Origin of the sequence: Campylobacter sp. IFREMER_LSEM_CL292 (genome assembly GCF_025771615.1) — a bacterium.
Lineage (GTDB): Bacteria > Campylobacterota > Campylobacteria > Campylobacterales > Campylobacteraceae > Campylobacter_D > Campylobacter_D lari_D.
In genome coordinates, this window is sequence record NZ_JAKMQP010000001.1 from 1 (window position 1) to 56,378 (window position 56,378).

63 protein-coding genes and 1 tRNA gene (1 of these 64 running past the window's edge) are annotated in these 56,378 nt (G+C 29.3%); 41 read left to right on the forward strand and 23 right to left on the reverse strand.

From position 1 onward, the window contains the following. The first annotated feature begins 62 nt into the window (after positions 1-62). From L8T82_RS00005 to mog, 6 genes are read left to right on the forward strand one after another with little or no spacing between them, the layout of a single operon-like run. Positions 63-1,469, forward strand: coding sequence for a COG3400 family protein (locus L8T82_RS00005; RefSeq protein ID WP_263725596.1), 1,407 nt, complete (start codon positions 63-65; stop codon positions 1,467-1,469). A gap of 7 nt (positions 1,470-1,476) precedes the next feature. Then, positions 1,477-2,535, forward strand: coding sequence for a 3-dehydroquinate synthase (aroB, locus tag L8T82_RS00010; protein WP_263725597.1), 1,059 nt, complete (start codon positions 1,477-1,479; stop codon positions 2,533-2,535). Beyond that, positions 2,532-4,061, forward strand: coding sequence for a mechanosensitive ion channel family protein (locus tag L8T82_RS00015; RefSeq protein ID WP_263659670.1), 1,530 nt, complete (start codon positions 2,532-2,534; stop codon positions 4,059-4,061). Before aroB ends, L8T82_RS00015 begins: the two co-directional genes overlap by 4 nt. Further along, the gene (mtaB, locus tag L8T82_RS00020; RefSeq protein ID WP_263660305.1) at positions 4,058-5,314 is read left to right on the forward strand and encodes a tRNA (N(6)-L-threonylcarbamoyladenosine(37)-C(2))-methylthiotransferase MtaB; all 1,257 of its coding nucleotides are present in this window, start codon (positions 4,058-4,060) and stop codon (positions 5,312-5,314) included. The genes L8T82_RS00015 and mtaB overlap by 4 nt, the downstream gene beginning before the upstream one ends. Further along, the gene (locus tag L8T82_RS00025; protein ID WP_220566232.1) at positions 5,304-6,902 is read left to right on the forward strand and encodes an AAA family ATPase; all 1,599 of its coding nucleotides are present in this window, start codon (positions 5,304-5,306) and stop codon (positions 6,900-6,902) included. The genes mtaB and L8T82_RS00025 overlap by 11 nt, the downstream gene beginning before the upstream one ends. A 2-nt stretch (positions 6,903-6,904) precedes the next feature. After that, the gene (gene mog, locus L8T82_RS00030; RefSeq protein WP_039618174.1) at positions 6,905-7,432 is read left to right on the forward strand and encodes a molybdopterin adenylyltransferase; all 528 of its coding nucleotides are present in this window, start codon (positions 6,905-6,907) and stop codon (positions 7,430-7,432) included. 12 nt (positions 7,433-7,444) lie between these two features. On the opposite strand, the gene L8T82_RS00035 is transcribed toward mog, so the two are convergent. The 10 genes from L8T82_RS00035 to L8T82_RS00080 are packed head-to-tail and all read right to left on the reverse strand — an operon-like array spanning position 7,445 to position 15,146. After that, entirely contained in the window at positions 7,445-7,819 is a 375-nt protein-coding gene (locus tag L8T82_RS00035; RefSeq protein WP_263659672.1) for a rhodanese-like domain-containing protein, read from the reverse strand. A gap of 2 nt (positions 7,820-7,821) precedes the next feature. Continuing rightward, the gene (locus L8T82_RS00040; protein WP_263666565.1) at positions 7,822-8,154 is read right to left on the reverse strand and encodes a rhodanese-like domain-containing protein; all 333 of its coding nucleotides are present in this window, start codon (positions 8,152-8,154) and stop codon (positions 7,822-7,824) included. Next, the gene (gene htpG, locus L8T82_RS00045) at positions 8,151-9,980 is read right to left on the reverse strand and encodes a molecular chaperone HtpG (protein ID WP_263725598.1); all 1,830 of its coding nucleotides are present in this window, start codon (positions 9,978-9,980) and stop codon (positions 8,151-8,153) included. The genes L8T82_RS00040 and htpG overlap by 4 nt, the downstream gene beginning before the upstream one ends. 11 nt (positions 9,981-9,991) lie before the next feature. Beyond that, the gene (gene crcB / locus L8T82_RS00050) at positions 9,992-10,360 is read right to left on the reverse strand and encodes a fluoride efflux transporter CrcB (protein WP_263659675.1); all 369 of its coding nucleotides are present in this window, start codon (positions 10,358-10,360) and stop codon (positions 9,992-9,994) included. Then, a complete protein-coding gene (locus L8T82_RS00055) occupies positions 10,357-11,046 on the reverse strand; it encodes a lysophospholipid acyltransferase family protein (protein WP_263725599.1) in 690 nt (229 codons plus the stop codon). The genes crcB and L8T82_RS00055 overlap by 4 nt, the downstream gene beginning before the upstream one ends. Beyond that, complete coding sequence (locus L8T82_RS00060; protein ID WP_263673339.1) at positions 11,024-12,229, reverse strand: hypothetical protein; 1,206 nt, start codon at positions 12,227-12,229, stop codon at positions 11,024-11,026. The genes L8T82_RS00055 and L8T82_RS00060 overlap by 23 nt, the downstream gene beginning before the upstream one ends. Further along, the gene (gene purQ, locus L8T82_RS00065) at positions 12,223-12,873 is read right to left on the reverse strand and encodes a phosphoribosylformylglycinamidine synthase subunit PurQ (protein WP_133318939.1); all 651 of its coding nucleotides are present in this window, start codon (positions 12,871-12,873) and stop codon (positions 12,223-12,225) included. Before purQ ends, L8T82_RS00060 begins: the two co-directional genes overlap by 7 nt. After that, complete coding sequence (gene purS / locus L8T82_RS00070) at positions 12,870-13,106, reverse strand: phosphoribosylformylglycinamidine synthase subunit PurS (RefSeq protein WP_220566240.1); 237 nt, start codon at positions 13,104-13,106, stop codon at positions 12,870-12,872. Before purS ends, purQ begins: the two co-directional genes overlap by 4 nt. Positions 13,107-13,114: 8 nt before the next feature. Continuing rightward, entirely contained in the window at positions 13,115-13,822 is a 708-nt protein-coding gene (gene purC / locus L8T82_RS00075; protein WP_133318981.1) for a phosphoribosylaminoimidazolesuccinocarboxamide synthase, read from the reverse strand. Positions 13,823-13,829: 7 nt separating this feature from the next. Continuing rightward, on the reverse strand, positions 13,830-15,146 hold the full coding sequence (locus L8T82_RS00080) for a S41 family peptidase (RefSeq protein WP_133318937.1): 1,317 nt from the start codon (positions 15,144-15,146) through the stop codon (positions 13,830-13,832). Between the two features lie 206 nt (positions 15,147-15,352). Here L8T82_RS00080 and L8T82_RS00085 point away from each other — a divergent pair, with 206 nt between their 5' ends. From L8T82_RS00085 to L8T82_RS00105, 5 genes are all read left to right on the forward strand, one after another. Beyond that, positions 15,353-17,926, forward strand: coding sequence for an ATP-dependent Clp protease ATP-binding subunit (locus L8T82_RS00085; protein ID WP_263673337.1), 2,574 nt, complete (start codon positions 15,353-15,355; stop codon positions 17,924-17,926). 159 nt (positions 17,927-18,085) lie between these two features. Further along, entirely contained in the window at positions 18,086-19,225 is a 1,140-nt protein-coding gene (locus L8T82_RS00090) for a hydrogenase small subunit (protein WP_133318935.1), read from the forward strand. A 2-nt stretch (positions 19,226-19,227) separates the two neighbouring features. Beyond that, the gene (locus tag L8T82_RS00095; protein WP_263725600.1) at positions 19,228-20,943 is read left to right on the forward strand and encodes a nickel-dependent hydrogenase large subunit; all 1,716 of its coding nucleotides are present in this window, start codon (positions 19,228-19,230) and stop codon (positions 20,941-20,943) included. 15 nt (positions 20,944-20,958) lie between these two features. Further along, complete coding sequence (gene cybH, locus L8T82_RS00100) at positions 20,959-21,651, forward strand: Ni/Fe-hydrogenase, b-type cytochrome subunit (protein ID WP_258107368.1); 693 nt, start codon at positions 20,959-20,961, stop codon at positions 21,649-21,651. Beyond that, a complete protein-coding gene (locus tag L8T82_RS00105) occupies positions 21,648-22,181 on the forward strand; it encodes a HyaD/HybD family hydrogenase maturation endopeptidase (RefSeq protein WP_263725601.1) in 534 nt (177 codons plus the stop codon). The genes cybH and L8T82_RS00105 overlap by 4 nt, the downstream gene beginning before the upstream one ends. Before the next feature lie 22 nt (positions 22,182-22,203). On the opposite strand, the gene L8T82_RS00110 is transcribed toward L8T82_RS00105, so the two are convergent. Further along, complete coding sequence (locus L8T82_RS00110; RefSeq protein WP_240388364.1) at positions 22,204-22,626, reverse strand: PepSY-like domain-containing protein; 423 nt, start codon at positions 22,624-22,626, stop codon at positions 22,204-22,206. 126 nt (positions 22,627-22,752) lie between these two features. Here L8T82_RS00110 and gltX point away from each other — a divergent pair, with 126 nt between their 5' ends. The 3 genes from gltX to L8T82_RS00125 are packed head-to-tail and all read left to right on the forward strand — an operon-like array spanning position 22,753 to position 25,975. Beyond that, complete coding sequence (gltX, locus tag L8T82_RS00115; protein WP_263725602.1) at positions 22,753-24,048, forward strand: glutamate--tRNA ligase; 1,296 nt, start codon at positions 22,753-22,755, stop codon at positions 24,046-24,048. Position 24,049: 1 nt separating this feature from the next. Continuing rightward, on the forward strand, positions 24,050-24,337 hold the full coding sequence (locus L8T82_RS00120; RefSeq protein ID WP_012661430.1) for a YggT family protein: 288 nt from the start codon (positions 24,050-24,052) through the stop codon (positions 24,335-24,337). Then, the gene (locus tag L8T82_RS00125; RefSeq protein WP_133318929.1) at positions 24,338-25,975 is read left to right on the forward strand and encodes a lytic transglycosylase domain-containing protein; all 1,638 of its coding nucleotides are present in this window, start codon (positions 24,338-24,340) and stop codon (positions 25,973-25,975) included. Here the strand turns inward: L8T82_RS00125 and L8T82_RS00130 are convergent. Further along, positions 25,863-26,357, reverse strand: coding sequence for a hypothetical protein (locus tag L8T82_RS00130; protein ID WP_263661337.1), 495 nt, complete (start codon positions 26,355-26,357; stop codon positions 25,863-25,865). The two genes, L8T82_RS00125 and L8T82_RS00130, sit on opposite strands and share 113 nt — an antisense overlap. Before the next feature lie 87 nt (positions 26,358-26,444). Here L8T82_RS00130 and mobB point away from each other — a divergent pair, with 87 nt between their 5' ends. The 6 genes from mobB (at position 26,445) to L8T82_RS00160 (ending at position 31,622) form a co-directional block, all read left to right on the forward strand. Continuing rightward, positions 26,445-26,924 (forward strand): molybdopterin-guanine dinucleotide biosynthesis protein B, encoded by a 480-nt coding sequence (gene mobB / locus L8T82_RS00135; RefSeq protein WP_263725603.1) that lies wholly within the window; start codon positions 26,445-26,447, stop codon positions 26,922-26,924. Positions 26,925-26,933: 9 nt separating this feature from the next. Next, the gene (locus L8T82_RS00140; RefSeq protein ID WP_263725604.1) at positions 26,934-27,782 is read left to right on the forward strand and encodes a class 1 fructose-bisphosphatase; all 849 of its coding nucleotides are present in this window, start codon (positions 26,934-26,936) and stop codon (positions 27,780-27,782) included. Continuing rightward, positions 27,782-27,976 (forward strand): hypothetical protein, encoded by a 195-nt coding sequence (locus L8T82_RS00145; RefSeq protein WP_133318925.1) that lies wholly within the window; start codon positions 27,782-27,784, stop codon positions 27,974-27,976. Before L8T82_RS00140 ends, L8T82_RS00145 begins: the two co-directional genes overlap by 1 nt. A gap of 12 nt (positions 27,977-27,988) precedes the next feature. After that, positions 27,989-29,875, forward strand: coding sequence for a methionine--tRNA ligase (gene metG / locus L8T82_RS00150; protein WP_263725605.1), 1,887 nt, complete (start codon positions 27,989-27,991; stop codon positions 29,873-29,875). After that, positions 29,876-30,817 (forward strand): hypothetical protein, encoded by a 942-nt coding sequence (locus tag L8T82_RS00155; protein ID WP_263725606.1) that lies wholly within the window; start codon positions 29,876-29,878, stop codon positions 30,815-30,817. Positions 30,818-30,878: 61 nt separating this feature from the next. Beyond that, complete coding sequence (locus L8T82_RS00160) at positions 30,879-31,622, forward strand: substrate-binding domain-containing protein (RefSeq protein ID WP_133318922.1); 744 nt, start codon at positions 30,879-30,881, stop codon at positions 31,620-31,622. 41 nt (positions 31,623-31,663) lie between these two features. Here the strand turns inward: L8T82_RS00160 and L8T82_RS00165 are convergent, their stop codons facing one another. Then, on the reverse strand, positions 31,664-32,236 hold the full coding sequence (locus tag L8T82_RS00165) for a YceI family protein (RefSeq protein ID WP_133318921.1): 573 nt from the start codon (positions 32,234-32,236) through the stop codon (positions 31,664-31,666). Between the two features lie 62 nt (positions 32,237-32,298). Next, positions 32,299-32,964 carry a 7-cyano-7-deazaguanine synthase QueC gene (gene queC, locus L8T82_RS00170; protein ID WP_263725608.1) on the reverse strand — a complete coding sequence of 222 codons (666 nt, stop codon included), beginning with the start codon at positions 32,962-32,964 and terminating at the stop codon, positions 32,299-32,301. Positions 32,965-33,016: 52 nt separating this feature from the next. On the opposite strand from queC, the gene ybeY reads away from it, so the two are divergent. Next, a complete protein-coding gene (ybeY, locus tag L8T82_RS00175) occupies positions 33,017-33,427 on the forward strand; it encodes an rRNA maturation RNase YbeY (protein ID WP_263725609.1) in 411 nt (136 codons plus the stop codon). A 294-nt stretch (positions 33,428-33,721) separates the two neighbouring features. On the opposite strand, the gene L8T82_RS00180 is transcribed toward ybeY, so the two are convergent. Then, positions 33,722-34,132 (reverse strand): PepSY-like domain-containing protein, encoded by a 411-nt coding sequence (locus tag L8T82_RS00180; RefSeq protein WP_133318918.1) that lies wholly within the window; start codon positions 34,130-34,132, stop codon positions 33,722-33,724. Between the two features lie 113 nt (positions 34,133-34,245). Between L8T82_RS00180 and L8T82_RS00185 the strand changes: the two genes are divergently transcribed. Beyond that, positions 34,246-34,776 carry a rhomboid family intramembrane serine protease gene (locus L8T82_RS00185; protein ID WP_263725610.1) on the forward strand — a complete coding sequence of 177 codons (531 nt, stop codon included), beginning with the start codon at positions 34,246-34,248 and terminating at the stop codon, positions 34,774-34,776. Further along, positions 34,773-35,264 carry a SixA phosphatase family protein gene (locus L8T82_RS00190; protein WP_133318916.1) on the forward strand — a complete coding sequence of 164 codons (492 nt, stop codon included), beginning with the start codon at positions 34,773-34,775 and terminating at the stop codon, positions 35,262-35,264. Before L8T82_RS00185 ends, L8T82_RS00190 begins: the two co-directional genes overlap by 4 nt. A 420-nt stretch (positions 35,265-35,684) precedes the next feature. On the opposite strand, the gene L8T82_RS00195 is transcribed toward L8T82_RS00190, so the two are convergent. Continuing rightward, entirely contained in the window at positions 35,685-35,885 is a 201-nt protein-coding gene (locus L8T82_RS00195) for a molybdenum cofactor biosynthesis protein (RefSeq protein ID WP_133318915.1), read from the reverse strand. A gap of 93 nt (positions 35,886-35,978) precedes the next feature. Between L8T82_RS00195 and L8T82_RS00200 the strand changes: the two genes are divergently transcribed. Together L8T82_RS00200 and L8T82_RS00205 are read left to right on the forward strand one after the other, a co-directional pair. Beyond that, positions 35,979-36,662: an aspartate/glutamate racemase family protein gene (locus L8T82_RS00200; RefSeq protein WP_263725611.1), complete on the forward strand. Its 684-nt coding sequence runs from the start codon at positions 35,979-35,981 to the stop codon at positions 36,660-36,662. Continuing rightward, positions 36,662-37,729, forward strand: a complete 1,068-nt coding sequence (locus tag L8T82_RS00205; RefSeq protein WP_263725612.1) for a tyrosine-type recombinase/integrase — start codon at positions 36,662-36,664, stop codon at positions 37,727-37,729. The genes L8T82_RS00200 and L8T82_RS00205 overlap by 1 nt, the downstream gene beginning before the upstream one ends. Positions 37,730-37,753: 24 nt before the next feature. On the opposite strand, the gene L8T82_RS00210 is transcribed toward L8T82_RS00205, so the two are convergent. Then, positions 37,754-38,623, reverse strand: a complete 870-nt coding sequence (locus L8T82_RS00210; RefSeq protein WP_263725613.1) for a DMT family transporter — start codon at positions 38,621-38,623, stop codon at positions 37,754-37,756. Between the two features lie 86 nt (positions 38,624-38,709). Here L8T82_RS00210 and murA point away from each other — a divergent pair, with 86 nt between their 5' ends. Both murA and L8T82_RS00220 read left to right on the forward strand, forming a co-directional pair. After that, on the forward strand, positions 38,710-39,966 hold the full coding sequence (gene murA, locus L8T82_RS00215) for a UDP-N-acetylglucosamine 1-carboxyvinyltransferase (RefSeq protein WP_258107352.1): 1,257 nt from the start codon (positions 38,710-38,712) through the stop codon (positions 39,964-39,966). Further along, positions 39,963-41,123, forward strand: coding sequence for a molybdopterin molybdotransferase MoeA (locus L8T82_RS00220; RefSeq protein ID WP_263680986.1), 1,161 nt, complete (start codon positions 39,963-39,965; stop codon positions 41,121-41,123). Before murA ends, L8T82_RS00220 begins: the two co-directional genes overlap by 4 nt. A 30-nt stretch (positions 41,124-41,153) precedes the next feature. On the opposite strand, the gene L8T82_RS00225 is transcribed toward L8T82_RS00220, so the two are convergent. Continuing rightward, the gene (locus L8T82_RS00225; RefSeq protein WP_039668370.1) at positions 41,154-41,450 is read right to left on the reverse strand and encodes an invasion antigen C; all 297 of its coding nucleotides are present in this window, start codon (positions 41,448-41,450) and stop codon (positions 41,154-41,156) included. A gap of 108 nt (positions 41,451-41,558) precedes the next feature. On the opposite strand from L8T82_RS00225, the gene L8T82_RS00230 reads away from it, so the two are divergent. From L8T82_RS00230 to L8T82_RS00270, 9 genes are all read left to right on the forward strand, one after another. Then, positions 41,559-41,633: transfer RNA gene (locus L8T82_RS00230), tRNA-Gly, on the forward strand. Between the two features lie 72 nt (positions 41,634-41,705). Then, positions 41,706-42,374, forward strand: a complete 669-nt coding sequence (gene flgA, locus L8T82_RS00235) for a flagellar basal body P-ring formation chaperone FlgA (protein ID WP_263662435.1) — start codon at positions 41,706-41,708, stop codon at positions 42,372-42,374. Further along, positions 42,371-42,949 (forward strand): UbiX family flavin prenyltransferase, encoded by a 579-nt coding sequence (locus L8T82_RS00240; protein WP_263680985.1) that lies wholly within the window; start codon positions 42,371-42,373, stop codon positions 42,947-42,949. Before flgA ends, L8T82_RS00240 begins: the two co-directional genes overlap by 4 nt. Continuing rightward, on the forward strand, positions 42,949-43,428 hold the full coding sequence (gene coaD, locus L8T82_RS00245) for a pantetheine-phosphate adenylyltransferase (protein ID WP_263671339.1): 480 nt from the start codon (positions 42,949-42,951) through the stop codon (positions 43,426-43,428). Before L8T82_RS00240 ends, coaD begins: the two co-directional genes overlap by 1 nt. Continuing rightward, the gene (tmk, locus tag L8T82_RS00250) at positions 43,419-44,003 is read left to right on the forward strand and encodes a dTMP kinase (protein WP_263671341.1); all 585 of its coding nucleotides are present in this window, start codon (positions 43,419-43,421) and stop codon (positions 44,001-44,003) included. Before coaD ends, tmk begins: the two co-directional genes overlap by 10 nt. Next, positions 43,996-45,222, forward strand: coding sequence for a histidine--tRNA ligase (gene hisS, locus L8T82_RS00255; protein ID WP_263680984.1), 1,227 nt, complete (start codon positions 43,996-43,998; stop codon positions 45,220-45,222). The genes tmk and hisS overlap by 8 nt, the downstream gene beginning before the upstream one ends. Then, positions 45,219-47,048: a biosynthetic arginine decarboxylase gene (speA, locus tag L8T82_RS00260; RefSeq protein ID WP_263725614.1), complete on the forward strand. Its 1,830-nt coding sequence runs from the start codon at positions 45,219-45,221 to the stop codon at positions 47,046-47,048. Before hisS ends, speA begins: the two co-directional genes overlap by 4 nt. After that, a complete protein-coding gene (gene cysE / locus L8T82_RS00265; RefSeq protein ID WP_263725615.1) occupies positions 47,045-47,647 on the forward strand; it encodes a serine O-acetyltransferase in 603 nt (200 codons plus the stop codon). Before speA ends, cysE begins: the two co-directional genes overlap by 4 nt. Further along, the gene (locus L8T82_RS00270) at positions 47,644-48,675 is read left to right on the forward strand and encodes a UDP-N-acetylglucosamine--N-acetylmuramyl-(pentapeptide) pyrophosphoryl-undecaprenol N-acetylglucosamine transferase (protein ID WP_263725616.1); all 1,032 of its coding nucleotides are present in this window, start codon (positions 47,644-47,646) and stop codon (positions 48,673-48,675) included. The genes cysE and L8T82_RS00270 overlap by 4 nt, the downstream gene beginning before the upstream one ends. Here the strand turns inward: L8T82_RS00270 and L8T82_RS00275 are convergent. The 5 genes from L8T82_RS00275 to L8T82_RS00295 are packed head-to-tail and all read right to left on the reverse strand — an operon-like array spanning position 48,668 to position 51,909. Next, positions 48,668-49,285, reverse strand: a complete 618-nt coding sequence (locus L8T82_RS00275; RefSeq protein ID WP_263680981.1) for a YggS family pyridoxal phosphate-dependent enzyme — start codon at positions 49,283-49,285, stop codon at positions 48,668-48,670. The genes L8T82_RS00270 and L8T82_RS00275 overlap by 8 nt on opposite strands. A gap of 6 nt (positions 49,286-49,291) precedes the next feature. Next, positions 49,292-50,539, reverse strand: coding sequence for an RNA polymerase factor sigma-54 (locus tag L8T82_RS00280; RefSeq protein WP_263680980.1), 1,248 nt, complete (start codon positions 50,537-50,539; stop codon positions 49,292-49,294). Further along, a complete protein-coding gene (gene lptB / locus L8T82_RS00285; protein WP_263725617.1) occupies positions 50,539-51,264 on the reverse strand; it encodes an LPS export ABC transporter ATP-binding protein in 726 nt (241 codons plus the stop codon). The genes L8T82_RS00280 and lptB overlap by 1 nt, the downstream gene beginning before the upstream one ends. Then, complete coding sequence (tsaE, locus tag L8T82_RS00290; protein WP_263725618.1) at positions 51,257-51,664, reverse strand: tRNA (adenosine(37)-N6)-threonylcarbamoyltransferase complex ATPase subunit type 1 TsaE; 408 nt, start codon at positions 51,662-51,664, stop codon at positions 51,257-51,259. The genes lptB and tsaE overlap by 8 nt, the downstream gene beginning before the upstream one ends. Then, positions 51,661-51,909, reverse strand: a complete 249-nt coding sequence (locus L8T82_RS00295) for an RNA-binding S4 domain-containing protein (protein ID WP_066007995.1) — start codon at positions 51,907-51,909, stop codon at positions 51,661-51,663. Before L8T82_RS00295 ends, tsaE begins: the two co-directional genes overlap by 4 nt. Before the next feature lie 115 nt (positions 51,910-52,024). Here L8T82_RS00295 and L8T82_RS00300 point away from each other — a divergent pair, with 115 nt between their 5' ends. The 5 genes in view from L8T82_RS00300 to era are tightly spaced (at most 11 nt apart) and all read left to right on the forward strand, a layout consistent with a single transcriptional unit that may run on beyond the window. Further along, a complete protein-coding gene (locus L8T82_RS00300) occupies positions 52,025-53,245 on the forward strand; it encodes an argininosuccinate synthase (RefSeq protein ID WP_263725620.1) in 1,221 nt (406 codons plus the stop codon). 11 nt (positions 53,246-53,256) lie between these two features. Continuing rightward, positions 53,257-53,700: a 50S ribosomal protein L9 gene (gene rplI / locus L8T82_RS00305; protein ID WP_039618280.1), complete on the forward strand. Its 444-nt coding sequence runs from the start codon at positions 53,257-53,259 to the stop codon at positions 53,698-53,700. After that, complete coding sequence (gene hslV / locus L8T82_RS00310; protein ID WP_120759032.1) at positions 53,700-54,242, forward strand: ATP-dependent protease subunit HslV; 543 nt, start codon at positions 53,700-53,702, stop codon at positions 54,240-54,242. The genes rplI and hslV overlap by 1 nt, the downstream gene beginning before the upstream one ends. After that, on the forward strand, positions 54,239-55,558 hold the full coding sequence (gene hslU / locus L8T82_RS00315) for an ATP-dependent protease ATPase subunit HslU (protein WP_133318898.1): 1,320 nt from the start codon (positions 54,239-54,241) through the stop codon (positions 55,556-55,558). Before hslV ends, hslU begins: the two co-directional genes overlap by 4 nt. Continuing rightward, a protein-coding gene (gene era, locus L8T82_RS00320) for a GTPase Era (protein ID WP_263725621.1) crosses the window boundary here: on the forward strand, positions 55,555-56,378 show its 5' portion. 49 nt of this gene lie beyond the right edge of the window; the window shows 824 of its 873 coding nt (coding positions 1-824); the start codon lies at positions 55,555-55,557; its stop codon lies off the right edge, out of view. Before hslU ends, era begins: the two co-directional genes overlap by 4 nt.

The following is a 56,378-nucleotide window of genomic DNA, read 5'->3' on the forward strand; positions in this document are numbered from 1 at the left end:
TAAAACTTTAAAATATAAACTATAACTTTGCTATAATTATGCTTTATATTTTAGAGGTGTGAATGAATAAGATTTTATTACTGGCTGATGGACCTTTTGCGAAAGATTTTTTAAAGAAAATTTATAATAACAAAACCTTCAAAGAGTCTTTGAGTGTTGTGTATTATAATGATGATAGCGTAGACTTAGACTTAGAGAATGAACAAATTTCTTTTTTTAAATTTGATCCTACGAGTTTGATTAAGCTAGAAAATTTATTAAAAGAAAATTTTCATCAAGCTATTATTTATATGCAAGAAGAAGCAGATACATTAGTTTGCTATCAAAATTTAAGAAAATTACATCCAAGATTAAATATAGTTATTATGGATTTGTGGAATAGCCAAATTGATGATAATTTTTGTGAGGTAATTAATATTTATGATACTTTAAGTACAAGATTGACAGGTTGTTTGGATAATATGCCTTCAATGGCACAATTTATAGGGCTTGGACAAGGTGAGATTATGGAGGTTAAAATTCCTGCAGGGTCAAGCTTTGCTTATAGACACATAAGCTCTATTAGCCAAAAACGCTTTAAAATCGTAATGGTTTATAGAAATAATGAATTTATTCTGGCAAGACCTGGGCTTATTTTAATGCCAAATGATAGCATTTTAATCGTAGGTGATCCTAAAGTTTTGCAAAGTGTTTTTACTAATGTTAAAACAAGCTTAGGACGCTTTCCATCACCTTTTGGAGATAATATACTTTGTATTATAGATATGAAAAAAATGAGTGAGTTTGCTATAGAAAAGCTTATTTTTGCAAGCTTGCTTTTGCATGTAAGAATCAATAGCAAAAAACTTTATTTTAAGGTGATTAATCCTACTTTAACTCCTATGTATTATAAACTTAAATCCTTGCATAAAAATAGCACTGAAGTGATATTTGACTTTGAAAGCACAAATATAAAAAACATTAAACCTTTTGTGGAAAATACTAGCATAGGTTTGCTAGTGGTGGAGGATTATCTTTTTGAAAAAGAAAAAAGTTTTCTTTTTACTTTAAAACTTCCTGTATTAAAAGCAGGTAAAGGGGATTTTGCAGATTTAAAATCTTCTGTAGTTTTAAGTTCAAATTTTGAAGATGTAGAGGGTATTGCTTCTATTATGCTTGATTTTAACAAGCAAATTCAACTAGGCCTTGCCTTGTATTACTATGCTTTAAAATTAAATAAAGCCGAAATTTTTGAATATCATCAGTATTTTGAAAGCCTTTCAAAACTTCATGATGAAAAATTACTTTTGATAGAAGAAAAAGAACATAATCCTATCAATAAATTTTCTTACAAACAAAATATATTGCATTTTATACCATTTAATGAAAAAATTTTAGGAAACAATTTCAATAAAATTTTAAAAACGGATTTAAATACGATATATTATAAGATGAATAAAAATTATCAATTGTTTATACCATCATTGTGAGAAAAGAATGCAAGTTAAGGTAAATTTAGATAAAAATACAAGTTATAATGTCTATATAAATGAGTTAGAAAAATTAAATTTTGATACTAAAGTAGTGATTTTAACTAATGAATTAGTTGCAAAACTACATTTGGATACACTTTTGAAAAAAATTCATGCTAAAGAACTTTTTGTTATAAAAATCAAAGATGGCGAAGAGTATAAAAATTTACAAACTATAGAATATATCTTAGATCAAATGTGTACTTATAGGTTAGATAGAAAAAGCTTACTCATAAGCTTTGGTGGTGGGGTGATCTCTGATATGGGTGGTTTTGTAGCAAGTATATATCAAAGAGGGATAGAATTTATCAATATCCCTACAACTTTACTAGCTTGCGTGGATGCAAGTGTGGGTGGTAAAACCGGAGTGAATAATAAATTTGGTAAAAACTTAATAGGCACTTTTTATCAGCCAAAAGCAGTGTATTGTGAGAGTGAGTTTTTAAAAACTTTACCTTCAAGAGAGCTAGCTGCAGGTATGGCTGAATTTATTAAAATGGCTGTGGTTTTTGATGAAGCAATTTTATCTTTTTTGGAAAATTTGGACGAGGATAAAATTTTTAATGCTAAATTAGATGATATTATTTTAGCTCAAATCATCCAAAAAAGTATAGAACTTAAAGCTAATGTGGTTTCACAAGATGAAAAAGAAAGTGGCTTAAGAATGCTTTTAAACTATGGGCATACTTTTGCTCATGTTATAGAAAATCAAACAGGATATAAAAAGTACTTACATGGTGAAGCCGTGGCTATAGGTATGAACATGGCAAATATTCTAGCTTTAAATTTGGGGTTATTAAGCGAGCAAGAATGCCAAAGAGTACAAAAATTGCTTGTGAAATTTAAATTACCCATATCTTATAAAATTTCAAATATAGAAGAGTTTTATAATGCCTTTTTCTTAGATAAAAAAACACATTTTCAAAAGATTAATTTTGTTTTAGCTTGTGGTTTAGGAAAAGCTTGTATAAAAAATGATATATCTAAAGAAGATATTTTACACACTTTAGAGGTGTTTGCATGAAAAAAATTATATTGATTTTGCTCTTACCCTTTACATTACTTTTAGCGCAAGATGATATAGAGCATTTAGAACAAAAATTAAATGAATTACATAATAATTTAGCATATAATACTTGGATAATTAAATATAATAATTTTAACATTTACAGAAAAACTCAAGATGAAATTTTGGCTTTAGAAAAAGAAAGTTTAAAAGCTAATGAACGCAATAAAAGCATTATAGAAAGACAAATTTTAATTTTAAAAGAAAGACTAGAGCTTTTAAGTGAGTATAAAAGTGCAAATTTTTCTAAGATGGTTTTGGCACCTGAAGAAGTTGATAAAATAGATAAGCTAACTAATCCTTTAGCTATTATTTCAGCATACTCACATATAAAAAAATTAAGACGCGACAAAGAAGAATATGTCAATCTTTTAAATAGTTTTAAGCAAACTTTAGATGAGCTTATAAAAGAAAATGTTTTAGTAGCTGAAATAGCTAAATTATCTTCTAATAAAGAGCATGATGAATATTTAAAAATATCCAATCAAATGGTTAGAGATTTTTCACAAACTCTGCGTTTTGGAGAAATTTCTTATTCTGTGTATGAGAAAAAAATTCAAGAAGAGATTGAAAAAACGACAGCTTCAATTAAAATTCAGGGTGTAAGAGCTTTCAATATAGTTTTGGCTATTGTTATAGTTGTAGCCATAGCATTTTTACTCAAATTTATAGCTAGAAAATATATAGGTGATAATGATCGCTTTTATACAGCAAATAAAATCATTAATTTTATTAATATCAATGTAATTGTTTTAATCTTGCTTTTTGGATATATTGAAAATATCAGCTATTTAGTGACCGTTCTTGGTTTTGCTTCTGCTGGTTTGGCTATTGCTATGAAAGATATGTTTATGTCTATGCTTGGTTGGTGTGTGATAGTTTTTGGTGGAAGTTTTAGAGTGGGTGATAGGGTGAGAGTTTTTCAAAACAATACACATTATATCGGCGATATAATTGATATTTCGTTTTTAAGAATAACTTTGTATGAAGATATATCTTTATTAACTTATACAGATAATCGAAGAAGTGGTAGGATAATTTTCATACCAAATAACTTTATTTTTACCAATCTTATATCAAATTATACTCATCATGGGATGAAAACAATTTGGGATGGACTTGATATTACTTTAACTTTTGATTCAAATCATCAAAAAGCCTTAGATATAGTAGAAGAAATCGTTATAAAAGCTTCTAAAGGCTATACAAAAATTGCAAAAGAATCCATGAATAAATTAAGAAATGAATACAGCATTAGAAATCCTAAAGTAGAACCTAGGTTTTTTACATTTTTAGAAGGTTATGGTATGAGAATTTCTGCTTGGTATATGACAAATTCTTATGCGGCCTTGGTTTTAAGAAGTAATATAAGTAAAGAAATTATCAATGAATTTAATAAACATGATGATATAAAAATAGCCTATCCATCACAAAATTTATATATGGCAAAACATGAATTTATAGAAAATAAGGAAGATATTTGAAAAAAAAGGTATATTTTAAAACTTTTGGTTGTAGAACTAATATTTATGATACGCAATTATTAAAAACTTATATTAAAGATCATATTGTCACACAAAATGAACAAGAAGCTGATGTGATAGTGATAAATTCTTGCACGGTTACAAATGGTGCTGATAGTGGGCTTAGAAGTTATATTAATAGTGTAAAAAAAAATGGAGTTAAGGTTATACTTACAGGCTGTGGTGCTGTAAGCAAGGGAAAGGATTTTTTTGATAAAAAAGAAATTTTTGGAGTTTTAGGAGCTTCTAATAAAGATAAAATTAACGAGTTAATCTCACAGGATAAAGCCTTTTATGAGCTTGGAAATTTACGCTTTATTGATACAAAAATCGTAAGTAATTATGAAAATCACACTAAAGCTTTTGTAAAAATTCAAGAAGGATGTGACTTTGCTTGTAGTTATTGCATAATCCCAAGTGTTAGAGGTAAATCAAGAAGCATGCCAAGTGAGGAAATAATAAAACAAATCAAACTTTTGGCTCAAAATGGTTATAGTGAAGTAGTTTTAACGGGTACTAATATAGGAAGTTATGGTTTAAAAGATAAAACTACACTTGGAAAATTACTGCAAGAAATAGGCAAGATTAATGGTATAAAAAGAGTAAGACTTGGGAGTTTAGAACCTGCTCAAATTGATGAGAGTTTTAAAGAAATTTTAGATGAACCTTGGCTTGAAAAGCATTTGCATATTGCTCTGCAACACACTCATGAAAAAATGCTACGCATTATGCGTAGAAGATCACACACGCAAAATGATTTAGCATTGTTTAATGAGTTAAATCAAAAAGGTTTTGCTTTAGGAACAGACTTTATCGTGGCACATCCTGGGGAAAGTGAGTTGATATGGCAAGAAGCTTTAGAAAATTTCAAACAATTTAAACTCACACATATCCATGCTTTTATTTTCTCACCACGCGATGGAACGCATTCTGCTTCTATGAGTGAGCGAATTAATGGTGATATAGCCAAAGAAAGATTAAATATTTTAAAAGATATAGTCGCACAAAATAATTATGAGTTTAGAAAAAACCAAAAAAATATTTTAGAAATTTTAGTCGAGAGTAAAAAAGATGGTTTTTATGAAGGCTATGATCAATTTTTTAATAAAATCAAAATTACAAGCAAAGAAGATATTGCTAAACAATGGATAAGTATTGAAAAATATGAATGCAAAGAAGATTGTAACTATATAAGGTTAGAGGATGAAAAATAAAAAGATTATCTTAGCTTCATTTTTATTGCTTTGTGTTTTTATATTGATTGCATTTTTAAAAAATCAACCAGATTATATTAGCAAGGCTGCTTATGAAGAGCTTTTAGAACAAAATTTAATCCAAAAGGCTATAGTAGAAAATAATGAAATATTATTAAAAAGCAAAGAAGGAAATTTTTTAATCGCTAAAGATGTAGTGGATTTAAATGCTTTGTGGCAAAAAATTCCTTTAGAATATGCTAAAGATTATGATTTGAGTGAGTTTTTTTTGATATTTATTTTACTTGCTTTTCTCATAAGCTTTTTACTCTTTCTTAATAAAAAAAACAAAGATAGGCAAAATTTACTTTCTTTGGAAAAAAATATTTTAGAAAAAAATGAACAAAATAACACCATACAAGATGTAGTAAGTGAAGTTAAATTTAAAGATGTAGCAGGGGTTGATGAGGCTAAGGTGGAGCTTTTGGAAATCGTTGATTTTTTAAAAAATCCTCAAAAATATAAAGATTTTGGCGTGAAAATGCCAAAAGGCGTTTTGCTAGTAGGCCCTCCTGGAGTAGGTAAAACCTTGATAGCAAAAGCAGTAGCAGGTGAAGCTGGGGTGCCATTTTTTTATCAAAGTGGGGCTAGTTTTGTAGAAATTTATGTAGGTATGGGCGCAAAAAGAGTAAGAGAGCTTTTTTTAAAAGCTAAATCAAAAGCTCCAAGTATCATTTTTATAGATGAAATTGATGCAGTTGGTAAAAGTAGGGGGGATTTTTCCAATGTAGAAAGAGATAATACTCTAAATCAGCTTTTAACTCAAATGGATGGATTTGAAGATAATAGTGGTGTTATAGTGATGGCTGCTACAAATAAAATCGACCTTATGGATAATGCGTTATTAAGATCAGGGCGTTTTGATAGAAGAATTTTTATATCTTTGCCTGATTTTAAAGATAGAATGCATATTTTGCAAAATTATATGAAAGAAAAAAAATCTAGCGTAGATTTAGAAAAAATTGCAAAAGCTAGTGTGGGTTTTAGTGGAGCTGCCTTGGAGACTTTAGTTAATGAAGCGGCTATTAATGCTATAAGAAGAAAATCAGATTTAATAGAAGAAAATGATTTTTTTGCAGTGCTTAATAAAGTTTTAATGGGTAAAAAAAAGATTTTTTCTCTAAGCGACAAAGAAAGAAAAATTCAAGCCACATATCAAGCAGCTAAAGCCTTGTGTGCTTTTTATTTTGATGTTAAATTTGAAAAAATTACCCTAATTGAAGATAGGTTTAAAGAATATGAAAATACTATCAAATCAAAATCAGAATTATTAAATAAAATAAAAGTTTTTTTAGCAGGTTCAGTTGCTATGGAGCTTATTTTTAATGAAAGTTACACTAATGCACAAAGTGATCTTTTAAAGGTTAAAGAATTGCTCGTTTTTATGGAAACTTTCGCTATGGCAAATGAGGGTTTATTACAAGAGCAAAAGCAAGAAGTGAAAGAATTTTTAGAATTAATGAAAGAAAAAGTAGTGAGATTAGCTAGCATTCTTTTAGAAAATGAAAAAATAGAAAAACAAGATATAGAAAAAATCATAATGGAGTGAAAATGGTAAAAATAGGAATTTTAGTACTTTCAGATAGAGCAAGTAGCGGAGTTTATGAGGATAAATCCGGAGTAGAGATAGAAAAAATTTTAGATTCTTATATAAAAAATGAAAAAAGCTTTTATTATGAGCTAATTCCTGATGAGTATGATTTAATCATAGAAAAATTAGCTTATTTGGCAGATGAAGTAAAATGTGATTTGATTTTTACCACAGGAGGTACAGGGCCTGCTTTACGTGATGTGACACCAGAGGCAACACAAGCAGTGTGTGATAAAATGCTTCCAGGTTTTGGGGAGTTAATGCGTGCAAAAAGCTTAGAATATGTGCCAACGGCTATACTTTCAAGACAAAGTGCAGGTATAAAAGGAAAATCATTAATTATTAACTTACCGGGTAATCCAAAAGCTATAAGAGAATGTATTGAGCCTATATTTCCTGCTATTCCTTATTGTGTAGATTTGATAGGTGGAGCTTATATTGAAAATAATGAAGAAGTAATTTCTGTGTTTAGACCAAAGAAAAAATAAGTCTAGTTAGACTTATTTTGAGGTTTCATAACCTTGTGATAAAAGTGCGTTTATACCGCCTTTTAAATTAGTAACTTCTATGCCATTTTGATCTAGTAAAGCAGAAGCCTTAGCACTTCTTGCTCCACTTCTACAAACTATAGCAATAGGTTTTTTGCTTGAAATCTTTTTAATTTCCTCAACGAAATTTTTATTCAAGCTTCCATCTTCATTATAAAAGCTAATTTTAATGGCATTTTTTATTGTGCCAGTTTGTACCCATTCACTAGGTTTTCTAACATCAATTACTTGATAATTTTCTAAAATTCCTGCGTTAATATCGATATTTTTAACTTCTGCTAAAACAAAACTAGTACAAAGCATTAAAGATAAAAATATTTTTTTCATAATCAACCTTCTTTTGTTGCTTCATAACCTTGTGATAAAAGCGCTACCATGCCACCATCTAAATTAGTACATTCTATACCTAGAGCATCTTCTATCATCACAGCAGTATGTTTGCTTCTTGAGCCTGTAGCACATACAAAGGCTATGTTTTTATTTTGATAATCTACTTTTTCTTTAAACTCTTGGATGAAATTTTCATTCATAAAGCCATTATCATCGCAAAGTGCGATGAGTACAGCTTCTTTTATAACCCCGCTTTTCCATTCGCTAGGAGTTCTTACATCTATAATGCAAAATTCGTGCAAAATATCTTTAGAAATAGCTATATTTTTCATTTTTCTAAAGCCTTAGAAACGATTTTGCTTAAGGCATTGTTAAATTCACTAGGGTTATCTATACCCATACCTTCGCTAAGTTTAGCCATATTTAAAAGAATATGTGCCATTTCATTAGCTAAAGTATCATTTTCTTTTAAGGCTTTTAAAATTTCATGATTAGGATTGATTTCAAGTATAGGTTTAACTTGCTGTTCTTGCCCCATTTGTTTAAGAATTTGTTGCATAGCAAAATCAGGTTTATTTTGATCATAAACAATACAACTTGGACTATTTGAAAGTCTTTGGCTAAGTTTTACCTCTTCAACATCATCTTTTAAAACTTCTTTTATTTTGATGAGCAAGCTTGCAAATTCAGCCTTTTGTTCTTCGCTAGTTTCTTCGCTAGCTAGATGATTGATAGCGCTAAATTTTAAGCCTTCAAATTCATTCATCATAGGCATAACTATGGTGTCAATTTCCTCATCAAGTAATAAAACATTGATATTTTTTTGTTTATAGCTTTCAAGAAGTGGAGAATTTCTTAAAAGCTTTTCATTTTTTCCACTAATATAAAAAATTTCATTTTGACCTTCAGCTAGGTTTTGTTTATACTCTTCAAGATCAATTAATTCTTCTTTATTTGAGTTTTTAAAATATAAAAGCTTAGCTATAGCGTCTTTATTTTCGCCAAAACCATATAAACCCTCTTTTAAAACTTTTCCAAAATTTTCATGGAATTTAAGATAGTTTTCTTTATCTTTTTCTTTAAATTTTTTAAGTTCAGCTAGGATTTTTTTAACACTTGCTTCTTGAACGCTTTTTAAGATTTTATTTTCTTGTAAGATTTCACGACTAACATTAAGCGGCAAATCTTCTACATCAATAATCCCACGCACAAATCTTAGATAAGTTGGTAATAATTCTTTATCATCATCACTTATAAAAACTCTTTTAACATAAAGTTTTAAACCACTTTTATAATCTACTCTATAAAGATCAAATGGAGCTTGCGCAGGTATAAAGAATAAAGAATTGTATTCTATAGAACCTTCAGCTTTTGTGTGGATATAAAGCATAGGTTTGTTTGAATCATGGAAGTTTTGTTCATAAAATCTTTCATAATCTTCAGCTTTTAAACTTGCTTTATTTTGTCTCCATAAGGCACTTGCTGTATTAATTTGAGTGTTTTTTAATTCTTTTTTAGGTTCTTTTTCACCTTCTTCTAGTGGTAAATATTCTTCTTTTTCCATGAAAATAGGAAATTGTATATGATTTGAATATTTTTCTACTATGCTTTCAATGCGGTATGAGTTTAAAAACTCTTCATCTTTTAAATGCAAGGTTATGCAAGTGCCTTGTTCGTCTTTATTTGCATCTTCTATTTCATAGCCACTAGCATCAGAAGTCCAAAGATAAGCTTTGTCATCTAATGCTTTTTTGCTTAAAACTTCTATTTTGGAAGCTACCATAAAAGCAGAGTAAAAACCTACACCAAATTGTCCTATAAGTTGAGAGTCTTTTTTGGCATCACCACTTAAGTTCTCTAAAAAGCTTTTTGTGCCACTTTTAGCAATGGTTCCAAGATGATTGATTAAATCGTCTTTATTCATACCTATACCATTATCACTTATAGTTAAGGTTTTTGCTTCTTGATTGAAATTAATTTGAATTTTTGGCTCAAAATTTAAATTTTTATAAGCATCATCACTCACGCTTAAATAACTAAGTTTATCAAGTGCATCACTTGCATTAGAAATAAGCTCTCTTAAAAAAATTTCTTTGTTAGAATACAAAGAATGAATCATAAGTTGTAAAAGTTGATTAACTTCAGTTTGAAATTGCATTTATATCTCCTTTATTTAAAAATTAAAAAACCAATCCATACTGCCAAAAGACAAAGGATAACATTTAAAATAATATTTATAAAAAAGTGAAAATAATCACCATTTTGCAAAAATAACAAATTTTCATAAGAAAAAGTTGAAAAAGTTGTAAAGGCACCCAAAAAACCAGTGCTAATTAAATTTTTAGTAAAAATATGCACACCTTTAGAATTTGCATAAGAAAAAAATAAACCTATTAAAAATGATCCTATTATATTGACCATTAATGTCCCATAAGGAAAGTTATGAGGAATGATTTTATTAAAAAGGTTGCTAGTAAGCATTCTGGATATGGCCCCTAAAAAGCCTCCAAAACCTACAGCTAAAATCGTACCAATCAAGCTTGTGACCTTTCGCTATCTAAGATTGTTTGCATTTTTTCTCTAGTTTGCTCAAGCCAATCATCTTTACTTGTATCGACAAGATCTAGAAATACCACTTTTAAAACACCACTATTTGCACTAAAGTTTTGGGTGTCTAAAATTTTAGCTGAATCAACAATTACCACAGGCTGGACTTTTAACTTAAGCTTTTCACTTAAAATTTTAGCTCCGACTTTAAATTTTAAAAGTTTTTGTGTTTTAGATCTTGTGCCTTCTGGAAAAATGGCTAAAATTCTATCCTCATTTAATCTTTCTTTGGCTTCTTTTAAAAGCTTTGCTAGACCCTTTGGACTTCTATCTATACAAATAATTTTTGGTTTTTTAATCAAAGTTTTAAAAACAGGGAGTTCGCCTAGTTCTTTTTTAGCTATCCAAGATATATTTTTTGGGCATAAATCTTCCAAAACAACTATATCTAGCAAGCTTTGATGATTGATTAAAAGCAAATTAGCTTGAGGGTGTATAGAACCTTGGGTTTGAATTTTATAGTTTATTACATATTTTTGCAGTTTTGACCATACTTTTCTGATTTTCCAAATTTTTTCTTGCGATTGCAATAATAAAAAGGCAATACATAAAAATATAATAGATAAAATAAATTCTACCCAAAATATTAAAGCTTTAAATCTTTGATAAATCTTCACTTTTCACCCAGCCTATTTTTCCATTATTAAATAAAATTTTTCTGTATTCATCTCTTGAATCTAACACTTCTACTTCTTGTTTGTATTTCCCAGAATAAAAATGAGTTGAGTTTAGAGTTGGTAAAATTTGTACTTTACTTTCAGCTTTTAATATAGCTTTATATATGTTATTTTGAGCTAAAAAACTTGCTATTAGAGCCAAAATTGCCAAACCTAAAGCTGTGTAGCTTTTTTTAAATACAAACCATAAAGCGAAAATACCACACAAGCTCCATAAAAAAACTTGTTTGTAAAAATTAAAATCATTAGTTTTTGGATTTAAATCACTTTGTGTACTTATACTATCTTCTTTAAGTTCTATTTTTAAGGAAAAATCTTTTAATTCTTTAGAATTTAAATTAAAGTAAGAAAACTCAAAACGCGTTTTACTTTTATCTAAAATAGCATAATAAAATCCACTTTGTTTTTCAAAATCGCCTTTAATAGCCTCTACACCTTGTTTTTGGATATCTTTTATGTTAAAACTTGCTAGATTTGTGTTTTCTCCTGCAAGTTCTATAAATAAAATTATACTATCATTATCAAAACTACTCGCTTTTACTTGTTTAACTTCCAAATTGCTTGCAACTATATGTGAGTATTTATTAGAAGGAGCATCGATTTTTTTAAGTTTAATGGGCTTTATAATTAATGATGAGCTTTGAAAAATATGATCATTTCTGCTTAATGAAACGATGATTTTGTTTAAACTAGCATTTAAACTTTTAGCTTCAAACCATAATTTTGTATGATATGAATTAGCCTTTTGTTCCCAAATAGGATTAGGATTGATCCAAAGCATATCATCACTTTTTTCAAAACTCACATTTAAATCAAAACTCACATTAGTTGTGGTAATAACCTCAAGATCTATAGTAAAAGCCTCATCTATATAGGCTTCATCGGTGTATTCTTTTGCGTTTAATACTAAAGAACCTTGAGGGATGAAATTTTCATCATCGATTTTACTTTCATAATTACTCTCATCACTTGGAGCGATAGTTTGATAAATTTGCTTAGCTTGATCATCTAATTGATTATAATTTTTTTCTAAAGTGTTATAATCTTCAAAAACACTATTTTCTTGAGCATATAAGTTAAAAGTTAGTAAAAAAAGACAAAAAAATTTGAAGGTTTTTAGCAATTTAAAAATCCTTCAAACATTTTAAGTCCTACTTTTGATCCAAGAATATCATCGCACATTCTTTCAGGATGTGGCATTAATCCAAAGACTTTTTTATTTTCATCACAAATTCCTGCTATATCGTTTAAAGAGCCATTTGGATTATTGATATATCTTAGTAAGATCATATCTTTATCTTCTAGCATTTTAATACCATCTTCGCTATTAAAATAATTTCCTTCTCCATGAGCAATAGGTAATTCTATGATATCATTTTTTTGAAAATTTTTCAAAAAAGCATTATTATTTGATACTACTTGCAATGCTTGCATCTTAGAAATAAAACTTAAACTATTGTTATGTTTCATAGCTCCTTTTAAAAGTCCAAGTTCTAATAAAATTTGAAAGCCGTTACATATGCCTAGAACATATCCACCTTTTTGAACATGCTCTTTAAGTGTTTTTATAGCAGGAGCAAGTTTTGCAATAGCAGCACATCTTAAATAATCTCCATAAGAAAAACCTCCAGGTAATACGATTAAATCTGCACTAAAATCTTGTCTTTCATGCCAAATGATTTCAGTTTTTACCCCTAATTTTTCAAAGGCATAAGCTGTATCAAACTCACAATTAGTTCCAGGAAAACGAATAATAGCTACTTTCATAATATTATCTCATAATCTTCTATCACAGTATTTGCAAGTAATTCTTTACACATTAAATCAACTTGTTTAAAAACTTCTTCTTTATCATCACAAGCTATATCAAAACTAATTTGTTTTGAGGTTTTAACATTTGCAATATTATTAAAATCCAAAGAATGCAAAGCCTTTTCTATGGCTTTGCCTTGAGGATCTAAAACCCCATTTTTAAGTGTGATATTTATAGTTACTTTCATTATTTTTCCTAACTTAAAATTCTTTTTAAGACTTCTTCGTAAGCCATTTTTACATTACCTAAGTCTTGTCTAAAGCGATCTTTATCTAATTTTTCATTAGTTTTGCTATCCCAAAATCTACAGCTATCAGGACTAATTTCATCAGCTAAGATCATATTTCCTTCATTATCAATACCAAATTCTAATTTAAAGTCAATCAATCTTAAACCTTTAGATTCAAAGAATTTTACTAGAATAGAATTGATATGTCTTGCGGTATTTTTGATTAATTCTAAATCTTTTTCACTTTTTACTAGATTTAAAATCAAACAATGCTCATCATTGATGATAGGATCACCTAAATCATCATTTTTATAACAAAACTCAACTACAGCAAAAGGTAAAATCGTGCCTTCTTTAATGCCTAATCTTTTTGTTAAAGATCCTGTAGCTACATTTCTAGTAATAACTTCAATGGGTATAATATTACATTTTTTAACAATTTGTTCTTTTTCGCTGATGGTTTCTACTAGATGGGTTTTAATGCCTTCTTTTTCTAAGAGATGAAAAATTTCAGTACTAATTTTACAATTTAATGCACCTTTTCCTGCTTCATTACCCTTTTTTTCTGCATTAAAAGCTGTTAAATCATCTTTAAATTCTGTGATGAGCAAATTCTCATCATCAGTTTTAAACATTTTTTTACCTTTTCCTTCATATAAAAGATCTAATTTCATAGCCATTTTACTCTCCTTTTGTAATGTTTAAAATTTTAATTGCATCTATTGCGGTTTTTAGTTGTATGTCATTATTAATTTGTTCTTTGGTAATGATATTTTTATCTTCTTTGTTGTCTTTTTTCTTTTCTTGATGTCCGATTTTATCTAGTTCAGCTTGTAAGTGTTTTTTAAGATCACTTTCTTTGATCTCAAAGCCGTGATTTTCTTCTTTACTTACTTTTCCTGGAAATACTTCTATATCAGGATTAACTCCAACAGCTTGTATAGTTCTACCACTTGGTAAATAATATTTTGCTATAGTAAGTCTCAAGCCTTCTTTACCTTTTTCATCCATAGGTAATATAAGTTGCACACTACCTTTTCCAAAGGTTTTTTCTCCTATGATAATAGCGCGTTTAAAATCCTGCAAAGCCCCACTTACAATCTCGCTCGCACTTGCACTGCCACCATTTACAAGCACTACTAAAGGTGCATTGGTGATTTTTTTACTAGGATTTGCTTTAAATTCTACATTCTCGCTTTCAATTTTACCTTTTTGTGAAACGATTACTCCTTTATCTACAAAAAGATTTACTAAACCCACTGCTTGATTTAAAATACCGCCTGGATTGGTTCTAAGATCTAGTATAATTCCTTTTGTATTAGAATGTTTTTTGATCGCTTTACTAGCTTCATCTACAACATTTTTATCAAAATTAGTCACTCTTAAATAAAGTAAATTTTCATTTTCAATTAATTTTGTATAAACACTATCTACTTTTATGATATCTCTTTTTAAATTTACATCAAATGGCTTTGTATCACCTTTTCTATAAATAGTTAGAGTAACCTTTGTTTTAGGCTCTCCACGCATTTTAGAAACAGCTTCATTTAAAGTCATACCTAAAGTTGATTCGTTATTAATTCTTAAGATAATATCATCAGTTTTAATACCTGCTTTATCCGCTGGACTTCCTTCTATAGGAGCTACAACACTAATTGCTCCATCTTTTTGGGTAATAGTAAAGCCAAGTCCACCAAATTCCCCATTAGTTTGTTCTTTAAGCTCTTTATAACCTTTTTCATCTAAGAAGGAAGAGTGGGCATCTAAATTTGTAAGTAAACCTGCTATGGATTTATCAACCAAATCTGTATAATTAACATCATCAACATAATATTGTTCTATGATAGACATAGTTCTTGTAAGTTTAGATAAAGCTTCTATTTTTTTTTCTGCTTCGCTAGGAGCGGGATTTTTAGCTTGCAAGTTAGTAAAAATAAAAGAAGCGGTTATTAAACTACAAATGCTAGCTGCGATAATAAGATTTCTTTTTGTCTTCAAAGGAAAAACTCCAAAATAAATATGAATTCATAAAATAATTATCTAATTTTAGTTATTTTTGCTTAAAAAATCGTAAATAAAGTAAATATTTTTATGATATTAGTGTATATATATAAAAAATTATTTATAAATATAACTAAATAAACTTGACAATAATAGACTAAAGTTATATAATACACTTCATATAAAAGTAAAAAGGAGTAAAAATGGCAAATATACAAGATTTTTTAACAGATTCTATGCTTTCAAATATAGAAAGTGCAATTTCTTTGGCCATTCATTCTAAGAATAGTGAAATAAAACCTTTGCATTTATTATGGGCTTTAAGTGTTGATAGCTCTAGTTTGCTTAATCAAGTTTTTAATAAATTAAATGTTTCTAAAGAGGCATTTGAGTTAGAAGTAAAAAGTAAAATTTCATCTTTTCCTACTAGCTCAAATGTAAATAAAGACAATATTAAATTTTCAAATGAATTTATTAATTCTTTAGAAAAAGCAAAAGGCTTGGCTTTAGAAAATAAAGATAGTTATTTAGCTGTGGATATGTGGCTTGTTTCAGAAAGTGCTAGCGGGGTTATTAAGGAACTTTTGTCTAAATTTGTAGATTTAAATGAGTTTAAAAAAGAATTGGAATTCATTAGAGCAGGAGTTAAAATAGAAACCAAAACAAGTGATGAAACACTTGATTCTTTATCTAAATTTGGTATTGATTTGACTATGAAAGCTAAAAACAATGAGCTTGATCCTGTTATAGGTAGAGAAGAAGAAATTCAAAGATTAATGCAAATTTTAATCAGAAAAACTAAAAATAATCCTATTTTATTAGGTGAGCCAGGGGTAGGAAAAACTGCTGTGGTGGAAGCTTTAGCACAAAGGATAGTAAAAAAAGATGTTCCTACTTCGTTGCAAAATAAAAAAGTTATAGCTTTAGATATGAGTGCTTTAATAGCAGGGGCAAAATACAGAGGTGAATTTGAAGATAGATTAAAAGCAGTTGTAAATGAAGTAATAAAACATAAGAATGTAATTTTATTTATAGATGAAATTCACACCATTGTAGGTGCAGGTGCAAATGAAGGGAGCATGGATGCAGCAAATATTTTAAAACCTGCTTTAGCAAGAGGTGAGCTTCATACTATAGGTGCTACAACCTTAAAAGAATATAGAAAATATTTTGAAAAAGATGCAGCTTTACAAAGAAGATTTCAGCCTGTAAATGTAGCTGAACCTAGTGTAAATGAAGCTTTGGCTATGCTTAGAGGTATAAAAGAAAAATTAGAAATTCATCATAATGTAACTATTAATGATAGTGCTTTAGTGGCAGCTGCAAAGCTATCTAAGCGTTATATAGCTAATAGATTTTTACCTGATAAAGCGATTGATTTAATTGATGAGGCTGCAGCGGAATTAAAAATGCAAATAGAAAGTGAGCCAAATTCTTTAAGAAAGGTTAGAAAGCAAATTGAAAGTTTGGAAGTAGAAAATGAAGCTTTAAAAATGGAAGAAAATGAAGCTAATGAAAAAAGATTGGAAGAGATTAAAAAAGAATTAGCAAATTTAAAAGAAGAGCAAATCAAACTTAATGCCAAATTTGAAAATGAAAAAGCAGTATTTAATGGCATAAGTGCAAAGAAAAAAGAAATCGATACTTTAAAAAATGAAGCTATTTTGGCTAAAAATAAAGGAGATTTTCAAAAGGCTGCTGAAATAGAATATGGCAAAATTTTAGAGTGCGAAAAAGAGGTTTTAAATTTAGAAGAAAAATGGAAACAAATGACCCAAGAAGGAGTTTTGCTTAAAAATCAAGTAGATGAGGATTTAGTAGCTGGTATTTTAAGTAAATGGACAGGCATTAGTGTGCAAAAAATGCTCACTTCTGAAAAACAAAAATATTTACATATTCAAGAGTATTTACAAGAAAGCGTCATAGGGCAAGATGAGGCTTTGAGTGCTTTAGCTAAAGCTATTAAGCGTAACAAAGCAGGGTTAAATCAAGCAACTAAGCCTATAGGAAGCTTTTTATTTTTAGGGCCAACTGGAGTAGGTAAAACAGAAAGTGCTAAAGTTTTGGCTAAATTTTTATTTGATGATGAAAAAGCTATGGTGCGTTTTGATATGAGTGAATTTATGGAAAAACACAGTGTATCAAGACTTTTAGGTGCACCTCCAGGATATATAGGGCATGAAGAAGGTGGGGAATTAACTGAAGCTGTTAGAAGAAAGCCTTATAGTGTGATTTTATTTGATGAAGTAGAAAAAGCCCATAAAGATGTATTTAATATACTTTTGGGAATTTTAGATGATGGTAGGGCTACAGATAGTAAAGGTGTAACGGTCGATTTTACTAATACTATCATTATCTTAACTTCTAATATAGGTGCAAATTTTATTATGGAGTTAAAGGGCGAAGAAAAAGAAAAAGCTATTAAAGAAGCTCTTAGAAACTTTTTTAGACCGGAGTTTTTAAATCGTTTAGATGATATTATCACTTTTAACCCTTTGGGAGAAAGTGAAGCTAAAAAAATAGTTAAATTACTTTTTAATACCTTGCAAAAAAGTCTTGAAAATAGGGGTATTAAAGCAAGCTTGAGTGATAATGCTGCTAGTTTAATAGCAAAAGTTGGTTTTGATGTAGATTTTGGCGCAAGACCATTAAAAAGAGCTTTGTATGATATGGTAGAAGATAAATTAAGTGATATGATATTATCGGATGAATTAAATGAAAATGATGAGATTATTATAGATTCTAAAGATGATGAAATCATCATTGTTAAACAATAAGCAAGTGTAATACTTGCTTATTTAGAGTAAAATTATCTTAATAATACTAAATTGTAAATACTTCGTATATTTGATTAAAAAATTATCATTTTTTATCTATTCTTAACAATAAATATTTTAAAATCTTTAATGATATTTCTATAATTTAAGGAACAACAAATGAGTGATTTAGATATTTTTAATCGCCGTTTAGACGCATTAGAAAAACTTCCTCTTTTGAAAAATGAGATTTCCATCTCTAAAGCCTTAGAGCAATCAGGTTTTTCAAGAAGAGATTTTATGAAATGGGCTAGTGCTATGACTGCATTTTTAGCATTACCTGCTAGCTTTACTCCAGTAGTTGCAAGAGCTGCTGAGCTCAGTGATAGACTTCCAGTGATTTGGCTTCATATGGCTGAATGTACAGGATGTTCTGAAAGTTTATTAAGAAGTGATGCTCCTACCATTGATAGTTTGATTTTTGATCATATTTCTTTAGAATATCATGAAACTATAATGGGTGCTGCAGGTTGGCAAGCTGAACATAATCTTGAAGCTGCTATGGAAAAATATAAAGGTAGATATATCTTAATGGTAGAAGGTGGTATACCAACAGGTGCTACAGAAAACTTTTTAACTATAGGACCACATGGAAAAACAGGAAGACAATTAGCAGAACAAGCCTGTAATGATGCTTTAGCTATTTTTGCTATAGGTACTTGTTCGGCTTTTGGTGGTATCCAAGCTGCTAGACCTAATCCAAGCAATGCTGTAAGCTTAAGTAAAGTAACAAATAAAACAGTTATTAATGTACCAGGTTGTCCTCCAAGTGAAAAAAATATTATAGGTAATGTGATTCATTACATATTGTATCAAACATTGCCAGCACTTGATGCCTACAATAGACCAAAATGGGCTTATGGGTTAAGAATTCATGATCTTTGTGAAAGAAGAGGACGCTTTGATGCGGGTGAATTTGTGCAACAATTTGGTGATGAGGGAGCAAAAAAAGGATATTGTCTTTATAAAGTAGGTTGTAAAGGCCCTTATACTTTTAATAATTGCTCAAGAGAGAGATTTAATCAACATACTTCATGGCCAATCCAAGCAGGACATGGTTGTATAGGCTGTTCTGAACCTGATTTTTGGGATACTATGGGACCTTTTGAAGAAGTGATGGCAGGAAGATTATTTGATACTGTTTATGGCTTGGGTGCTGATAGCATTTCAGATAAAATTGGTATAGGTGTGCTTTGTGTAACAGGCGTAGCTGTTGCTGCGCATGCTGTAATTGCTTCATTAGAAAAAAATAAGGATTAAAAATGTCAAAAAGAATTATTATAGATCCACTTACTAGAATAGAAGGACATTTAAGAGTTGAAGTAGTGGTTGATGAAAATAATGTCATTAAAGAAGCATATTCAGGATCGACTTTATGGAGAGGGATTGAAACTATTGTAAAAGGTCGTGATCCAAGAGATGCAGGCTTTTTAACTCAAAGAATTTGTGGTGTTTGTACTTTTTCACATTATAGAGCAGGGATTATCGCAGTAGAAAATGCTTTAGGTATTACTCCGCCACTAAATGCAGTTTTAACTAGAACTTTAATGAATGCAGCTTTATACATGCATGATCATCCTGTACATTTTTATCAACTTCATGGTCTTGATTTTGTTGATGTTGTAAGTGCTTTAAGTGCTGATGTAAAAAAAGCAAGTGATGAAGCATTTAAATATACTGATATGCCTTATGCAACAGGTGCAGATAAGCTTTTAGAAGTTCAGCAAAGACTAAAAACCTTTGTAGATAAAGGAAATCTTGGACCATTTGCAAATGCTTATTATGGACATGCGACTTATCGCTTTACTCCTGAGCAAAACCTTATTGCGCTTTCACATTATTTAGAATGTTTAAGAATTCAAAGAACAATAGCTCAAGCTATGGCGATTTTTGGTGCTAAAAATCCTCACCCACAAAGTTTAACTGTAGGCGGTGTAACTTGTGTTATGGATCTTTTAAACCCATCAAGAATGGCTGAATATATGACTAAATTCCAAGAAGTAGCTGATTTTATTAATCGTGCTTATTATCCGGATTTAATCATGGCAGCTAAAGCTTACTCTAAAGAAGCAAGTGTATTAAATGATGTAGGGGTAAATAACTTTTATACTGAGAGAGAATTCCAAATTTCAAGTGATGAGTGGTTGTTTGAAGGTGGTATTATTAGAAATGGTGATTTGAGTAAGGTTGAAGAAGTAGATGAAGCTAAAATCACCGAAGAAGCTACAAGATCATGGTATGCAGACAATGAAGCTTTACATCCTTATGATGGTAAAACTAATCCAAACTATACAGGCTTAATTGATGGTGAAAGCATCGATGATAAAGGCAATATAGTTCATAGTAAGGTATTTGATATTAAAGGCAAATATAGCTGGATTAAAGCTCCAAGATATGAAAATTTACCTATGCAAGTTGGACCATTAGCAAATATTTTAGTAAATTATGCTAAGGGTAATAAAATTGTAGTAGAAGCAGTTGATTCTTTCTTAAAAGCTACGAATTTACCAGTTCAAGCACTTATGAGCACTTTAGGAAGAACAGGTGCTAGAGCAATTGAAGCTAAAATTATTGCTGATCATGGCTTGAAAGCATTTAATTCTTTGGTTGAAAATTTAAAAACAGATGAAAGCACTTGTACTACTTATGTAATTGATAAAAACAAAGAATACAAAGGTAGATTTATGGGAAGTGCACCTCGTGGTGCGTTAAGCCATTGGTGTAGGATTAAAAATGGTGTAATTGAAAATTGGCAAGCAGTAGTTCCTTCTACTTGGAATGCAAGTCCAAAAGATGCAAATGGAGTAGGTGGTAGCTATGAACAATGTCTTATTGGTATGAAACTAGCTGATGTTAAACAGCCTTTAGAAGTAATAAGAGCTATTCACTCTTATGATCCTTGTATAGCATGTGCAGTACATGTAATGGATACTAAAGGTAATAATCTTAGCGAGTATAAAGTTAATGTAAATTTATAAGGAAAGGACTTTAGTATGGATTCTAAACATTCCTTAAAATCAAACAGAAAGGCCGAATACGAATTTAGTATCGGTCTTCGTTTTACACATTGGTTAAGAGCGGTTGCAATCGTGATTTTAGTGGGGACTGGGTATTATATTTCTTATGTATTTCAATCTCCATCTATTTCATCTGAACCGACTTTATTTATGCAGGCAAAATATCGCATGGTGCACCAAATTTTTGGTTTTATCTTAATAGCTTGTGTGATTTTTAAAACATATTTGTTCTTTTTTGATTCAAAAAGTGATGGTGAGAGAAAGAGTATAAAAGATATTTTTAATGTAAAATTATGGATAGAGCAGATTAAATTTTACATTTTCCTAGGAAAACACCCGCATTTACAAGGTGTATACAATCCTTTGCAATTTGTAACTTACCTTTTCTTTTATCTTGTTATGTTTGGGCTTATTTTGACAGGATTAATCCTTTATATGCATGTATATCATGAAGGCTTGGGTGGATTTTTATATAATATCTTAAGACCTATTGAGGTAATGTTAGGTGGATTGGCTGATGTTAGAACCTATCATAGAATTTTAATGTGGGTTGTGTTGATTTTTGTTCCAGTGCATATTTATATGGCTGTATTTAACTCAGTTAAAGGTAAAGATGGTGCTTTAGATGCTATCTTTAGCGGTTATAAATTTGTAAGAGAAAATCGTTGAAACTTCTAGTTTTAGGTATTGGTAATATTATGTTTGCAGATGAGGGCTTAGGCGTTCATCTTTGCAAACTTTTAGAAAAAAATTATAAGTTTTATCATGAAAAAAACTCGGTGAGTTTTGTAGATGGTGGAACTTTGGCTTTACAACTTAGCTATATTATAGCCGAATATGATGAAATGATTGTGATTGATTGTATTGCAGCAGATGATGCTAAGATTGGAGATATTTTTTTCTTTCCTTATGATGCAATGCCAAAAAAAGTTAATTGGAGTGGTAGTGCGCATGAGGTTGAAATGCTTCAAACTTTACAATACATGGAACTTATGGGAGATTTACCTAAAACTCAAATTTTAGCTTGTGTGCCAAAGCGTATAGAGCCATTGAGTTTTGAACTTTCAAAAGAAGTCTTAAATGCTTTAGAAAAAATGGAGAAAATTTTACTTGATTTTTTAGAGAAAAAAGGCTTTACTTATAAGAGAGTTGCTAATTATAATATACAAGAGCTTGCTCTAAATTCTTATAAAAGCTAAGCAAAAAAGCTTAGCTTAAATTCTAATCATCAAATTTTTGTCCTAAGAAATTTCCATTTACATCAGTATAAATTTCCATCATATTATTAAGTTTAAATTTATAACCTTGAATTTCTTTTTCAACTTTAATTATGCTTGCATTTGGGTGCATTTTTTTAATCGTTGCTAAAACATTTGGACTTAAAAAAGAAGTATCAATTGGTCTGTATTTTGCATCGATTTCTTTCCAATCTCCATTGATAAAAAACTCAAGCTCAGTTCCATTGTCTAAATAAACATCAAAGCTATCAATATCTTGTTTAACTAAAGCAATGTTTGAACCTGTAAAATGTTTTTGTATGAAATTTTTAGAATTTGCTGGTAAAGCATTAGCTCCTACAATCATATCTTGTGCAAAAACAAAACCTGCAGTAACTAATGTTGCTAAAGCTATTTTTAATTTCATTTTTTATCCTTTATGTTGAATTATTTATGAAATCATATTGCTATTGAGTGAATTTTGTGTGAACTTAAAAGAAATAGCAAGTATTTAATTGTATAATGATAAAAAAGTTTTTTAAAAGGATAAATAATGTATAGGTTTGCACCATCGCCTACTGGAGATATGCATATTGGAAATTTAAGAGCAGCTTTATTTAATTATATTAAAGCAAGACAAGAAAATTCTGATTTTATTTTGCGTATTGAAGATACGGATAATGCTAGAAATATAGCTGGAAAAGAAGAAGAAATAAAAGCTATTTTGAAAGAATTTGGTATAACTTGGCAGCATTATTATGTACAAAGTGAGAATTTGAAATTTCATCGTCAAATGGCTTTAAAGCTAGTAAGTGAAAAAAAAGCTTTTGCTTGTTTTTGTACTGAGGATGAATTAGCTCATAAAAAAGAACTAGCTAAAAGTAAAAATCAAGCATATAGATACGATGGTACTTGTGAAAAACTTGCAGATATTGATGTATTAAATTGTGAAAAACCTTTCATAATCCGTCTTAAAAAACCTCAATTGCAAATGAAATTTATAGACTATATTAAAGGTGAGATTGGTTTTAATCCTGAAGATATTGATAGTTTTGTGATTATGAGGGCTGATAAAACCCCAACTTATAATTTTGCTTGTGCGGTTGATGATATGCTAGAAGGTGTTACTTGTATTATAAGGGGCGAAGATCATGTTTCAAATACTCCTAAGCAAGAACATATTAGAGCAAGTTTGGGTTATGATAAAAGCATGACTTATGCACATTTGCCTATCATTTTAAATGAAGAAGGTGTTAAAATGAGCAAAAGAGAGGCTCATTCTAGTGTAAAATGGATGCTTGATAATGGATATTTAGCAAGTGCTATTGCAAATTATTTAATACTTTTAGGTAATAAAACTCCAAAAGAGATTTTTACTTTAGAAGAAGCCATAGAATGGTTTGATTTGAAAAAAGTTTCAAAATCTCCTGCGAGGTTTGACACTAAGCGTTTAATGCAAATTAACCGTGAGCATATAAAAATGCTTGATAATGATAAATTAAATTCTTTATTAAATTTAGGTAAGGATGTAGCTGAGCTTGCAAAATTTTATACTCAAGAAGCTAGCACGCTAAATGAGATAAGAGAAAAAATACAAGCAATTTTTGCAGTTAAAAATTATAATGAATTTGAAAAAGAATGTAAGTTGATTAAAGAAGTTTTAAAAGATTTAGATTTACCTCAAGAATATGATGAGTTTAAAAAGATTTTGATGGAAAAAACAAATTTAAAAGGTAAAAATTTCTTTATGCCTTTGCGTTTGGTATTAACAGGAGTTACTCACGGACCTGAAATGAGTGAAATTTATACTCTAATCAAGCCTTTTGTTAAAGAAATTATAAAGGAGTAAAATGGGAGTTGGAACAAGTTTGATTGTATCTTTGGTGCAAATTTTTTCTTTAGTTATTGAAATTTATGTATGGATTATAATCATTGCAGCATTGATTTCTTGGGTAAGGCCTGATCCATATAATCCTATAGTGCAAATTTTATATCGTTTAACTAATCCTGCTTATGCTTTTGTAAGAAGGTTTATTCCTACTACTATAGGGAGTATTGATTTAGCACCTTTGATTATTATTTTAGGATTAAAATTTATCCAAATATTTTTATCAAATTTAATTTTAGGAAGTTTATAAGTGTTGAAAAAAAGTGTAGTGTTACTTTTAGCTGGAGTTGTTTTTGCAAATAGTGCAATGTATTCTTATAAAGAATTAGAGCAAAGACCAAATTCTTTAGCTAAGGATTATTATTTATATCGTTTATTAGAAAAAAATGAATTTAAAAAAGAAGAAGTTGAAGGTTTAAAAGAACATATTTATCGTTATGCAGGGCGTATTAAAAATGCCATTGAAGCCATTATTCCGCCTTTGGGGTATAATAAAGAATATGAAGCTTGTTATAAATTTAATACGCAAAATATCTTAGATGCTAATGCTACTTGTCAGCTTATAAGATTAAATAGTTTAACTTTTATACAAGATCTTAATGCTTCAGTGCGTAATGAGATGAAAAAAAATATCCCACAGGATAATCCAAATTTAACAAAACTTTTAGAAGCTTTTGATGCTAAAGATCCTCTAAGTTATGCGGTTTTAAATTATGATAGTGCTAATTTTTATAAAATCTATAATTTCTTAAAAGATAAAAAAGATTTTTTCTTAGAAAAAGATTTTGTAAATGAATTAGCTAAAGAAAAAGAATTTACAAATTTTGTAAAAGAAATTATCATTAAGAAAAAAAGTCCATTGATAAGAAAATCTCTAGTCAATGTAGATGCAAATTTAACTTTTCAAGATAATGCTTTTTATCTAGGTGTAAATGCTATTTTAGAAAATGACGATAAAAAAGCATTGGAATTTTTTCAAGTAGCAAAAGATACTTTTAAAAGCAAACCTTTAGTAGATAATGCAAATTTTTGGCTATATTTGATCACTCAAGATAAAAAGTACATTGATGAGCTTGCTCAAAGTGATTCTTTAAATATTTATAGTCTTTATGCAAGAGAGTTAAAAGGCTTGCCTTTACCTAAAATAGAAGAATTAAAGCCAAAAAAACAAAAAAATGATTTTGATATGAAAGATCCTTTTGCTTGGCAAAAGCTCGCAAAAGAAATTGCAAAAGGCACTCCTAATGAGCTAGAAAAACTTGCAAAAGATTTTTATACCAAGGAAAATATCGCTATTTATGCCTATATTAAAGAAAGGGCCGAAGGTTTTAAAAAACATTATTTTATTATGCCTTATTTTGAATATTTAAAAGATTATTCTACGCAAAGAAAAGCTATGATTTTAGCTTTAGCTAGACAAGAAAGTCGTTTTATACCAACAGCCATTTCAACTTCTTATGCTTTGGGTATTATGCAATTTATCCCATTTTTAGCTAATCATATAGGCAATAAAGAACTGCAAATTCCAAATTTTGATCAAGATATGCTTTTTGAACCAAAAACAGCTTATACTTTTGCAAATCATCATTTAGATTATTTAGAATCTAAACTTAATTCCCCGGTTTTTGTGGCTTATGCTTATAATGGAGGTATAGGATTTACCACTAGAATGCTCAAAAGAGAAGATATGTTTAGAGCGGGAAAATATGAGCCATTTTTATCAATGGAGCTTGTTCCTTATGCAGAAAGCAGGGTATATGCTAAGAAAGTTTTAGCTAATTATGTTGTTTATTTGCATCTTCTGAACGATAATACACCGATTTCGAAATTTTTTGAAACTTTAGCTCAAAACACTGATTCTCAAAACACAAATCAAGTTTTAAAATAGGTTTTTGCACTAATTCATTAAGAGTAATTTTATAATAACTTGCATAATCACTCTTAATGATATATTTAAATAATTCATCATTTTGATCTAAGGTTTTTATATTAGTTTTTTCTCCATCTATGAGTATTGAAATTTGCTCTTGTTTGATGTTGATATTTGGCAAAAAACTAAGTACAAAAACTTCTTTTTGGCTTTTTTCATCTAATACAGGGTTTAAATAGCTCAATAAAGCAACTACTCTATTATCTTTATAATTAAAATTAATTTTTTGTGCATACATCAGAGTTTGACTTTTTAAATTAATTTCACTTTGCTCTTGTGTTTTATTAGAGCATGCGGTAAAAATAAGTGTTAAAAAAATAATCATATAAACTTTTTTCATATTTTTGTTCCTAATTTTTTTATAATTATAAGCTTTTAACTTTTAAAAAGATATAATTTCATTTATTTTATTTGATTTAAGGAAGTTATGAAAAGATTAGCAATGGCTTTTAGCGGGCCTTCCAATTCAGGTAAAACGACTTTGATTACTCAAGTTGCTAAGTATTTTATGGAACAAAATTATAAAGTATGCATTATAAAACATGATCCAAAGGATAAAGCAAGCTTTGATATAGCAAAAAAAGATAGTTTTAAATTTTTTCAAAGTGGTGCTGATGTAATGGTTTTAAGTCCCACAAGGACAACTTTATTTACACATTCTCCAAGTACTTTAGATGAAGCTATTTCTAAACTAGGAGAATTTGATTTTTTATTTATAGAGGGCTTAAAAACCTTAGATATGCCAAGAATTAGCGTTTTTTGTAAAGAAGTAGATGAGAGCTATTTTGCTTATTCTAAGGCTATTGCAAGCTATGAGAAAATTGAAAATAAAAATTTAACTTGGTTTTATTTGGATGATTTGGAAAGTATTTGTGATTTTATATTAAAAAATTCAAAAAAAGTATAGAGGTAAAATATGCAAGAATTAATTGACGATATACAAAAAGCAGTGATTGAAATTTCAAAAGAACTTAGATATTTAAAAGATTTTGATTATACCACTTCTCAAAATGCCACAGGAGATAATCAATTAAAACTTGATGTGAAAAGCGATGAGATTATCACTAAAATTTTAAAGCAAAGCAAAGGTTTAAAAAGCTTAATTAGCGAGGAAAAACAAGAGCAATTGCTAATCAATGAAAATGAAAAATATGTTGTTGCTTATGATCCTTTAGATGGTTCTTCTTTAGTAGATGTGAATTTTGCTATAGGTTCTATTTTTGCTATTTATGAGCAAAAGGCTAGTGCAAAAAATCTAAAAGCAGCGGTTTATGCTATTTATGGCGTGCGTTTAGAGCTTATAGTGTGTATTGACACTCCTAAGCTTTATAGATTAAATGAAAAAGATGAATTTGTTTTTGTTAAGGATTTGAGATTAAATGAAAAAGGCAAATTAAATGCAAGCGGTGGGACACAAAAAAATTGGTCAAATACTCATAGAGCCTTTATAAAAGCTTTATTTGATGAGGGTTATCGCTTGAGATATTCTGGTGCTATGGTGAGTGATTTGCACCAAATTTTACTCAAAGGTGGAGGGTTGTTTTCATATCCTGCAACAAGCGATGCACCAAATGGAAAATTAAGAGCATATTTTGAGGTGTTTCCTTTTGCTTTTATTTTTGAAAAAGCAGGAGGATTTTCTACCAATGGAGAAAATAATTCTTTACTTGATTTAGAATTTGAAAAAATTCATGCAAGTACGCCATGCTTTTTAGGTTCTAAATATGAAATTGAAAAACTAAAACAAGCTTATAAAGGTTTTTGATGGCTGAAGTTAAAGATGAATTTGAACTAGCTTTGGAAGTTAAAAAAAATGAACTTCAAGCTTGTCAAAACGAAAAAAAAATAAAATCTTGTTTACCTTGCTCTATGATTTTTGAGTGCTCTTTAAGAAAAGAGTATATAGAAGCAGTTTATAAGAGTATGTCTAAAGGTAAAGAAGGTGGATTTGATTTTTAATAAAGGTTGAAAATGCGTTATATTACTACCCCGATATATTATGTAAATGATGTGGCTCATATTGGTCATGCTTACACTACGATTATAGCAGATACTTTGGCTAGATTTTATCGCTTACAAGGAGAAAAAACATTCTTTTTAACAGGCACAGATGAACACGGCCAAAAGATAGAGCAAGCTGCTAGCGCTAGAAATTTTACCCCTAAAGAATATGCAGATGAAATTAGTGCTAAGTTTAAAAAACTTTGGGATGAGTTTGAAATTTCTTATGATTATTTCATTAGAACTACAGATGAAAATCACAAATTAAGTGTACAAAAAGCATTTAAAAAAATGTATGATAAAGGTGATATTTACAAAGGAACTTATGAAGGCTTTTATTGTGTTTCTTGTGAGAGTTATTTTACTCAAACTCAACTTATAAATGAGTGTCATTGTCCAGATTGTGGTAAGAAAACACAGCTTTTAAAAGAAGAAAGTTATTTTTTCAAGCTTTCTAAATATCAAGATCAAATTCTTAAATGGTACAAAGAAAAAGAGCCGATTTTACCTAAAAATAAGGCTAATGAGTTGATTTATTTTGTAGAAGGTGGCTTAAAAGATCTTTCCATTACAAGAACGAGTTTTGAATGGGGTATAAAGCTTCCAAAAGAACTAAATGATGAAAAACATGTGGTGTATGTTTGGCTTGATGCTTTGATGAATTATGTGAGTGCTTTGGGCTATGGACTTGATGATGAAAATATGGATCTTTGGCCTGCTCATATACACTTTGTAGGCAAAGATATTTTGCGTTTTCATGCAGTGTATTGGCCTGCGTTTTTGATGAGTTTAGAACTTCCTTTACCTAAATTTATAGCAGCACATGGTTGGTGGACTAAAGATGGTGAAAAAATGAGCAAATCTAAAGGCAATGTAGTAGCGCCTAAAGAAGTAGCAGATACTTTTGGTTTAGAAGCTTTTAGATATTTTTTACTCAGAGAAGTTCCTTTTGGTAATGATGGGGATTTTTCGCAAAAAGCATTAGTCACTAGAATCAATGCAGAATTAAGCAATGAGCTTGGAAATTTATTAAATAGAATTATCGGTATGAGTGCTAAGTATTCTCAAAATATTATTGAGTGTAAAGATGTGAATTTGTATTTTAATCAAGAATTAAATGAATGCAAAGAGTATTTAGATAATGCAATCAATGCTTTGGAAAATATCCAGCCAAATCGCTATTTAGAGGAACTTTTCAAGGCTTTATCTTTAGCAAATTTAAGTATTAGTAAATATGAGCCTTGGAATTTGATTAAAAATAATCAAACGCAAAAAGCTAATGCTTTAGTGGCTTTATGTGCTAATATTTTAACAAAAGCAACTATTTTACTTTCAGCTGCTATGCCAAAGACAGCATTAAAAATTGCAAAGGCTTTAAATTTTGAAATATCAAACGAAAATTATCAAAAACTAATTTTAAATAATCAATTATGTGATTTAAAATCAAGTGCATGTGAAGCTTTGTTTCCAAAAGTTGAATTAACCCAAGAAAATAAAAAAGAAGAAAAATTAGAAGAGAAGTCAAATTTAGCTCAAATTAAAATAGATGATTTTAAAAAAATCGAAATCAAAGTAGCATTAGTAAAAGATTGTCAGAATATAGAAGGCAGTGAAAAGCTTTTAAAATTTCAACTTGAACTTGAAAATGGCGAACTAAGACAAGTGCTTTCAGGTATTGCTAAATTTTATAAAGCTAGTGAGTTAATAGGCAAGCAAGTTTGTGTAATTACAAATCTAAAAAAAGCTAAAATTTTTGGTCATGAAAGCCAAGGTATGATTTTAAGTGCTCAAAAAGATGAAAAATTAGTTTTGATAAGCCCGCAAGGCTTTATCGAAAATGGAGCTTTAATAGGCTAGATGAATATTTCTAACTTTATCGAACTTATTAATGCTCGAGTTTTAAATTATGGAGCAACTTCTAGTGTTTATGATTTTAGTATAGATTTAAACAAAGTCAAACAAGCAAGTGTTTTTTTTGCTAAAAATAATGAACAAGCAGGCTTTGCTATAAAACTTGGTGCTTATGTTATAGTAAGTGAGGAAAGATTAAAACTTGAAGATAAAGATGTGTTTTATCTTCAAGTTGATGATTTAGAAGCAACTATTTTTAGACTTTTTAGATTTTTAAGTGAAGAAAAATCTTATGAATTTATATATTGCAATCATGTAGAATTAAAATTTGCAAAGGCATTTAATTTTAAAGTCTTAAACTCAAATATTTTATTAGATTTTGATCTTTTAAAAAATTCAAAAGAAAAAACTTTCTTTTGCTCTGATGATGAAAAATTTATTTTAAAACTTAAATCAAATTTTCATACTTTAAAAGCATGTAAATACGAAATTTTAGGCTCTAAATCTTTATTTCAAACGAGTTTGCTTTGTAAAAATTTGTATTTTAAAGATTTAAAATTTGCATTTTTTTATGCAGATATTTTTGCTAGATTTATTGATTTTGCTGAAAAGCAAAATCTATCTTTTAATTTTAGTGAAAAAAAGTTAGATCTTTTTAAGGCATATTTTTTAAACTCAAAAAATGAAATTTGTGCTTTTGGTGGAAGTTCTAGAGTAATTTTACTTGTGGAAAATGAAAAAGATTTTGAATTTATATGCCAAAAGCTCCAAGGCGTTAAAGATTTTAAAATAGCATTAAAAAATTCATTATTTTGTGATTTTTCTTATATAAATTTGAGTGAATTAAAGATTTTTTTTGATTTTAAATATTGCCTAATCAAAGAAAGCGAAGAAGAGTTTTTGGAGTATTTTTTAGCACGAGAGAAAAAAATTAGTTTATTTGATTAAAAAAATATCAACTTTAAAAAGATATATTTACGATTTTATTTTATTAATTTAAGGAAAAAATATGAAAAAATTTTTATTTTTAAGTTTATTTGCTGCAGCTGCATTAAATGCTGAAATTTTAGTTTATGGTCCTGGTGGCCCTGCTCCTGTTTTGAAAGAGCTTGCTAAGCAATTTGAAGAAAAACATGGAGAAAAAGTTATTATTAATGCAGGACCAACACCTAAATGGATAAAAAAAGCAAAAACAGATGCTGATATTATTTATTCGGGTAATACTTCTATGATGGATGGTTTTGTTAAAGCAATGCCAAAACAAATCAAAATAGAAGATGTTCAAGTTTTAAATGCTAGAGGCTCGGGTATGATTGTAAGAGCAAATAATCCAAAAAAAATTAAAAAATTTGAAGATCTTTTAAAAGATGGCGTTAATGTTATGGTGGTTGATGGAGCAGGGCAGGTTGGCTTATATGAGGATATGGCTTTAAAAACAGGAAAAATTGAAAACCTAGAAAAATTAAGAAAAAACATTAAAGTATATGCTAAAAATTCAAAAGCAGCGGTTGATGAGTGGAAAAATAATCAAAATATCGATGCTTTAATCATTTGGACACATTGGATTAAAGCAGTTGGAGAGAAAGAAAATAAATTTATTTTAGCGGATAAAAATTCAATCATTTACAGAGCGGCTGAAATAGTTCCAACGCAAAAAGGTTTAAAAAATCCAAAAGTAGCTGAATTCATCAAATTTACACAAAGTAAAGAAGCTCAAAAAATTTGGAAAAAAGAAGGTTGGGTAGCTAAATAAAAATCAAAGCATTTTACAAAAAGTAAAATGCTTTTATAATATTATTTTTCGTTGATTTCTGCTTCGATGCTAATTTGTACTTCATCGCTAAGTGTTAAGCTAGAAGTATCAGGAGCAAATTTAAAATCACTTCTTTTAATTTGTCCTTGTAGAGTAAAACCTGCTTTTTCTTTGCCGCTATCTGTTTTAATAACACCACCAATTTCAGTATCTAAAACAACATCTTTGCTTACTCCAGCAATGCTTAATGAGCCATACATTTTACCTTTTTCATTAGAGATTTTTTCATATTTACTCATAGTAAAAGTAATGTTTGGATGAGTTTTTGCTTTAAAAAAATCATCTTGTTGTAAATGCGCATCTCTTGCTTTATTTTCTGTGTTTATAGAAGCAACTTTTATATTTGCTTGAAGTTTGTTAAATTCAAATTTAGCACTATCAAAATCAATTACTGCATCATAATCTTTAAAATTTCCATTTACATTGCTAATTTGTAAATGTTTGATTTTAAAAGCTACATTTGTGTGTGCTTTATCTAAGCTAAATTCTTTACTCAAAGCACTACTTGCCAAAATCGAAGCAGCTAAAAATGAACCAAATAATATTTTTTTCATGTTTTCTCCTTAATGTTTAAAAAAGCAAATTATACAAACTAAAATAAAATGAAAGTAAATTTTTAAACATATTCTATAAAATCTTTTACATTAACCTCTTTAAAGCCTTTTAGTCTTAATAAACAACTATCACATTTACCACAAGCTTTATCTTCCTTTTCATAGCAAGACCAAGTATATTCTAAGGCTACCTTTTCTTTTAGAGCTAATTCAACTATTTGTCCTTTACTTAGATGAACTAATGGGGTTTTTATTTGCACTTTGCAAGTTTTTGTTGTTCCTTCATTGATAAATTCAGTGGCTTTTTGTATAAATTTCGCACTGCAATCAGGATAACCACTGCTATCTTCTTGTACCACTCCTATAAAAATACTTTCACAATTTTCCTTTTCAGCTATAGCACCTGCGATAGATAAAAAAATACCATTTCTAAAAGGAACATAGGTGTTTGGGACTTCTTTTTCATGTAGTTTTTCTTTGGGAATTTGTAAATTTAAATCTGTTAATGAGTTTCCTCCAATATTTGCTATAAAAGAGACATCTAGTATATATTTTGTTTTTATGTTAATTTTTTCACAAATTTTATTAAAACATTCCCTTTCTTTAAGCATGGTGCGTTGGTTATAGTCAAAATGTAAAGCAATGATCTCATATCCTTCTTTTTTAGCTAAATATGCACATAAAGTACTATCCATACCACCACTTATAATACAAAGAGCTTTTTTCATGCTTTTCCTTAATTTTGATATAATTTGAAATTATAAAATCAAAAGGATAATAATGATTTTTTGTGAAGAAGAAATGGATATTTCTTTTCTTGAAAAAATAGCCCAGAAAATGAGCGATCAAAATGTAGAGCTTGTTTTGGTAGATGAAAGAGTTATGCGTGAGATTAATTTTAGTCAAAGAGGTATAGATAAAACTACAGATGTGTTATCTTTTCCTTTGATGCAAAATTGTGAAAATTTACTTGGCAGCATTGTGATAAATTTAGATGAAGTAGGTAAAAAAGCAATGGAGTATAAACACAGTAATGAAGAAGAGATGGCATTACTTTTTATACATGCTATGCTTCATTTACAAGGATATGATCATGAGGTAGATCAAGGACAAATGAGACAAAAAGAACAAGAATGGATTGAATATTTTAAACTACCAAAAAGCCTGATAGTAAGAGTGCAAGAGGAGTAAATATTTAAAAAATTTTAGCTTATGTGTGAGTTATATACCTATAATGAAAATACATTTATACTAAATATTTTAGGAAAAATTTGATATTTGTTTATCTAATTTGACAAAGAGTAGTACTAATTATGATTTTGTCCAAACAAAGTAAAAGCAATATTTAAGGTGAGAAAATCAATACGGAGTCTATGATAAAGCTCCTTATTCTGCCGGAGCAATTGAAATTTTTATAAGTTTTGATAAGGGTTAAAGCCTTTTTAGAAGAAAATTTAAAACTTGCTTATTTGATCTTAAACAATTTTAATCGTCAAATTTTTGTCTTAAAATAGTCCCATTATCATCAATATAAAGTTTCATTTGATTATTAAGTTCTATTTTGTAATATGAAATTTTTCTTTCTATTTCAATAATCGCTGCATTTGGATAGGTATTTTTAATGGTATTTTGTATTGCTAAAGGCAAAATAGCATAATTTAAAGATCTGAAATTTTCAGCTTCTTTAAATTCTCCATTGAGTGAAAACTCAATTTCACTTCCATCGCTTAAATAAATTTCGTAAGAATATCCATCTTGTTCTACTAGACCAATCTCTGCATTAAAGTAATCTTTAATAAATTGTTTGATATTTACCGGCAAAGAATCAGGTGCTATGACTATACCAGCATTAAGAGTATTTAAACTAATCAAAAAAGCTAAAGCTAGTTTTTTCATTTTTAACCTTATTATATTTTTGACGATATTGTATCTTATTAATGTGAATTTTATGTGTAAGCTAGAATTTAAATAGCTTTTTGTTATAATTATTAAAAATACAAAGTAGGGCAATGGTAGCTTCATTTTTAATCGCTTTTAATGTTATTGTATTTATTTTTGTAAATTATCTTTATTTTGGTTCTTTAAATTTAGATACTATTTTGGGTTTAAATTTATTTTTTTTTCAAGGATTTTATTGGCAAATTTTAAGCTCAATATTTATGCATGGAAATTGGCCTCATTTGATTTTAAATATGATAGTGCTTTTTCAATTTGGTTCTATGCTTGAAAAATACTTAAAAAGTTTTAAATTTGCCATGCTTTATTTAATCGGTGGAATTCTTTGCTCTTTGCTTAGTGCTTTTTATGTGTATTTAAGTTTTGATGGTAGTTTTGTAAATGTAGTGGGTGCAAGTGGTGCTATATGTGTTTTAATGGGGTATTATGCATATTTGGATAAAACCGCCACCAAAGGACTTATTGTGGCTATATTGTTAATGAGTTTTGTGCCTATTTTTATGGGTGTTAATATAGCTTGGTATGCACATATTTTTGGCTTTATATGTGGATATGCTTTGGGTAAATTTAAGGTTATAAGATGAAATATATCTATTTTATTCGTCATGCTAAAGCTCAAAAAGAAAATTACGATCAAGATTTACAACGAGAACTTAGTTCTAGTGGAAAAGATGATTTAAAAACTATGATTTATAGGATTAAGGATTTAGAATTTAAAGCCCAAAGCATTATCTCAAGTCCTGCTAAGCGCTGTATAAAAACAGCACAAAAACTCTGTAAAAGCTTTTCTTTAAAAGAAAAAGATATCAAGATAGAAAAAAGCTTTTATGATGGTAATTTAAAGGATGTGTTAAATTTTATAAAAGAATCAAAAGAGAGTAGGGTAGTGCTAATTATGCACAATCCTTTATTGCAAGAACTTTGTGAGTATCTAGCTCATATAGATTTAGAAAACTTTCCAACTTCTGCTATTTTATGTATGCAATTTGATATAAAAGAATTTAAAGATATAAAAGAACACAGCGGGGAAGTTGTGTTTTTTGATTATCCTAAAAGTCAAGAAAATAACTAATCTACATTTTTAAACTTCAAATTTATTTAAGCAAAAATATAAACTAAAATTTAGTTGAAATGAAAATATACATCTTCAGTCTTTTATAGCTGTATAAAATAACTTATAATATTTTTCAAAAAATTATACTTATTTTTTTATGGATAAATTATTTTCATCCAAAAAATAAAATGCTTTAAAATACTATATTATAGGTATTTTTAAATATATTTTACTTATGTATAAACAGATAAATATAAAAGTTTGAAAATTATAGTTTTCAATACAAAATATATATAATTTCAATATTTTACTATTTATCATATAATTTTACATATATATTAAGTTTAAGTTAAAATATTTTTATATATTAAAAAAGCTAAAATGATGAGTAAAAAAAGAAATTAATACAAAAGTTTAACTTGTGTGGAGTTTTTGATTTTATTTGGATTTTTGAATCAATCTTGAAAGTTGTTTTGCTAAAAGTTTAGCACTATTTTCATTTTTGCTAAGTTTTTTCATATTTTCTCTAAATTCGTAAAGTCTTTTTTCTTGTGCAAAGTCATTATTTAAAGTATTATCTTGTTTTGAAATATTGTTTTGTTTTACTTGCTTTTGTGCGGTTTTTTTCTTAAAAAACATATTGTTACCCTATTTTGTTTTTTATAATTATAGCTTGATATTTTTTAAGTAAGATTTTTTTATAATTTTTATATTAATTTTAAAAGGAAAAAATTGAAAACCATAGGTTTAATAGGCGGAATGAGTTATGAAAGCACACTTAGCTATTATGAAATTATCAATAAATTAACAAATGAAAAATTAGGAAAATTACATAGTGCTAAGATAGTTTTAACTAGCGTTGATTTTGAAGAAATAGAAGAATGTCAACGAAAGAATGATTGGCAAAAAGCAAGTGAAATTTTAACCCAACATGCCCTACTTTTGCAAAAAAGTGGAGTTGATTTTATATTAATTTGCACTAATACTATGCATAAATGTTATGAAAATATACAAAAAAACATTCAAATTCCTATCTTACATATAGCTAAAGCTATGCTTTTAGAACTTCAAGAGCAAAATATCGATAAAGTATTGTTATTAGGGACAAAATACACTATGCAAGAAGATTTTTATAAACAACTTTTAATTAACTCAAAGATTGAAGTTTTTATTCCCAAAAATAATGATATTTTAAAGCTTAATGATATTATTTTTAATGAACTTTGCAAAGGTATTATAAATGAAAAATCAAAAAGATATTTATGTGATTTGATTGCTCAATTTTCGGAGGTTCAAGGAGTGATTTTGGGTTGTACTGAACTTGGTTTGATTATAAAAGAAAGCTCTAAAAAGCTATTTGATAGTGCTTATATCCATGCTAAAATGGCTACTTTGAAAGCTTTGGAGAATGAGTGATGAAATATCCTCTAGATTGTGAAGAAAATTTTGAAAGGTCATTTTTATTTTGGCTTTGTAGATATGTGAAATTTAAGCTTAATTCTTTATCAAATAAGGAATTAAAAGACCCTCAAGCTTTGGCTGTAGTAAATTTAGCCTTAAGCAAGGGTGTTAAAAATATACAAGAGCTTGATGCTTATGTAAAAAAAGCAAGAAATGCAGGACTTAGCGGTGTAAATACGTATTTTAATCCTTTGAAAAAACTTTATGAGTATTTGTTATTTTACAAGCTTTATTCGCTAAAACAAATCGATGAAGAGCTTTTAGTAGAAATTTTAGCAAGTATTAGCGCTTCTTTATCTGATGCGAGTAAGAAAAATTATCGTATAGCTGTGATTAATTTTTTTGCATTTTTAGATAAACAAAACGAAGAAGATCAAAAAGCACATATTTTTGATATCAACCTTAAAAATTGGGCAGGTGTAAGTGGCTCTAAAGGAGTTAAACTGCCTGAGTATATGAGCGAAGATGAAGTGAGTAAATTTTTAGATGCTATTGATAATACAGATTTTAAAAGTAATATCATACGTAATCGTTTGATTATTAAAATCATCATTTTTACAGGAATTAGGGTTAGTGAGGCTATTAATATAAAATTAAAAGATATTAGCGAAGAAAATGATCTTTATATTATACGCATTAGAGCTAAAGGCAATAAATATCGCGTTGTGATGATTAAAAAAGAGCTTATAGAACATCTTTTAAAAGATGTAAGAGTAAATTATCTTTCTTGTGATGGACTTTTATTTGTCAATCGCAATGGTAAAGCCCTAACCCAAGCTTATATTTCGCGTATAGTAGAACAAATTTTATTTAAAGCAGGAATTCGCAAGCAAAAAAACGGAGCTCATATGTTAAGACACACTTTTGCTACCCTACTTTATAAAAAGCAAAAAGATTTAGTTTTAGTCCAAGAAGCACTAGGGCATGCGAGTTTAAATACTTCAAGAATTTACACGCACTTTGATAATGAAAAGCTAAAATTAGCTGCAGAGGTAGCCAAAAAACTTCACGATAGAACCTAGATAATTTTATCTAGTATTTTTTAATCACTTATTCTTAGTGTGTTTTTTGGCATTTAAAAACACACTAAGAATGATCAAAGCAAAAGCAAAAAGATCAATCACGCTATAAATAGTTCCTAAAAATAAAAAACTCATAAAAGCAGCAGCCACAGGTTCTATACAAGCTATCATACTAGCTTTAAAAGCCCCTATTAATTCAACTCCTTTTAAATATAAACAAAAAGCCCCTATTGTACCTATAAATACAATCGCGCTCATAGCCAAAAAGGAGTTTAAAGAAAAATCATGTTTTGGGATATTTCCTTGTAATAATACAAAAAGCAAAAAAGAAGCAAATAAACTAGCCAAACCCATGATTAAAAATAAGCCATATTTTGCTATGATAAGTCTAGCACTCAAAGAATAAAACGCTACTCCAAGAGCTCCAAAAAAAGCCCAAATAACACCTCTTATGTCAAGTTTTAATGCATTAATATCCCCATTTGTTATAAGTAAAAATAAGGCAAAAAGTATTAAAAACAAAGCGATTAGCTCTATTTTTTTAGGTAAAATTTTATTTTTAAAACACATAAAAAGCATTATGATTAATGGTGCGTTGTATTGTATCATCGTGGCAGTTCCTGCATCGGTATAATAAATAGCCTTAAAATAACCATATTGAGTTATCAATAAACCAAAGATAGAAAAAATTAAAAGAGAGCTAAGTTCTTGTTTTTGCTTTAGCAATTTTAATTTGAAATTTTTTGCACCCAAAATTATTAAAATAACACCGGTAAAAAGCAAACGATAAAAACTTACCCATTCAGCAGAATAATGATTTTTAAACAAATACTCAGCCAAAACTCCACTTATGGCCCAAAATATCCCACCAAGTATGACTAGAAAAACTCCCAAAAAACACCTTTAATCTTATTAATTTATATAATATTTGTAGTAAAATATTATTATATCATTAAATGTATATATTTCAAGGAAAATTAATGACTTATTTAGAGATTGATGGTGTTGAAAAATTAAATGGAGAAGTGATAATAAGTGGTGCAAAAAACGCTGCACTCCCTTTGATAGCTTCAAGTATTTTAGCTAAAAATGAAGTGCAAATTTCAAATTTACCAAATGTAGCAGATATTTGTACCCTACTTTCTTTGCTTGAAAATTTAGGGGCAAATTATACTTTTAAAGATAATTTTGCAAAAATAAATACAAAACATTTAAATAAAACCATAGCAAAATACGACATCGTGCGTAAAATGCGTGCCTCTATACTTACCTTAGGGCCTTTACTAGCTAGATTTGGAAATTGTGAAGTTTCTTTACCGGGAGGTTGTGCTATAGGCCAACGCCCTATTGATTTGCACCTTTTAGCTTTAGAAAAAATGGGAGCTAATATTGAGATTAAACAAGGCTATGTAGTAGCTAGTGGAGGGCTTAGGGGTGCTGATGTGATGTTTGATAAAATCACTGTTACAGGCAGTGAAAATATCATTATGGCAGCAGCCCTAGCTCATGGTAAAACTAGACTTTTAAATGTTGCTAAAGAGCCTGAAGTAGTGCAACTTTGTGAGGTTTTAGCTAGAGCCGGACTTGATATACAAGGCATAGGATCTTCTGAACTTGAAATTTATGGCACAAGTGGAGAACTTTTAGAATTTAAACCTTTTGAAATCATTCCTGATCGTATTGAAGCAGGAACTTATTTGTGTGCAGGAGCTATCACTAACTCAAAAATCACTCTAAAAAAAGTCAATGCAAGCCATCTTAGTGCAGTTTTAGCAAAGCTAGAGCAAATGGGTTTTAGCTTTGATATTAATGAAGATAGTATTAGTATAAATCCTGCTAAAGAAATCAAACCAGTTGAAATTTTAACTAGCGAATATCCAGGTTTTCCAACGGATATGCAAGCACAATTTATGGCTTTAGCTTTAAAAGCAAATGGTGCAAGTATTATTGATGAGAGATTATTTGAAAATCGTTTTATGCATGTAAGTGAGCTTTTAAGAATGGGAGCTGATATAAGATTAAACGGGCATATTGCTACTATAAATGGTACTAAAGAGCTTTTGGGGGCTGATGTTATGGCTACTGATTTGCGTGCGTCTTCTGCTTTGATTTTAGCAGCTTTAGCAGCTAAAGGCACAAGCAAAATTCATAGAATTTATCATCTTGATAGAGGATATGAAAATTTAGAAGAAAAATTTAAAAAACTAGGCGCAAGTATAAGAAGGCTTGAAGAATGAGAGATATTTTTGCAACTTTAGATTTTTTAAAAGAACAAATCAAAGCAAAAAATGAATTTCAAAGAGTAAATTTAACACAGGCTTTGGGGTGTATTTTATATGAAGATGTTTTTGTGAAAAAAAACCTACCCGCTTTTGATAATTCTGCCCTAGATGGCTATGCGCTAAATTATATACATAAGAATGAATTGCTAAAAATAAAAGGAAGTATTTTAGCAGGCGATAAAAATGATTATATTATAGAAAAAAATGAATGCTATAAAATCATGACAGGAGCTAAAATTCCTCAAAATGCAAATACCATTTTAATGTTTGAAGAAGCTTTGCTTGAAGATGAAAAGCTCAATGCCAAAAACGCTAAAGAAAACAATGCCATCCGTTTTAAAGGCGAGGAAGCAAAGCTTGGAGAGCTTTTGTTTAAAAAGGGGCAAAAAATCACCTCAGGTATGGTAGCTATGCTTGCTGCTCAAGGAATTTATGAGCTAAAAGTAGTTAAGAAAATGCGTATTGGGATTTTTTCAAGTGGAGATGAGCTTGTAGAACCTTGGGAAAATGCTGATGAATACAGCATATATAATGCAAATGCTTTTGGTATTTATGCTATTTTGCAAGATTATGCTGATGTTGAGTATTTAGGACTTATAAAAGATGATTTAAATGCATATAAAAAGCTTTTAGAAAATAAAGAATTTGATATGCTTATAAGCAGTGGTGGAGCTAGCGTGGGTGAGGCTGATTTTATCAAACAAGCTTTACTTGAGTGTGATTTTAGCTCTATTTTTGAAAAAGTAAATGCTAAACTTTGCAAGCATGTAAAACTTTTTAGCAAAAGCGATATGCTTTTTCTAGCCCTACCAGGAAATCCTTTAGCCTCTTTAGTTTCAACGCATATTTTTGCAAAAAATATACTCAATTTGCTTTATGGTAAAGATTTTTTGGAATTTGATAAAGCAAGATTGACTAAAGATTTAAATTTCAAAGGTCAAAGAAATGATTTTGCTTTTGGAAAATTAGTCGATGGATATTTTAAACCAAGTGAAGCTAAATTTGGCTCAGGTATGCTAAAACCTTTATGTGAAAACACGCATATTTTAATCACGCAAATTGATGATACAAAATTAGTAAAAGATCAAGAAGTTAAAGTTTTAAAAATTTAATAGGGTATTGCACTACCCTATTTTGAATGATTAACTTCTTGCTTTATCTAAAGTTTTAAAAAGATTGTTTAAGATATTTTCTTCATTTTTTTGGTATTTGCTTTGGCGTAATTTCTCCCAAGCATATACGCTATAATCTTTAGAAATCGAACCTATATTTAAATCTGTATTACTAAAAGCATTATTGCTATCTTTTTTATACTCTTTTTCCTCTTTGTCTTTAAGTGCATTAAGTGTAGCTTGAAATTCATCTGAAGATGTGTTTTTTTCTTTGATTTTTGTCATATTGTTTAGGGCTAGCGGACTATTTTTATCATTTACTTGCATGAGTTGCTCCTTTTAAAATTTAATAACTACAAGCAAAAAACATTCCTTAATTTTAAAAACTTGACAATAAAATAAAGTTTTGATAAAATCACACTCTACTTTCAAAATGCGGGAATAGCTCAGGGGTAGAGCACAACCTTGCCAAGGTTGGGGTCGCGAGTTCGAATCTCGTTTCCCGCTCCACTTCTTTTAACTAAAATCAAACTTTTTTGATGTATTATATAATTAATATATTTTATATAAGAGGTTGCTGTATTGTTTTTTAAACAAATCATTCTAGTTTTATTTTTCTATACTTTAAGTTTTGCTTCGAATTTTGATGAAGTAAAATTAGCTTTGATTAAAGAATTTAAAATAAATTATCCGCAGTTAGAAATCATTTCTTTGGATCTTAACACTCAATCAAGTTTGCCTGCTGATTTTAATCAATATATTTTTTTAAAGCTAGGTAATCATAATTTTGATAGAGCCGATGGTTTTATAAAGGCTGAATTTAAAACTCCAGAGCAGTTTAAAAAAAATATATTTTTTAAGTATTTTTTAAAGGCAAAATTAGAAGTTTTGCAAACTACGCGTCCTATTTCGCGTAATGAAAATTTAAGTCCTGCTAGTTTTAAAATTTTAAAAATTCCTTTTGATAAAGCCCCTCAAGGTGTATTAAAAAAAGATGAAATCGCAAATTTAATAGCCAAAAGCAATATAAGAGAAAATATGATTTTAAAATATAATATGTTTAAAACCAAAACCCTTATACAAAGAAATGATTCTGTTTATGGTATTATCAAAGATGGGGATTTAAGCATGATGATAGAATTAAAAGCCTTGCAAAGTGGGAATTTAAACCAAAGAATTCGCCTTAAAAACAAAGATGGAAAAGTCGTGCATGGTAAAGTTATTAGTAAAAATTATGTGGAGCTAAAATGAAAAAAATTTTAGTAGGTATTAGCGGGGCTAGTTCTTGTGAACTTGGTTTTTTATTGTTAAAACATTTAAAAGAAAAAGGGCAAATTTATGCCATTGTGAGTAAAAATGCAAAAATAAGCTTTACAAAAGAAAATTCTCTTTTAGAAAATATAGACTTTTTGCAACACATAAAAGATAAATTTGAGCTTGAACATGTAAATTTTTTAGATAATGAAGATATTAGTCAATGCGTTGCAAGCGGATCTTTTGGCATAGAAACGACTTTTATCACACCTTGCTCGATTAATACTTTGGCAAAAATTGCTTGTGGTATAAATGATACTTTACTTACAAGAGCTGCAGGAGTGGCTTTAAAAGAACGTAAAAAACTCATACTTGGGGTAAGGGAAATGCCCTATTCTACTTTAAATTTAGAACAAATGGCTAAACTTTCTAGCTATGGAGTTATCATTGCTCCTCCTGTAATAGCAAGTTATGCTAAGGTTGATAATTTAGAAAAGTTATATGAATTTATCATAGGAAAATGGCTTGATTTAGCAAATATCGAGCATAATTTATACCAAAGGTGGCAGTGATGGCTAGTTGTGTGTATCCAGGAACATTTGATCCTATCACTAATGGACATTTAGATGTTATCATTAGAGCTAGCAAGATGTTTGAAGAGGTGGTAGTTGCTATAGCTAAAAGTGAAAGCAAAAAGCCTATGTTTGGCTTGGAACATAGAGAAAAAATGGTAAAAATTGCTACAAAAGACTTAAAAAATGTTAAAATTACAACTTTTGATAACTTACTAGTAGATCTTGCTAAAAATTTGCAAATAAATATCATTATAAGAGGCTTAAGAGCAGTGAGTGATTTTGAGTATGAATTACAACTTGGCTATGCAAATCACATGCTTTGGGAAGATTTTGAAACTATATATCTTATGCCAAATTTAAAAAATTCTTTTATTTCAAGCTCCATAGTAAGATCAATTTGTGCTCATAATGGTGATGTGAGCAAGCTTGTGCCAAAAGAAATTATACCTTTATTAAAGGAGAGAGATTGTATATAGCTTTTGAAGGGGTTGATTGTGTGGGTAAAAGCACACAGATAGAACTTTTAAAAAAATATTTTCATAATGCATTTTTTACTAAAGAGCCAGGTGGAAGTGAGCTTGGAGTGCATTTGAGAAAAATTTTATTAGAAAGCAAAATACATTTTTCTAAAAAGGCTGAGCTTTTGCTTTTTTTAGCAGATAGAGCAAATTTAATCGACATGCATTTAGCACAAAATAAAAACAAACTTATCATTTCAGATCGTAGTTTTATTTCCAATATGGCTTATGCAAGATGTGATTTTGATCAAAATATTTTATTTGAGTTAAATTCTTTTGCCACAGGTGGACTTTTTCCACAAAAGGTTGTGTTTTTGCATGGCTCTAAAGAGCTTATCGCACAAAGACTTTCTAAAAAAGATCTAGATAGTATTGAAAAAAGAGGGGTTGAATATTTTTTAAATATACAAAATGCCCTAGAAGAAACTTTAGAGTTTTTAAAAACTAAGATAGATATAAAAATTTTAAAATTAGATGCTTCTTTGAGTATTGAAATTTTACATGAAAAAATTAAGGATTTTATAGATGATTAATGCTTTAAAAGGAATGAAAGATTTACAAGATGATCAAGCTACTCTTTATGAAAAAGTGGTAAAAACTTGTGAAGAAGTAGCTAAAAACTATGGTTTTACTTTTATTAATTGTCCGCATTTAGAACTTACTAAGCTTTTTAAAAGAAGTGTTGGAGAAAGCTCTGATATAGTTGGCAAAGAAATGTATGAATTTGTTGATAAAGCAGGCAATGAAGTGTGTTTAAGGCCTGAAGGGACAGCTGGGGTGGTAAGATCATACATAGAAGCTAAAATGGACAAGGCTCAAAGTGTTAAAAGATGGTTTTATCATGGCTCTATGTTTCGCTATGAAAGGCCACAAAAAGGAAGATTGCGTGAATTTCATCAATTTGGAGTAGAAAGCTTTGGTGTGGCAAGTGTATATGAGGATGCGAGTATTATTTTAATGCTAAATGAAATTTTTAAACGCTTAGAAATTCACACAAGTTTGAAGATTAATTCTTTAGGCTGTAAAGAATGTATGGGTGTATATAAAGAAAAACTCATAGCTTTTTTAAATTCTAAAGAAGGTTTTTGTGAAGATTGCTTAAGAAGAAAAGACTTAAATCCTATTAGAGTGCTTGATTGTAAAAATGATCATTGTCAAAGTTTAATCGAAAATGCGCCAAAACTAAGTGAAAATTTATGCTCATGTTGCAAGAAAGATTATGAAAAATTACAAAAACTTTTAAAAGAAAATGATGTTGAATTTGAATGTGATGAAAAATTAGTGCGTGGGCTTGATTATTATTCTAAAAGTGCATTTGAGTTTGTTAGCGATGAAATCGGTGCAAAAGCTGCCGTAGCAGGTGGTGGAAGGTATGATAGATTAATTGAATACTTAGATGGTAAAAGTGGTTATGGCGTGGGTTTTGCTATGGGTATAGAAAGGATTATGGCTATTTTAGAGCAAAAACAAAGCGTAAAATCAAGAGAAGGAATTTATCTTTGTGCTATGGATGAAGCTTATATAGATACTATTTTTAAATTAGCAAATACTTTAAGAAAAAAACATAAAGTATATATAAGTTATGAAGCAAAAAAACTTGCAAAGCATTTAAACCAAGCAGATAATGCTAATGCTAAAATCTTTTTGTGTATAGGTGAAGATGAAATGCAAAAAGAAGAGATTTTTTATAAAAATTTAGAAAATAAAGATACTAAAAATATAAAATTAGCAAATTTGGAGAATGAGTTATGATTGATTATGGTATTAATATTTGGGGTGCAAATAATTTTATCATCGAAAATGGCAAAGTATGTGTAAATCATGGTAAAAAACCTGCCATTATAGATATAGTAAATACTTTGCGTGATGATGGCTATAAGGGGCCATTATTGCTTCGTTTTCCTCATTTAATCCATAAGCAAATTGAGCAGATTTATGAAAAATTTTCTAAAGCAAAAAAAGAATTTAACTATAAAGGTTCTTTTAATGCTGTGTATCCTTTAAAAGTTAATCAATATCCAGGTTTTGTAAAAAATTTAGTCAATCTAGGCAAAGAATACAACTATGGCTTAGAAGCAGGAAGTAAGGCTGAGCTTTTACTAGCTATGGCTTATAATAATGAAGGCGCTCCTATAACAGTTAATGGCTTTAAAGATAAAGAACTTATAAATATGGGCTTTATAGCGTGTGAAATGGGTCATAATATCACTTTAACTATGGAAGGGCTTAATGAGCTTGAAGCAATGATTGAAATTGCTAAAAATCGTTTTAAGCCAAAGCCAAATATAGGCTTAAGGGTGCGCTTGCATTCAGCTGGAGTAGGAATTTGGGCAAAAAGTGGTGGTATAAATTCAAAATTTGGTTTAACATCCACTGAACTTATTGAAGCGGTAAATCTTTTAAAAGCTAATAAACTTTTAGAGCAATTTACTATGATACATTTTCATTTAGGCTCACAAATTACTGAAATTCATCCTTTGAAAAAAGCTCTAAATGAAGCGGGTAATATCTACACCGAGCTTAGAAAAATGGGGGCAAAAAATTTAAAAGCTATTAATCTTGGTGGAGGTTTAGCGGTAGAATACTCTCAGTTTAAAAACGAAACAAGCAGAAATTACACCTTAAGTGAGTATGCAAACGATGTTGTGTTTATTTTAAAAGGTATTGCAGAACAAAAAAAAGATTTAGAGCCTGATATTTTTATAGAAAGTGGGCGTTTTGTAGCAGCAAATCATGCTGTTTTAGTAGCGCCTGTTTTAGAGCTTTTTTCTCAAGAATACACAGAAAGCAAGCTTTTATTAAAAGATAAAAACCCAAAACTTATTGATGAACTTTATGATTTGTATAAAAACATTAAAGCTTCTAATGCACTTGAGTATTTACATGATAGCATTGATCATATGGAGAGTATTTTAACCTTGTTTGATTTGGGTTATGTAGATTTACAAGATCGCTCAAATAGTGAAATTTTAGTACATTTGATTATGAGAAAAGCTATTTCTTTGGTGGGTGATCAAGCTGATTTATCGAGTTTGCAAAATGAAGTGCAAGAAAAATATTTAGTGAATTTTTCAGTATTTCAGTCTTTACCTGATTTTTGGGGTTTAGAGCAAAATTTCCCTATCATGCCACTTGATAGACTCAATAAAAAGCCAACTAGAAGTGCAAGTATATGGGATATAACTTGTGATAGCGATGGAGAAATTTCTTATTCTAAAGATAATCCTTTGTTTTTACATGATATTGATGTAGAAGCTGAAGATTATTTTTTAGGATTTTTCCTAGTGGGAGCTTATCAAGAAGTGCTTGGCATGAAGCATAATCTTTTTACACATCCAACTGAAGCTTGTATAAGTATTAATGAAAAGGGTTTTGAAGTAGAAAGCGTGCTAGAGGCTCAATCTATTTTAGATACCTTAGAAGATCTTGATTATGATGTGCATGCAATTATGGACAATATTAATGAAAAAATTTATGCTTCAAAACTTGTAAATGAAAATCAAAAAAAACATATTTTGGGTGAAATTTATTTATTTTTAAATGATAATGGATACTTAAAAAGTATAGGTTCTAAATGAGTATTTTTAAACTAATCAAAGAAGATTTTTCTATGCCAAAACAAAAAGATCCTGCATATAGATCTTGGATTGAATTAGTTTTTAACTATCCTGGTGTTTGGGCTGTGGTAAATTATCGTTTCGCGCATTTTTTTTATATCAAAAATTATAAACGCATAGCAAGAATGATTAGTGGAATTTCTCAGTTTTTAACAGGGGTTGATTTGCATCCTGGAGCTACGCTAGGTAGAAGGATATTCATAGATCATGCAATAGGTGTGGTAGTAGGTGAAACAGCTATAATTGGTAATGATGTGATTATCTATCAAGGAGTAACCTTAGGTGGCACAAGTTTAGATAAAAATACCAAAAGACATCCTACTATAGAAGATGGTGTGATCATAGGCTCTGGGGCTAAAATTTTAGGTAATATTACCATAGGTAAAAATGCAAAAATAGGTTCAAATGCAGTTGTATTAAAAGATGTTGGGGCAAATTTAACAGCTATTGGTATACCTGCTTATATTAAAGAATTTCAAATAAGCCAAAAAGAGAGAATTCAAAAACTAGAGGAAAAAATTAAATTTTTAGAAGAAAAACTAAATAAAGAGGACAAATGATAGCAATTACAGGTGGAGGCACGGGAGGGCATTTGGCTATAGCTAGATGTTTATTGCAAAGCGCAAGAAAACAAGGCATAGAATGTATTTACATAGGAAGTGAAAATGGCCAAGATAGACTTTGGTTTGAAAATGAAAATGGTTTTTATAAAAAATATTTTCTAAGCTCTCAAGGCGTTGTTAATAAAAAAGGCTTAGCTAAAGTTCAATCATTTTTACATATTTTAAAACTTGCAAGAACAACAAAACAAATTTTAAAAGAGCATAATATTAAAGTAGTTTTTAGTGTGGGTGGATATAGCAGTGCCCCAGGCGCTTTTGGTGCTTTAATGGCAAATACTCCACTTTTAATCCATGAGCAAAATTCAAAAATAGGAAGTTTAAATTCACTTTTAAAGCCTTTTTCTAAAGCTTTTTTTACTGCTTTTGATGATCAAATTAACAAAGCAAATACTTTCTTTTGTCCTTATCCTATCAGCGAGATTTTTTCTCAAAAAGCAAGAGTGAGAAAAGAATTAAAAAATATTATTTTTCTTGGTGGCTCTCAAGGGGCTAAATTTATTAATGACCTTGCTTTAGAAAATGCTTTATACTTTAAAGAAAAAGGTATAAATATCATTCATCAATGTGGTAAGAATGATTATGAAAGATGTAAAAAAGCTTATGAGGATTTAAATGTCAAAGTAGAGCTTTTTGACTTTGATAAAAACATTATGGATAAAATTTTTAAAGCAGATTTAGCTATATCAAGATCAGGCGCAAGTAGTCTTTTTGAGCTTAGTGTAAATTTACTTCCTTGTATTTTTATTCCTTATCCATATGCGGTTAAAAATCATCAATATTTTAATGCTTTGTATTTAAAAGAGCGTAATTTATGTGAAATTTTAACCCAAGAAGAAAAACATCAATTTTTAAATTTAGTAGAAAATTTCTCATTAGAAGAAAAATCTTTAGCCTTGCAAGGATTAAAAAGCGAAAATGGCGCAGATTTTATGATAGAAAAAGCAAAACAAATGGGGTTTATTTAAATAAAATACTCCCCAAACGCACCATATTTGAACCACATTTTATAGCTAGTTCAAAATCCCCACTCATACCCATAGAGCAAATTTTTGCCCCGTGTTTTTGTAAAATTTCATAGATTTTAAAAGTTTGCTCAAAGCTTTCTTGAACTTTTTCCTCATCCATAGAGCCTATACACATAATGCCTGTAAGGTTTAAATTTTTACACTCTTCTTGTATTTGTAAATACTCTTCTATGGCCTTATTTTGCTCTATGCCACTTTTAGAACTTTCATTGGCAGTATTAATTTCTAATAAAGTATCTAATTTATAATCAAGTCTTTTATCTACGGCTTTGGCGATTTTTAAGCCATTGCAAGATTGCCAAAGTAATGGGTTTTGTTTGATTAAAAGATTGATTTTGTTACTTTGAAGATTGCCTATAAAATGCCATTTGATTTCTAAACCTTGAAGTTTTTCTTTTTTTAAAGCTAAAGCTTGGACTTGATTTTCTCCAAACTCTACAACACCTTGCTTAAAAAGCTCTCGAATTTGTTCATCTTGAACATACTTGCTAGCTGCTACTAAACGCACATTTTGTTTTATGGTTTTTTCAAAAATACTTTCTAAATTCATCTTTTCCTACATCAATTCATATAATTTTTTACGCTCACTTGAGCTTCCTATACCAAGTTGCATACGATATTTAGTGATAGTCCTACGCCCTAGTTGCACACTTGGGAATTCTTTTTGAGTGAGTTCAAGAATTTTCAAATCACTCAAAGGTTTTTTAGGATTTTCTTTTTTAATTAAATTACTAAGAAAATCTTTGATTGTAGCATTAGAAGTTTCACCATCATCAACTGCGGTGGTAAAGAAAGATTTTAAAGGTATTAAACCTCTATCACAACTTAAGTATTTGTTTGCAATTGCTCTTGAAATGGTAGAAGCATTTCTTTCAAGATCTTGTGCTAAATCTTTAAGTTGCATAGGTTTGATGTCCCCACCCATGAAAAAATCATATTGATATTCTATAATCATAAGCCCTAGTTTATAAAGGGTAGCTTTACGCATAGCTAGTGCATCGATTAAATTTTTTGCATCTTTTAAATAAGCACTTAAAAACTCATGATCTAAACCATCTGCTTCAAAAGCAATTTCAGGATAATAATCATCATTAATTTTAATTTTAATTTCACCATTTTCTTGATAAATAAATATATCAGGAATAATTTCCATGCTCTCTTCAAAATACTCCAAAAAAGGTGGAATGGAGATTTTTTTAATTATCGCTATAGCCTTTTTATACAAAGGATCTTTGATAAAATCTTTTGCATTTTCTAAATTTAAAATTAACATTTTGCAAAACTCATAAACCTCATCATCTAAGTCAAAATGCTCTAATGCAAAAATAAAAGCTTCTTGATTGTCTTTTGCACCTACTCCAATAGGCTCAAGATACTTAAATCTTTGTCTGATTTTTTCTACTTCTAAAGGATCAAATTCACCTAAAATTTCTTCATCATATTCAAAATAACCTTCATGATTTAAACATTCTATGATTTTTTCAGCAATGGTTTGGGATTTTTTAGTAGGAAAAAATGGTGGTATGATTTGCTCACTTAAAAGTTCATACACATTTTTTACTTCCAAGCTTTTTGCATCAATCATTTGCGTGGTGGTATTTTTACTAAAATATTCTTGATAATACTTGTTTTGATTGTTTGTAATGTTTGAGTTTTCTTTGATCTCTATAAAAGGATTTTCTTTAGCAAATTCATCTAAGCTTTCTTTTAGATCTTCAATGTTAGCTTGCAATATAGGAAGCCAAGATCTTAAGGTTTGTGATAGTTTTGCTTTTTGCGTTATAGAGGTTTTTTGTTTAAGCATTATTCAAGTCTAAACTCACTTCCAAGATAGTATTTTTTAACATCTTCATTATGTGCAATTTCATTAGCATTGCCACTAGCTAGCAACCTTCCGCTTCTAATCACATAAGCTCTATCGCAAATTGCTAGAGTTTCTCTTACATTATGATCAGTGATTAAAACACCTATATTCATAGCTTTTAAATCATTAATTAAGCTTTGAATTTCACTCACTGCGATAGGATCAACCCCAGCAAATGGTTCATCAAGAAGTAAAAATTTAGGATCACACATAAGCGATCTTGCTATCTCACAACGCCTTCTTTCACCCCCACTTAAACTCATACCTTTTCTGTGCCTAATAGGTTCTATGCTAAGTAATTCTAGCATTTGCTCTATCTTTTGTTCTAATAAATTTTTATCCTTATATATTACTTGGGCGGCTAAAAGTAAATTTTCTTCTACGCTTAAGTCTTTAAAAACACTACTTTCTTGAGGTAAATACCCAATGCCAAGTTTTGCTCTTTTATTAAGCGGTTCTTTTGTGATATCTTGTGAGTCTAAAAACACCTGTCCACTTGTTGGTAAAATAAGCCCACATATCATATAAAAACTCGTAGTTTTTCCTGCTCCATTAGGTCCTAAAAGTCCTACAACTTCTGCACTTTGCACTTCTAGCGAAACATCGTGTATGATTTTAGTTTTTTTAATGATTTTTTCTAAATTTCTAGCTTCTAGCTTACTCATGTATTATATACTTTCTTTTATTTTCATAAGGAATGATTTGTAAAATTATATTAAAAATTTGATATTTATCTAAATATTTTTTTAATTTTTCATCACCCCACTCTACCAAATGCAAACCCTCTTCAAAAAAATTTTCAATCAAGCCATTTTTTAAAAGTCCATCAAAACCTTCTTGATAAATATCATAATGATACATTTTACCTTGTTGAAAATCATACTCTTGCATGATAGAAAATGTAGGAGAATTAAGCGTTTTTTCTACTCCAAGAAATTGAGCATAATTTTGTACTAAAGTAGTTTTACCGCTTGCTAAATCCCCTTGAAGTAAAATAACTCCATTTTTAGGTAAAATTTCATAAAGCTTATAAAGCTCATTTTGGCTTAAAATCATTTCTTTCATTGGATTTTTACCACATATTTTTCTTGCATAGCTTTTGGTATGCTTTTGGTTGTTGGTATATCTAAGACTTTATAGGTATTGGTATATTCTATAAATTTAATGCTTATTTCATCGCCAATTTTTACTTCTTTACTAGCTTTAACTACTTGATTATTTATACTTACTACACCACTTTTACACATATCTTCTGAAATAGCACGACGCTTAGTAATATTAACTACATTTAAAAATTTATCTATTCTCATAAAAATATTTTATCAAAAAATACAAGAAAATGTTATAAAATGTCTAAATATTTTACATTATATTAAGCTAAATTCGTTAAATTTTACAATCATTTTTTTACAAAGAGGAAAGACAATGAAAAAAGATATTAAAAAAGTAGTTTTAGCATATTCTGGCGGACTTGATACAAGTATAATTTTAAAATGGCTACAAGATGAGTATAAATGTGAAGTAGTAACTTTCACAGCAGATATTGGACAAGGCGAAGAGCTTGAACCTGCTAGAAAAAAAGCGCTTTCTTTGGGTGTAAAAGAAGAAAATATTTTTATTCAAGATTTAAAAGATGAATTTGTAAAAGATTATGTGTTTCCTATGTTTAGAGCAAATGCTATTTATGAAGGAGAATATTTACTAGGTACAAGTATAGCAAGACCTTTGATAGCAAAAGCTTTGGTAGAAATAGCAAATAAAACTAATGCAGATGCTATTAGTCACGGAGCAACAGGTAAAGGAAATGATCAAGTGCGTTTTGAATTAGGTGCTTTGGCGCTAAATCCAAATTTAGCCATTATTGCTCCTTGGAGAGAATGGGATTTAAATAGCCGTGAAAAACTTTTAGCTTATGCGCAAAAACATGGTATTGATATAGCTAAAAAGCCAGGTAAGTCACCTTATTCTATGGATGCAAATTTATTGCATATTTCTTATGAGGGTTTAGTACTTGAAGATCCTGCTGCTAAACCTGAAGCGGATATGTGGCGTTGGGTGAAAGATTTAAAAGAAACTCCAAATGAAAGCGAAGTGATAGAGCTTGAGTTTAGTAAAGGCGATTTATGTGCTATTAATGGAGAAAAAATGCCTCCCGCACAACTTTTGGCAAAACTTAATGAGCTTGGTGTAAAACATGGTATAGGTCGTCTTGATATTGTTGAAAATCGCTATGTGGGTATGAAAAGTAGAGGTTGTTATGAAACTCCGGGCGGAAGCATACTTTTAAAAGCACACCGTGCTATAGAAAGTATCACTCTTGATAGAGAAGCAGCACATTTAAAAGATGAATTAATGCCAAAATATGCAAGTTTAATTTACAATGGCTATTGGTTCTCGCCTGAAAGATTAATGCTTCAAGCTTTAATTGATGAGTCACAAAAATATGTAAATGGTAAAGTTAAACTTGAATTATATAAAGGTAATGTAATGGTAATAGGCAGAGAAAGTGCGAATGATAGCTTATTTAGCGAGGCTTATTGTACTTTTGAAGAAGATGCTGTGTATGATCAAAAAGATGCAGCAGGCTTTATAAGATTAAATGCTTTGAGATTTATCATCGCAGGTAAAAATGGAAGAAAATTTTAAAAAGGAAAACAATGAAAGTATTATTAATTAAAGATGTAAAAAGCTTAGGAAAAGCAGGAGAAGTTAAAGAAGTAAAAGATGGATATGGACAAAATTTTTTAATTGCCAAAGGTTTTGCCAAAGCTGCTACGCATGAAGTTTTAAAACAATATGAAGCAGAGCAAAAGAAAAAGGCTGAAAATTTAAGATTTGAACTTGCAAATTTGGAAAAATTAAAAGAGGAATTATCTAAAATCACTATTTGTATAGCTAAGCCTGTGGGAGCTAATGGAAGCTTGTTTGGTGGGGTTACTAAAGATGAAATCGCACATGCATTAAAAGATCAAAAAGGTATAGAGCTTGATAAAAAAAGCTTAGAATGTGATACCATAAAAGAGCTTGGTGTGCATGAAATTTCAGCAAAATTAGGCCATGCAATTCACGCTGTATTTAAGCTAGAAGTTAAAGGAGAATAATGTTTCATGCAACTACAATTTTAGCTTATAAAGGTAAAAATAAATCTGTAATTGGTGGAGATGGGCAAGTAAGTTTTGGAAACACTGTTTTAAAAAACAATGCAGTTAAAATTAGAAAATTAAACAATGGAAAAGTATTAGCAGGTTTTGCAGGAAGCACCGCTGATGCTTTTAATCTTTTTGACATGTTTGAAAAACTACTTTCTAGTTCTAAGGGTGATTTATTAAAAGCTGCAATAGATTTTTCAAAAGAATGGCGTAAGGATAAATACCTAAGAAAACTTGAAGCAATGATGTTGGTATTAGATAGAGATCATATATTTTTACTTTCAGGAACTGGAGATGTAGTTGAGCCTGAAGATGGTGCTATAGCCGCTATTGGTAGTGGGGGTAATTATGCACTTTCTGCTGCAAGAGCTTTAGCTAAACACTCAAGTTTAGATGAAGAAGAATTAGTCAAAGAAAGCTTGCAAATAGCTGGTGAAATTTGCATTTATACTAATACAAATATTAAAACTTATGTAATTGAGGATGATAAATGAATTTAACTCCAAAAGAGATTGTAAAATTTTTAGATGATTATGTAATTGGGCAAAAAAATGCTAAAAAAATCATAGCAATTGCTTTAAGAAATCGTTATAGAAGAATGCAGCTTAGCCCTGAACTTCAAGATGATATCATGCCAAAAAATATTTTAATGATAGGATCAACTGGGGTTGGTAAAACAGAGATTGCAAGACGCCTTGCTAAGATGATGGGACTTCCTTTTGTAAAAGTTGAAGCAAGTAAATATACTGAAGTTGGTTTTGTTGGGCGTGATGTAGAAAGCATGGTTAGAGATTTAGCTAATGCTGCTTTAAATTTAGTAAAAAACGAAGAAAAAGAAAAAAATAAAGATAAAATTAATGAATTTATAGAAAATAAAATTTTAGAAAAACTTTTACCACCTTTACCAAAGGGTGTTAGTGAAGAAAAACAAGAAGAGTATCAAAATTCTTTAGAAAAAATGCGCGTGAAATTAAAAGCTGGTGATTTAGATGATAGCACAATAGAAGTTGAAATTTCACAAAGCGTGTTTGATACTAATCCAAATTTACCACCTGAAATGGGTGCTATGCAAGATATAGTAAAAGTTATTGGCGTGGGTAATAAAAAAGTTAAAAAAGAAATGAAAGTAAAAGATGCAAGAATAGCTTTAGCTCAAGAAGCAAGTGAAAAAATTCTTGATATGGAAAGTATTAAAGGCGAGGCTTTAAGAAGAGCTGAAAATGAAGGGATTATTTTTATTGATGAGATAGATAAAGTAGCAGTTTCAAGCTCAAATTCAAACCGCCAAGATCCAAGTAAAGAAGGGGTGCAAAGGGATTTGCTTCCTATAGTTGAAGGTAGTACTATACAAACTAAATTTGGACCTTTAAAAACTGATCATATTTTATTTATCGCAGCAGGTGCTTTTCATTTAAGCAAGCCAAGTGATTTAATCCCTGAACTTCAAGGGCGTTTTCCTTTAAGGGTTGAGCTTGATTCGCTAGATGAGGATGCTTTATATGCTATTTTAACAAGACCTAAAAATTCATTACTAACACAATACATTGAGCTTTTAAAAACTGAAAATGTAGAGCTTGTTTTTGAAGATGAGGCTATTAGAGAAATAGCAAAAATAGCAAGCAAGGCTAACGAAGAAATGCAAGATATTGGTGCAAGACGCTTACACACGGTGGTGGAAAAACTTTTGGAAGATATTAGTTTTGAAGCAGATGAATATGCAGGTAAAGTTTATAAAATAGATGATTTTAAAGTGCAAGTTAAACTTGGAGATATCATAGAAAATAAAGATTTAGCTAGGTATATCTTGTGAAAAGTGGCTTTATAAGTATAGTAGGTAGAACTAATGCGGGAAAAAGTTCTATCCTTAATTCTTTATTAGAAGAAAAAGTGGCTATGGTTTCTCATAAGCAAAATGCTACAAGAAGAAAGATTAATGCAATTATAATGCATGAGAATCATCAGTTTATTTTTATAGATACACCAGGCTTACATGCAAGCTCTAAAGCTATGAATCAGCTTATGATTGATTTGGCGATTAAAAGCATTGCAGATTGTGATGTGATTTTATTTGTGGCTAGTATTTATGATGATATTAAAGATTATGAAAATTTTTTAAGTTTAAATCCTAAAGTGCCGCATATTGTGTTGATCAATAAGGTTGATTTGGTAAAAAAAGAAGTCTTACTTAAAAAATTAAGCGAGTATTCCCAGTTTAACTCGCATTTTAGCGCTATTATCCCCTATTCTGCTAAGCAAAAATTTTATAAAAAAATTCTTTTAGATGAGATGATTAAGTATTTGCCTGAACATCCGTATTATTTTGATCCTGAGTTTATTACTACCACAAATGAAAAGGATATCTATAGAGATTTTATTTTAGAAGCCATATATGAAAATTTAAGTGATGAAATTCCTTATAGCACTGAAGTAAAAATAGAAAAAATCAAAGAGCTTGAGCAAATTTATTATATTAACGCTATCATCATTACAGATAGTAATTCTCATAAAGGAATGATACTAGGTAAAGATGGAGCTACAATTAAGCGTATAGGTAAAGAAGCTAGGATGAAAATAGAAAAATTAGCGCAAAAAAAGGTAATGCTAAAATTGTTCGTTCAATTAGAAAAAAA

Bases quoted from the DNA above. Each gene is read 5' to 3' on its own strand.
- ybeY (WP_263725609.1), top strand. From the start codon at position 33,017: ATGATTTTTTGTGAAGAAGAAATGGATATTTCTTTTCTTGAAAAAATA.
- L8T82_RS00110 (WP_240388364.1), bottom strand. From the start codon at position 22,626: ATGAAATTAAAAATAGCTTTAGCAACATTAGTTACTGCAGGTTTTGTT.
- L8T82_RS00120 (WP_012661430.1), top strand. From the start codon at position 24,050: ATGGGAGTTGGAACAAGTTTGATTGTATCTTTGGTGCAAATTTTTTCT.
- L8T82_RS00025 (WP_220566232.1), top strand. From the start codon at position 5,304: ATGAAAAATAAAAAGATTATCTTAGCTTCATTTTTATTGCTTTGTGTT.
- L8T82_RS00275 (WP_263680981.1), bottom strand. From the start codon at position 49,285: ATGAATTTAGAAAGTATTTTTGAAAAAACCATAAAACAAAATGTGCGT.
- L8T82_RS00300 (WP_263725620.1), top strand. From the start codon at position 52,025: ATGAAAAAAGATATTAAAAAAGTAGTTTTAGCATATTCTGGCGGACTT.
- L8T82_RS00140 (WP_263725604.1), top strand. From the start codon at position 26,934: ATGCAAGAATTAATTGACGATATACAAAAAGCAGTGATTGAAATTTCA.
- rplI (WP_039618280.1), top strand. From the start codon at position 53,257: ATGAAAGTATTATTAATTAAAGATGTAAAAAGCTTAGGAAAAGCAGGA.
- L8T82_RS00035 (WP_263659672.1), bottom strand. From the start codon at position 7,819: ATGAAAAAAATATTTTTATCTTTAATGCTTTGTACTAGTTTTGTTTTA.
- L8T82_RS00160 (WP_133318922.1), top strand. From the start codon at position 30,879: ATGAAAAAATTTTTATTTTTAAGTTTATTTGCTGCAGCTGCATTAAAT.
- L8T82_RS00280 (WP_263680980.1), bottom strand. From the start codon at position 50,539: ATGCTTAAACAAAAAACCTCTATAACGCAAAAAGCAAAACTATCACAA.
- L8T82_RS00015 (WP_263659670.1), top strand. From the start codon at position 2,532: ATGAAAAAAATTATATTGATTTTGCTCTTACCCTTTACATTACTTTTA.
- L8T82_RS00180 (WP_133318918.1), bottom strand. From the start codon at position 34,132: ATGAAAAAACTAGCTTTAGCTTTTTTGATTAGTTTAAATACTCTTAAT.
- coaD (WP_263671339.1), top strand. From the start codon at position 42,949: ATGGCTAGTTGTGTGTATCCAGGAACATTTGATCCTATCACTAATGGA.
- L8T82_RS00240 (WP_263680985.1), top strand. From the start codon at position 42,371: ATGAAAAAAATTTTAGTAGGTATTAGCGGGGCTAGTTCTTGTGAACTT.
- lptB (WP_263725617.1), bottom strand. From the start codon at position 51,264: ATGAGTAAGCTAGAAGCTAGAAATTTAGAAAAAATCATTAAAAAAACT.
- purS (WP_220566240.1), bottom strand. From the start codon at position 13,106: ATGAAAGTAACTATAAATATCACACTTAAAAATGGGGTTTTAGATCCT.
- L8T82_RS00130 (WP_263661337.1), bottom strand. From the start codon at position 26,357: ATGAAAAAAGTTTATATGATTATTTTTTTAACACTTATTTTTACCGCA.
- cysE (WP_263725615.1), top strand. From the start codon at position 47,045: ATGAGTATTTTTAAACTAATCAAAGAAGATTTTTCTATGCCAAAACAA.
- L8T82_RS00205 (WP_263725612.1), top strand. From the start codon at position 36,662: ATGAAATATCCTCTAGATTGTGAAGAAAATTTTGAAAGGTCATTTTTA.
- L8T82_RS00220 (WP_263680986.1), top strand. From the start codon at position 39,963: ATGAGAGATATTTTTGCAACTTTAGATTTTTTAAAAGAACAAATCAAA.
- L8T82_RS00155 (WP_263725606.1), top strand. From the start codon at position 29,876: ATGAATATTTCTAACTTTATCGAACTTATTAATGCTCGAGTTTTAAAT.
- hslU (WP_133318898.1), top strand. From the start codon at position 54,239: ATGAATTTAACTCCAAAAGAGATTGTAAAATTTTTAGATGATTATGTA.
- purC (WP_133318981.1), bottom strand. From the start codon at position 13,822: ATGAAATTAGATCTTTTATATGAAGGAAAAGGTAAAAAAATGTTTAAA.
- murA (WP_258107352.1), top strand. From the start codon at position 38,710: ATGACTTATTTAGAGATTGATGGTGTTGAAAAATTAAATGGAGAAGTG.
- mog (WP_039618174.1), top strand. From the start codon at position 6,905: ATGGTAAAAATAGGAATTTTAGTACTTTCAGATAGAGCAAGTAGCGGA.
- speA (WP_263725614.1), top strand. From the start codon at position 45,219: ATGATTGATTATGGTATTAATATTTGGGGTGCAAATAATTTTATCATC.
- L8T82_RS00085 (WP_263673337.1), top strand. From the start codon at position 15,353: ATGGCAAATATACAAGATTTTTTAACAGATTCTATGCTTTCAAATATA.
- L8T82_RS00195 (WP_133318915.1), bottom strand. From the start codon at position 35,885: ATGTTTTTTAAGAAAAAAACCGCACAAAAGCAAGTAAAACAAAACAAT.
- L8T82_RS00165 (WP_133318921.1), bottom strand. From the start codon at position 32,236: ATGAAAAAAATATTATTTGGTTCATTTTTAGCTGCTTCGATTTTGGCA.
- L8T82_RS00040 (WP_263666565.1), bottom strand. From the start codon at position 8,154: ATGAAAAATATAGCTATTTCTAAAGATATTTTGCACGAATTTTGCATT.
- metG (WP_263725605.1), top strand. From the start codon at position 27,989: ATGCGTTATATTACTACCCCGATATATTATGTAAATGATGTGGCTCAT.
- cybH (WP_258107368.1), top strand. From the start codon at position 20,959: ATGGATTCTAAACATTCCTTAAAATCAAACAGAAAGGCCGAATACGAA.
- L8T82_RS00295 (WP_066007995.1), bottom strand. From the start codon at position 51,909: ATGAGAATAGATAAATTTTTAAATGTAGTTAATATTACTAAGCGTCGT.
- L8T82_RS00270 (WP_263725616.1), top strand. From the start codon at position 47,644: ATGATAGCAATTACAGGTGGAGGCACGGGAGGGCATTTGGCTATAGCT.
- htpG (WP_263725598.1), bottom strand. From the start codon at position 9,980: ATGCAATTTCAAACTGAAGTTAATCAACTTTTACAACTTATGATTCAT.
- gltX (WP_263725602.1), top strand. From the start codon at position 22,753: ATGTATAGGTTTGCACCATCGCCTACTGGAGATATGCATATTGGAAAT.
- queC (WP_263725608.1), bottom strand. From the start codon at position 32,964: ATGAAAAAAGCTCTTTGTATTATAAGTGGTGGTATGGATAGTACTTTA.
- aroB (WP_263725597.1), top strand. From the start codon at position 1,477: ATGCAAGTTAAGGTAAATTTAGATAAAAATACAAGTTATAATGTCTAT.
- L8T82_RS00190 (WP_133318916.1), top strand. From the start codon at position 34,773: ATGAAATATATCTATTTTATTCGTCATGCTAAAGCTCAAAAAGAAAAT.
- L8T82_RS00145 (WP_133318925.1), top strand. From the start codon at position 27,782: ATGGCTGAAGTTAAAGATGAATTTGAACTAGCTTTGGAAGTTAAAAAA.
- L8T82_RS00225 (WP_039668370.1), bottom strand. From the start codon at position 41,450: ATGCAAGTAAATGATAAAAATAGTCCGCTAGCCCTAAACAATATGACA.
- hslV (WP_120759032.1), top strand. From the start codon at position 53,700: ATGTTTCATGCAACTACAATTTTAGCTTATAAAGGTAAAAATAAATCT.
- hisS (WP_263680984.1), top strand. From the start codon at position 43,996: ATGATTAATGCTTTAAAAGGAATGAAAGATTTACAAGATGATCAAGCT.
- L8T82_RS00090 (WP_133318935.1), top strand. From the start codon at position 18,086: ATGAGTGATTTAGATATTTTTAATCGCCGTTTAGACGCATTAGAAAAA.
- mobB (WP_263725603.1), top strand. From the start codon at position 26,445: ATGAAAAGATTAGCAATGGCTTTTAGCGGGCCTTCCAATTCAGGTAAA.
- L8T82_RS00005 (WP_263725596.1), top strand. From the start codon at position 63: ATGAATAAGATTTTATTACTGGCTGATGGACCTTTTGCGAAAGATTTT.
- purQ (WP_133318939.1), bottom strand. From the start codon at position 12,873: ATGAAAGTAGCTATTATTCGTTTTCCTGGAACTAATTGTGAGTTTGAT.
- tsaE (WP_263725618.1), bottom strand. From the start codon at position 51,664: ATGAAAGAAATGATTTTAAGCCAAAATGAGCTTTATAAGCTTTATGAA.
- L8T82_RS00185 (WP_263725610.1), top strand. From the start codon at position 34,246: ATGGTAGCTTCATTTTTAATCGCTTTTAATGTTATTGTATTTATTTTT.
- L8T82_RS00095 (WP_263725600.1), top strand. From the start codon at position 19,228: ATGTCAAAAAGAATTATTATAGATCCACTTACTAGAATAGAAGGACAT.